A 55,580-nucleotide genomic window follows, 5' to 3' on the forward strand; every position below is an offset into this window, starting at 1 on the left:
AATGCCCCCGCGCCGACCCGCCTCTGGGCCGACCCTGAGCGACCTGCGGACCCGCCCACTACGAGGCGGGGGGCGGCTGGAAGGCCACGGCGCTGATGCGGGTTCCGGAGGTGCGGGCACGGCGTGCCTGGGCCTCGCCCGAGACCGCTAACAGGGAGTCGCAGGACCGGGGCGCTGGAGACGCCGCGACGAGAAAGACGGCACCGGCCGGGGGAGGCGCCCGGTCGATGCCGCGGGGCGCCGCGGGGATCGGATCCCGCGCGACTTTGGCCGACACCTGGGTTCCCGCGGCGTCCCGCGTCCCTCGTGTTCGCTCCCGGGCCATGCCCCCGGCGCCACCGGCGCGCGGGGACGATGACGCGTGGCGGGAGGTCCGCGCGCCCGAATCGGTGCCCGACGAAGCGGAACCCGGCAGGGGCGGGCGCGACGTCCCGCGGCGATCCGCGACCCCTGGAAAGTTGACGGCGGCCCGGCGGGCTGCCATCCGCCCGTCCGACACGTCCGCCTGCCGGCGGTTCCCTCGAGTCCGAAGAACCCATGACCGACCTGATCGAGACGATCCGCCGGACGCTCGTGCCGATCCACAAGGAGGGCTATCCCTTCATCCTGATCGGCATCGTGCTGACGGTTCTGGCGGGCTATTTCTCCCAGTTCTTCGGCTGGATCTTCCTGATCCTCACCCTCTGGGTCTGCTACTTCTTCCGCGATCCCGAGCGGGTCACCCCGGTGGCGGACGGGCTCGTGATCTCGCCCGCCGACGGGCGCGTGAACCTCATCGCCACCGTGCTGCCGCCGCCCGAGCTCGACCTGCCGCAGGTGCCCACGCTACGGGTCTCGGTGTTCATGAACGTGTTCGACTGCCACGTGAACCGGGTGCCGGTGGCCGGCCGGATCGGCCAGATCCACTACACGCCGGGCCTGTTCCTCAACGCCGAGCTCGACAAGGCCAGCGACGACAACGAGCGCAACGGCATGGTCATCGAGACGACCCATGCCGGCCAGCCGAAGCGCGTCGGCGTGGTGCAGATCGCCGGCCTCGTGGCCCGGCGCATCGTCGGGTTCGTCTCGGCGGGCGACGTGCTCGGCGTCGGCGAGCGCTTCGGCCTGATCCGCTTCGGATCGCGGGTGGACGTCTACCTGCCGGCCGGGTCGACCGTGCTGGTCGGGCTCGGCCAGAAGGCGGTGGCCGGCGAGACGGTGCTGGCCGATCTCGGCGGGGGGCCGGAGCGCCTGTTCAAGCGGATCTGAGGCCATGGACGATCTCTTCCCGCCCTTCGCGCCCGATCCGAACGAGCCGCGGCCGCGCCGGTTCAAGCCGGTGCCGTTCCGGATGATCGCGCCCAACATGATCACCCTGATGGCGCTCTGCCTCGGGCTCACGGCGATCCGGCTCGCCTTCGAGGGCAAATTCGAGCCCGCCGTCATCGCCGTGGTGGTGGCGGGCGTGCTCGACGGCATCGACGGGCGGGTGGCGCGGCTGCTCAAGGGCACGTCGCGCTTCGGCGCGGAGCTCGATTCCCTCGCCGACTTCGTGAATTTCGGATGCGCCCCGGCGCTCATCCTCTACGGCTTCGTGCTGTTCCACCTGAAATCGATGGGCTGGATCGTCGCGCTGATCTTCGCCATCGCCATGGCGCTGCGGCTCGCCCGCTTCAACGCGATGCTCGACGATCCGAACCGGCCGGAATGGAAGAAGGACTTCTTCGTCGGCATGCCGGCGCCCGCGGGGGCGCTCACCGCGATGCTGCCGCTCTACCTCCACTTCCTGGGCTTCGGCATCGAGACCTGGGCGGCGCCCGCGGTCCTGATCTACGTGCTGTGCATCGCGCTGCTGGTCGTCTCCACGGTCCCGACCTATTCGGGCAAGACCATGGGCAAGCGGGTGCCGCGCAGCCTCGTCCTGCCGATCTTCCTGTTCGGGGTCGCGGCCTTCGGCCTCCTGATCAGCTACCCGTTCGAGGCGCTCGTCGCGGTGAGCGGGGGCTATCTGCTGACCATCCCGGTGGTGGCCGCCCAGTATCGCCGCCGGGTCAAGGCGGAACTCGCCGCCCTGGGCGAGGACCGGCCGGCCCTGGCCACGGCCGGCCGACCGGCATCGGAATAGGCGCTGGCCTTCGCGGAGCCGTCCTCTATCTTGGCGGTATCAAGCGGGCGGGGGCTGGCGGATGCTCGGGGATTTCAAGACGTTCGCGCTGCGCGGGAACGTGGTCGATCTCGCGGTCGGCGTGATCATCGGCGCGGCCTTCGGGGCCATCGTGACGTCGGCGGTCCAGGACATCTTCATGCCGGTGATCGGCGCGATCACCGGCGGGCTCGACTTCTCGAACTACTACATCCCGCTCTCGTCGAAGGTGCAGGCAGGCCTGCCCTATGCGGATGCCAAGAAGCAGGGCGCGGTCATCGGTTACGGCCAGTTCCTGACCCTGACCCTGAACTTCCTGATCGTCGCCTTCGTGCTGTTCCTGGTGATCCGGGCGATGAACCGCCTGCAGACCGCCGAGGCCAAGAAGCCCGACGCGATGCCGGCCGACGTGAAGCTTCTTTCCGAGATCCGCGACCTGCTGGCCGAGAAGCCGCGCGTCTGACGCCTGTGCGGGCGCGCGGTGCCGACTCAGCCCTTGGGCTTGTCGGTCTCGTCCGGCTTGACGCCGAGGGCATCGAGGATCTGGTCGAGGGCATGACCGACGGCTTCGGTCCCCTCCTCGTGGGTCTTCAGCCGGGTCTCGAGCCGGCGGATCTGTGGCTCGAAGGCATCCGGCACGGGATCGTCGCCGAGGAAGCGGGGCTTGTCCGACCCCACCGGCAGGACGCCGCGCAGCTGCTGCCCGAGGTGGTCGCGCACGGGCTCCGGCAGAGTGGTTTTCGGATCGGTGGGTGCGTCGCTCATGATCGCCTCACGGCTCGGGCCATCTCTCAACGGCCGAACGGATGAAGCGTTGCGCCGACGGCCGCGGCTATGAAGATGCCCCCGGAGCCGGGCTCCGGGGGCGCTTGGGCCAGCGCAAGACCGGCCCGGGGTCTTAGTCGATGACCTCGACGATGCGGTGGCCGCGATCGACCAGCACCGGACGATCGTTCACCACGGTGTAGCGGTAGCCCGGCTGCACGCGGTACTCGTTGGGCACGTCGTAATAGGTCACGCCCGAAGCCGGCAGGGTGGTGCCGACGGCGACGCGGCCGTCGTAGTCGTAGGAGCGGACATTGCGCTCGCGGACATAGCTGCGGAAGCGCGGGGCCATGTCGACGCCGAGGATGCCGCCCACCGTGCCGGTGGCCGCACCGACCGCGCCGCCGACGATGCCGCCGATCGGGCCGGCCGCATCGGCACCCGCCGCCGCGCCGCGCTCGGCGCCGGGGATCGTGCCCTGGGCCTGGGCGGCCAGCGGAAGCGACAGGACGAGGGCCGAGGCGGCGATAAGGGTCTTGAAGGTCATGCGGGACATCTCCGTTCCGTGGTGTTTCGCCGCGCAGGCGCAGCGAAGCTCGGGCCGGTAACGCCCGACCCCCGGAATCGGATGCATCTTTTTTTGTGGGACGCCGGGATGCAGCCGGCTGAGCCCTCACGCGTCCTTGGGCATCGCCGACTGGATGAAGCGGTCGGAGCCGAGATCCTCCTCGTCGTAGCCCAGCAGCTCCGCGAGCCTGCCACGGGCGCGGCTGACGCGGCTCTTCACCGTGCCGACCTTGCAGCCCATGATGGCGGCGGCCTCCTCGTAGGAGACGCCCTCAGCGCCGACCAGGACCAGGGCCTCGCGCTGATCCGGCGGCAGCTTGGCCAGCGCCGATTGCAGATCCTCGACGTCGAGCCGGTCACCCTGGTGCGGGGCGGTGGCGAGCCGGGCCGCGTAGGACCCGTCCTGATCCTCGACCTCGCGCACCCGCTTGCGGTGATCCGAGTAGAAGATGTTGCGCAGGATCGTGAACAGCCACGCGTTGAGGTTCGTCCCCGGCTGGAACCGGGCGCGGTGCTGCCAGCCCTTGAGCAGGGTGTCCTGCACGAGATCGTCCGAACGGGCGGGGTTCGACGTCAGCGACAGCGCGAAGGCGCGCAGGGACGGGACGGCCGCGAGCAGACCGTTGCGGAATTCCGGCTCGATCGCCTCGCCGCGGGCGCGCAAAGCCGCCTCGAGCTTCTCGATCAGCTCGGCGAAGCGGGACGGCAGCGTCTCCTCGCCGATCCGCTCGTAGACGGTGCGCAGATGCTCCCCGAGATGCGTGCGGATCCCGGGAGCCAGGTTCGGGCGGCCATCCCGAGTCCCGTCCTCCTGGGACAGGACGGTGTCGGTGTCGTCGCGGGTCATGTGTATCGCGCTCGTCAACTCGTCGTGGCTCGACCTGTGGTCCCCGGCGGGTCGAGGCGGAGCGCTTGTCGGCCCGAACCGGTTGGAAAGCCCGGCCGATGCGCTCCTGTTACCGGAGTTCTAGCGCATCGGGCGCGGGCATGCACCCTCAGGCAAAACACACTTAAGCTAAGTTGGCCGGTCTCAACAGCCGGATCGCCCCGTCGCGCAGGGTCAGGACGTCGCCGCGGGCGAGATCGGTCCAGCACTCGTCCCGGGTCAGCGCCTGGGTGGCGATCACCGTCACCACGTCGTGCTCGGTGGTCTCTTCGGCGAAATCCACCTGCCAGTCCTCGTCGATCAGGGTGGCCTTGCCGAAGGGGGCCCGCCGGGTGAGGTAGCAGAGGCGCTTGCCGCAATGGGCGTAGAGGGTGCGGCTGTCGGTGAGCAGCATGTTGAACACGCCGAGGGCGTGGAGTTCGCCCGCGAGGTCGGCCACGGCCCGGTCGAGGGTCTCGGGCCGGGGGAGGGCGCGGAACCGGGCCTGGAGCCGGCCGAGCATCCAGCAGAAGGCGTGCTCGCTGTCCGTCGAGCCGATCGGCATGAAGCCGCCCAGCGGCAGCCGCTTCACGCCCTTGAGCTGTCCGTTATGCGCGAAGGTCCAGCGGCGGCCCCACAATTCCCGCGAGAACGGGTGGGTGTTCTCCAGGCTGACCCGGCCGCGGTTGGCCTTGCGGACATGGGCGACGACGATGCGGCTCTTGATCGGCATGTCGCGCAGCAGCCGGGCGAGCTGCGAGCGGGCGCTCGGCTCCGGCTCGTGGAAGCTGCGGCAGGTGCGCCCGTCGTAGAAGCTGATCCCCCAGCCGTCCGCATGCGGCCCGGTCTCACCGCCGCGCCGGGCGAGGCCCGCGAAGGAGAAGCGGATGTCGGTCGGCACGTTGGCGCTCATGCCGAGCAGTTCGCACATCGTCTGTCAGCCGGGCTATGCGGGGGAGCGGCGACGTTTAGGAGTGTTCGGCCGCCCGGACAACGGATTTCGCGTCGCTCAGCGCGCCAGATAGTCGGTCAGCGTCATGCCGACCAGGATGGCGACCCAGAAGAAGCCGAGCCCCGAGAACAGCCGGATCAGCGGCGGCTCATGGATCACCTCCATGGAGACGAGGAGGATCAGCGCCACCATCACGGCGACCACGGCGAGTTCGACGATCCAGACCTGCGCGAAGGGGAGGGTGGCGCCGAGGGTGACGTTGACGGCCAGAAGCGCCAGCAGCGCCAGGAAGGTGAGCACCGGCGTGCGCAGGCGCCGCCGGAGCAGGGCGCGGTCGTCGGCGCTCAGGGTCGCGAGGGGGTTCCGCATCCTACCGGTTCACCACGTAGAGGATCGGGAAGGCCAGGATCCAGACGAGGTCGATGAAGTGCCAGTACAGGCCGTAGACCTCGATCCAGTTCTGGTGCCGGGCGAGGAACCCGGCCTTGGCGGCCATCCAGGTCATGCCGAGCAGGAGCGCGATGCCGGTGAACAGATGCAGCGCGTGGAGCAGGGTTGCGACGTAGTAGAGGTTCACGAACAGCCGCGCCGCCGGCGTCTCGGCCAGCGCGAAGGGCCGATCGCTGAGGAACGGCATCATGTGCTCGGCCCAGTCGGCGTAGTACTCGTAGCCCTTGAGCACGAGGAACAGGCCCCCGAGCGCCGCGGTCGCCAGCATCGCCCGCACCATGGCGCGCTGCCAGCCCATCCGGGAGAATTCGATCGCCATCGACATCGTGAGCGATGAGCAGATCAGCACCACGGTGTTGGTGGCGCCGATCCAGAACTTGAGGTGCTTGGCCGCCGCGATCGTCGCCTCGGGGTGCTGGATCCGGGTGATCAGCGCCACCAGGAACAGCGCCGAGAACAGCAGCAACTCGGTGATCAGCCAAGCCCAGATGCCGAGCGTCGCCGCCTCGCGCTGCTGGGCCACGCTCTCGAAATGCTCCGCGCGCGCGACCCCGACGCCGTCGGCCAGACCTTTGCTCATCCGTGCTGGTCCCGGGATTCCTGGGCCTGGATCGGGTAGTCGTAGGGGATGCGCGGCACCTCGGGCGGGGACAGGAAATTGTGCGTCGGGGGCGGGGAGGCCGTCTCCCATTCGAGCCCCTTGGCGTTCCACGGATTGGCGGGCGCCTTCCGGCCGAACCAGAGGGAATAGACGAGGTAGAGCATCGGGAAGATGTAGCCCGCCGCCAGGATCGTGGCGCCCGCCGAGGACAGCACGTTGAGCAGCTGGAACTCCGCCGGGTAGGTCGCGTAGCGCCGCGGCATCCCGAGGTAACCCAGGATGAATTGCGGGAAGAAGGTCACGTTGAAGCCGAGGAAGATCAGCAGCGCCGAGACCCGGCCCCAGGGCTCGCTGTACATCCGGCCGGTGAATTTCGGCCACCAGAAGTGCAGGCCGCCGAGGAACGCCAGCACCGTGCCGCCGACCATGATGTAGTGGAAATGCGCGACCACGAAGTAGGTCGCGTGGATGTGCTGGTTGATCGAGAGCGTCGCGAGATAGAGGCCGGTGAGGCCTCCGAGCACGAACAGGCCGATATAGCCCATCGCGTAGAGCATCGGGGTATCGAGCCGGAGCGAGCCCTTATGGATCGTGGCGGTCCAGTTGTAGACCTTCACCGCCGAGGGCACCGCCACCGCGAAGGACAGGCCCGAGAACACCAGCGAGGCCAAATCGCTCTGGCCGTTGACGAACATGTGGTGACCCCAGACGAAGAAGGTCACGGAGGCCAGTCCGATCGACGCGTAGGCGACGAAGCGGTAGCCGAACAGCTTCTTCTGCGCGAAGGCCGGGACGATCTCGGAGATCACCCCCATGCCGGGCAGGACCATGATGTACACGGCCGGGTGGGAGTAGAACCAGAACAGGTGCTGGAACAGCACCGGGTCGCCGCCATAGGCCGGGTCGAACACGCCGATATGGAAGGCGCGTTCCGCGATCAGCAGGATCAGCGCCGTGGTGATGACCGGCGTCGCGAGCAGGAAGATCAGGCTCGTGGCGTAGTGCGCCCAGACGAAGATCGGCAGCTTGAACCACGTCATGCCGGGCGCCCGCATGGTGTGGATCGTGACCACGAAGTTGAGCCCCGTCAGGATCGACGAGAAGCCCACGATGGTGACGCCGATCAGCGCCGGCAGCACCCAGGTGTTGGAGAAGGCCGTCGAGAGCGGGGCGTAGAAGGTCCAGCCGGTATCGACCCCGCCCAGCACCACAGAGACCAGGGTGAACAGGGCCCCGGTCATGAACACGTACCAGCTCGTCAGGTTGAGCTTGGGGAAAGCGAGGTCCTTGGCCCCGATCATCAGCGGGATCAGGAAATTGCCGAAGGTCGCGGGGATCGACGGGATCAGGAAGAACCAGACCATCACCACGCCGTGGATGGTGAAGGCCTTGTTGTAGGTGTCGTTGGTCATGATCGCGCCGTTCGGCACAACCAGAGCAAGGCGGACCACGCCCGCCGCCAGGGCGCCGATCACGAAGAAGCCGGTGATCGAGGCGAGGTAGAGGATCGCGATGCGCTTGTGGTCGGTGGTGAGGAACCACGAGCGCAGGGTCGATTCCGCGTGCAGGTAGTCGGATTTGCGCCCGATCGTGGATTCCGGGGTGTGGGGTTCCCGGTGGGCGGTGCCGCCGATGCTGCCCGATGCGCTCATCGTGTCGCCCTCGATAGGTAGCGTCGGAAGCCGGAGGTCAGGACGTTCGCGCGCTCGTCCGACCCCGATCCGCGGGCCGCGATGTTCACAGGTCTGAGGCGGACATCGCCGCTGGCGACAGAGCGCGACGGGCCCCCTCTCCCGGGCGGGAGAGGGTTGGGGTGAGGGACGAGAAGGCTCAGGATCGAGCACACCCTTGAAGCATCGACAGGTCGCGCCTCGTCTGGAGCGTTCTCATCCCTCACCCTGTCCCTCTCCCGCTCGGGAGAGGGGACCCGCGCTCGATCCTGAAAACGCAAGGCCAGATCGGAGGTGTGAAACCGCGAGCAGGGCGAAGAGCTGGTCCGGTGCAGCTTGCGATCCGACGACTGAATTTTCAGGTTGACGCAGCTCATCATCGTGTCGCGTCCGCGGCTTTCGAGGTCGGATAGGCTTTCAGAAAGTCGATCAGCGTCCCGAGTTCGTCCGCCGGGATCCGGCCGGCGAAGCTCGGCATCACCTGCTTGCCCCCGCCGGCGAGCCGGTCGCCGTTCGGATTCAGGATTTTCTCGCGCAGCCACGCCGCGTCGGCGGTGACGGTGCGGCCGTCGGCGAGCCTCACCTGCGACCCGAACAGGCCCGCGAGGCTCGGCGCCTTCACGGACGTGCCGGGCTCGTGGCAGCCGGCGCAGCCATAGGCCTCGTAGAGGGCCCGGCCCGCCGCGATCTTGCCCTGCTGCGCGCCGGCATGGGTCAGCCAGTCCTGGTAGTCGCCGGGGTTCATGAAGGTGACCTCGCCGCCCATCACGGAGTGGTCGGTGCCGCAATATTCCGAGCAGTAGAGGTGGTAGGTGCCGGTCTTGTCGGCCTTGAACCACAGGTCGGTGTAGCGGTCGGGCAGGGCGGCGACCTGCATCCGCACGGCCGGCAGGTAGAGGGCGTGGATCACGTCCTGGCTGATGATGTGCAGGCGGATCGGCTGGCCGATCGGCAGGTGCAGGTTGTTGATCTCGGACTGGCCCGTCGGGTGCTGGAACTTCCACATCCATTGCCGGCCGATCGCCTCGACCACCATGGCGTCGGGAGGCGGGTTCTTCGACTGGATGAACAGCTTCGCGCCCCAGACGAAGAAGATCAGTGTCAGCAGGAACGGGATCAGCATCCAGCTGATCTCGATCAGGTTCGAGCGGATGCCCGAGGGGCTCCGGTCCGCCTCGGACCCCTCGCGGTAGCGCAGGGCGAAGTAGGTGATCGCCACGAAGACCGGGACGGTCAGGAGCAGCGTCAGGACCGTGAAGGCCAGGATGAGCAGGTCGGTCTCGCTCGCGGTGGCGGAGACCGCCGCCGGCCAGAGCTGGAGGGAATCGTGGCTCGGCGTCATCGCGCAGCGGGCTCCGCCGGTTCGAGGGACCGGCCGACGATCAGGTCCATGGCGCGCCCGATCGGGATGCGGGCGCGGGTCCGGGCTTCGTCCCGGTAGCCGTAGCCGGCGAGAGACGCCTCGGCCGCCGCCCGCGCACGGTCGATATCGGCGTACGGGTCGGCCTGAAGGTTCGGAGGCGGCGGCGCCAACTGCGTGGTCTGCTGCGGCGTCAGGGCCGGCAGGGCCCGGCGCTGACGCGCCGCGAAGGTGTCCATCAGCCAGATCATCGTCCCAACGACCGCCAGGACCGTGAGCGCGAGGCCCGCCATCACCATCACGGTGTTGCGGACATTGACGTCCCGGGTCTCGTGCCCGGGCTCATTCGGATCGCGCTGGGTGTTGGCAGCCGGACGGGGCGGCCGCCCGTTCAGGAGCCCGCTGCCGCGCAGGGTCAGCCCGGCAAGGATCGCCGGGATCAGCCCGGAGGGGCCGTCGGCGCTCATGCCGGCCTCCCGGCGCGCCGGGCGTCGGAGGCCACGCGGTCCGCCCGCGGCCGCAGCACCGGCCGGAGCGCGGCCGCGAGGCAGGCCACGGCAGCGGCGGCGAGCACGTCGCTCGGCCGGAGGACGAAGCGGTCGCGCACCGCCGGGGTGATCAGCCAGAACATCTCCAGGGCGTGGACGGCCACCGCCGCGCCGGCCAGGATCCGGGTGGTCGGGCGTCCCGGCCGGAGGGTCGCGAGCCCGGCCAGCACGACGACGGCGCCGGCCACGACCGCCAGCGCCCGCCCGACCCAGCCGCCGCGGGCGAAGTACCACGTCACCTCGGGCGGCAGATTCGCCGACCAGACGATCAGGAACTGGACGAAGTGCAGATAGGCCCAGAGGCCCAGAAGCACCACGAGGGGCACCAGCCGGCCCCGTCCGGGCGCGGTACGGCCGCGGCCGACGGGCTCCGGCTCCTCCCAGGCGAGGAGGATCGCCGCCGCGAAGGCGAGGCCGCTCCAGGCCGTCATCACCAGGAGGCCCAGAAGGGTGGAATCGAGCCGCGGATCCAGGGAGGCGACGACGTCGGTGACGAACAGCGTGCCGACGATCGCGTGCAGCCCAACAGCCGGCACGGTCCGCCCCTCGCCGGGGGCGTCGAACGGCCTGGCGAACCTCAGCGCCAGCCAGGTCCAGGCTGCGAGATAGACGATCGCCCGGATCGCGAAGAACGGCACCGTGAACCACAGGGCGGCCAGCGGCGTGCGCGCCGGAGCGCTCACCCAGGGATAGAGCAGGGGCGTGGCGGCCAGAAGCGGCAGCGACAGCACGGCCGCGACCGGCATCAGCGCCATCAGCCGGCGCAGACCCGCCAGCATCTCGATGCCGCCGCGCTCGCGGACCCGCTTGCCGAAACGCTCGGCGACGATGACCACCGGCAGGGCGCCGACCGGCAGGGCGAGAAGGACGAGCCACGCCGCGAGATACGAGGCCGCGGCCCCGCGCCAGCCGCCCGCGAGCAGGCAGACGGCCAGGAGGACGAGGCCGGCGAGGCCGAGCAGGGCGGGGCGCCTCACGGCGTCGCCTCCAGGCGGGTGCGATCCTCCGGGGGCAGGCTCGCCACCGGGGTATCCTGGCTGAGCTGGAGAGCGCGGAGATAGGCGATGATCGCCCAGCGGTCTGCCGAGGGGATCATCTGGGCCATGCCGAACATGGACTTCCGGCCGTTCGAGATGGCGTCGTAGAGCTCCGCCGCGGAGGCCATGCGCACGGGCTCCGCCGTGAGATTGCCGGCGGAGGGAAATCCCCGGGCCACGATCATGCCGGCGCCGCGCCCGTCCTGCCCATGGCAGGGGGTGCAGAAGACTCCATAGCGTTCCCGGCCCTGGTCGAGCAGCGCCCGGCTGATCGTCTGCGGCTGCGGCGCCGTGCGGGCCGGATCGATCCGCGGCACGGTGCCCGCCACCGGCTGGCGCATGGTGATCTCCCGGGGAAAGAACGGGTTCTTGTCCCAGGTCTTGGCCCGGGCCTGATCGGCCATGTCGGCCTCGCCGCAGGCCCCCAGCGGCGCGAGGGCGAGGAGGGCGAGCGGCACGGTGCGGAGGGCGGCGCGCCTCATCGCGGGATCCGCCGGAGCTCGAGGGGACGCCCGGCCTCGGCCGGCAGGGCCGCGAGCCGCCGCTCGATCCGGCCTGCGTCGAACCGGTCACCCCGCGCCTCCGCGGAGAGGAAGAACCGGTCCTCGGAAGCCCGCAGGAAGCCCGGGATGTTGAAGGCCGGGTGATTCAGGCGGGGCAGGCGGTTGAGCACGAGGAGCGCGAAGTGGATCGCCACGCAGCCCGCCATCATCGCGACGGAGACGCTCGGCACCACGAACGAGGGCCAGGACAGGCGCGGGCGCCCGCCGATCAGGAAGACGTAATCGTAGGCCGTGGCGTAGAGGCACAGGGCGAAGAAGCCGACACCGCCGAGCAGGGCCCCGGCCAGGGCGTAGGGCAGGATCGAGCGTCCCTCCAAGCCCAGTGCCCGCAGGGTGCGGGGCATCGGCACCGGCCCGTGCCCGTCGAGATGGACGTGATCCGGACTGATCCCGGAGACCGCCTGGAGGGCGGCGGCGAGATCGCCCTGACTCGCGAAGGTCGCGGACACGCCCCACAGGGGCGCGGTGACCGGGTCGTCCTCCGGGCGACCGGTGGCCCGGGATGCGGCCGCACGGGCCGCCTCCTGCGCGGCCGGCGACACCATCAGGGCGAGGCGGCGGCTCTCGACGATCGACACGGCCGGCAGGTAGCGCAGGAACAGGAGGAGCAGGGTCAGGAACAGGCCCACCGAGCCCGCGAAGGTGGCGATACCCCAGACATCCGTCGTGTAGGGCAGCCGCGAGGACGGCAGGAAATCCTGCGTCAGGGTGACGACCAGGACCATGACGTGGTCGGCATAGGCGCCGATCGCCACAAGAAGGCCCACCACCGCGATGGCGACCGGCGCCGTCCGGGCCCGCGCCGACCACAGGATCTGTGCGGGCAGGACGAGGCACAGGATCGCCGTCCAGGACACGAGGGCGTGGTCGCCGGTCATGCGCCGGACCAGGACGCCGCGCCCCGCGGCGTCGCCATTGAGGAACGTGTCGAAATACTCGGCCGCGTAGCAATAGGCGCTGGCGCAGCCGAGACAGAGCAACAGCCGCCCGAGCACGTCGAGATGGCGGTCCGTCACCAGGGCGCCGAGGCCGTACACGAGGCGGATCAGCATCACGATCACCGCCGTGACGCCGACGCCGGAATAGACCGCATTCACCAGGAAGCTCACCGGCAGCAGCGTGCTGTGCCAGCCCGGCATCAGCGAGCCCGCCAGCATCACCGAGGCCCCGGTCTGGACCGAGACCACCAGCAGCACACCGAGCAGCGCCACCGTCCGGTAGGCCTGAACCCAGATCTGCCAATGGGCCGCCGAGCCGCGCCAGCCCGAGGCGAGGATGCCGTAGACCTGCGCGCGCAGCAGCGCGCGCTTCCGGGTCGCTGCCTTCGTCTCCCGCTGGCGCATCGCCTCCGCGTGGGCACGGTCGCGCAACGTGGCGAGGTCCGGCAGCAGGCCGATGAACCAGAGGCTCACGCAGATCACCAGGAAGGACACGATGTCGATCGCGTCCCAGAGGAGTGGCGAGCGGAACTGCGGCCAGAGATCGTAGGTGTTGGGGTAGGGCAGGTTCCAGAAGAAGAACCACGGCCGTCCGAGATGGATGATCGGGTAGAGCCCGGCGGCCGCGGTGGCCAGCAGTGCCAGGGTCTCGGCCACGCGGTTCACCGCCCCGCGCCACTCCGCCCCGAGCAGGAGCAGGATCGCCGAGACCAGCAGGCTGCCGGACGCGACGCCGATCCACCAATCGTAGCTCGCGATGTCGAGGGCCCAGACGACGGCGTTGTTGTTCGCCCAGATGCCGGGACCGGCATAGAGCAGATAGCCGAGGGTGAGCACGAACAGGCCGAGGAGCGAGGCCGCCGCCGCGAAGGCGATCCACCAGCGCCGGTTCCCCGGATGCGTCAGCGGAATCGCCGTGACCGCGCCGCCGATCCCCTGAAGGGTCTCGTCGGGCCGGATCAGGGGGCCGGGCTGCGGACCGCCGGAGAGGGGGCCGGCCATGCTCAGCCCTCCCGTCCGTTCGGATCCGCGGCGGGCGCGAGCCCGGCGAGATAGGTGGTGCGCGGCCGCGTGTTCAGGTGGCCGAGGAGCGCGTATTCCCGCGTGTCCCGCCGGGCGGCCGAGACCCGGCTTCCCGGATCGGCGACGTTGCCGAAGGTGATCGCCCGGGTCGGGCAGGCGCCCTGGCAGGCGGTCTCCACGGCCCCGTCGGGGATCGGCGCGTGGGCGTCCTTGGCCGATGTGATCCGCGCCGCCGTGATCCGCTGGATGCAGTAGGTGCACTTCTCCATCACGCCCCGGGACCGGACCGTGACCTCGGGATTGCGCTGCTGCTGCTCCACCGGGGTCATGCCGCCGGTGTAATCGAGGTAGTTGAAGCGGCGGACCTTGTAGGGGCAGTAGCTCTGGCAGGTGCGCGTGCCGACGCAGCGGTTGTAGACCTGCAGGTTCAGGCCCTCGCTGTCGTGGAGCGTCGCCTCCACGGGGCAGCCGAGTTCGCAGGGCGCCTGCTCGCAATGCATGCAGGGCACCGGCTGGAAATGCGTCGTCGGCGCGTCGAGGTCGCCCGCGTAGTAGCGGTCGATCCGCAGCCAGCCCATCCAGCGGCCGAGTTCGACCTCCTCGCGTCCGACCACGGGGATGTTGTTCTCCGCCTGACAGGCGGTGACGCAGGCGTTGCAGCCGGTGCAGGCATCGAGATCGATGGCCATGCCCCATTGCGCGGCGACCCAGCGGTCCTGGCTCTCGGGGGGCGGATAGAACGAGGCGGGCGTCGGCGCGCCCTTCGGATCGCCCACGGGTGCGGCGCCCAGAGCCTGCACGCGCACGAGATCCTGACCCTCCATCGTGCCGAGATGCTGGGTGGTGACCGGCCTGCGCTGCTGTCCGGTCTTCGTCAGCCGGGCGCCGGCGAGCCCCCAGGGAGAACCCGGTGGCCGCAGGGGCGCGGCGTCGTAGCCGAGGCCGCGGGCGAGGTGGTCCGGGACGTCGCGGCCGTAGCCCAGGGTGAGGGTCACGGTGGTGTCGGCCTGCCCCGGCAGGATCCAGGCCGGCCCCTCGACCGCGCGGCCGCCGGCCTCGACCCGCAGGATGTCGCCCGTGGCGATCCCCTCGCGCTCGGCGAGGCGCGGGCTGAGCGCGATCACGTTCTCCCAGACCACCTTGGTCAGGGGTTTCGGGAGCTCCTGCAGCCACGCGAGGTCGGCATGGGTGCCGTCCCAGATCGTCGGATCGGGCCGGAACAGCACCTCGACCCCATCGGCGGCCGGCGCGGGCGATGAAGCCGCTGCGGGGGCGGCTGCCGCCGCCTGCGTCAGCGCCACCGTCTCGGCCGGACGCGCGCTGTCCGCCCAGAAGCCCAGGCGCAGGGCCTCGGAGAAGCGGGCCTCGAAGGCCGCCTCGTCCTCGCCCGGGTTCCGTCCCTGCGCCTTGAGGAGCCCCAGGGCGTCCTGACCGCCCTCCCCACCCTCGCCGCTTGCCAGGAAGGCCAGCATCTCCGCGAGCGTCCGGCCGTTGTACAGGGGGGCGACCGTGGGCTGGATCAGACCCACCGTCCCGTCGAGGGACCGGATGTCGCCCCAGGATTCCAGCGGGTGGGCGGCCGGCAGATGCCAGTCGGCATGCGCACCGGTCTCGTCGTAGTAGAGCCCCGCATGGATCTTGAGGGGCACGCGCGCCATCCGGGCGGTGAAATCGAGGGCGCCGGGCGCCTCGTAGACCGGGTTGGCGCCGAGGACGACGAGCACCTTGACGGCACCCCGATCCATGGCCTCCGCGAGATCCGCGAGGGTCCCGGCGCCCGTCTCCGCCACGGGCGCCGTGTGGACCAGGGTCGCGCCGGTGTTGCCGAGGGCGCCGTTGAGGCGGTGAACCAGCGCGTGCAGGTCCGGGCTGGCGGTCAGGCCGGCGGTGACGATGCCGCTTCCCCGGGCCTCGGCGAGGGCCGTCCCGGCGCTCCGCGTCCAGCGCGCGACGGGATCGTCGCCCGCCGGGGCCGCGCCGCCCGCGGCCAGATTGAGCAGATCCCGGGCGAGGGCCTCCAGCCGGCCGGCCGGGACCACGAGCCCCCGATCCGCCTTGGCGCTGGTCAAGGTCGGTGTCGGCGCCGCCGCGTGGAGGGTGAGGAGGCGGCCCTCCGCGTAGGCCGCCCGCCGTGCCTCGCTCCAGCGCCGCGACAGGCCGACCTGACCGGGTCCGAGATCCAGAAAGTCGCCGTCCAGCGCCACGATGGTCCGGGCGCGACCGAAATCGGGGCGGGTCTCCAAGGGCCGTCCATAGGCCTGGCGAGCGCCCTCGTAGATCCCGTCGCGCCCCGCCCCGGCACCGACATACCAGCGGAGCGCCGGGTAGGCGGCCCGCAGCCGCGCGAGCTGGGCCGCCACGCCGGGCGAGGTCACGGGGCCGGTGAGCAGGGCGAGACCCTCGCCCCGGTTCTCGCGCCAGCCCGGCATCCGACCCTGCAGGTCTGCCCGGAACGCCGCCCAGGAACTCGGCCGGCCGAGATGCTGCACCGCCTGGGAGCGGAACGGGTCGTAGAGCCCAAGCACCGAAGCCTGGGCCAGCACGTCGGTGCCGCCGCGGCTCCAGGGATGCTCGGGATTGCCCTCGATCTTCAGGGGCCGGCCGTTGCGCGTGGTGACCAGGATGCCGTTGCCGAAGCCGTCGAACACGGCCGAGGAGGCGTAGGACAGGTCCGTGCCGGGCACGATCCGCTCGGGCTGATTGACGTACGGCACCTCGTAGTCGCGGCCGCCGCCCCCGCCGCAGGCGGTGAGGCCGCCCAGCGCGAAGGAGGCGGCCATCAGCTTCAGGAAGCCGCGCCGCTCCGGGGCCGCGGCGAGCCGGGACGCCGACGGGAACTCGGCCGCCAGATAGGCGCGGAACTCGGGGCTGTCGGCCACGGCGTCGAGGCTGCGCCAGAAGCGCGGACCGTCGCCGTCGGCGAGTTTCGCGCGCAGGGCCGCGATGTCGGGGGCGCCGGTCATCGGTGGCAGATCCCGCATTCGGTCAGCCGCTCCCCGCCGCGGATATGGTACTGGGCCACGAGCTTGGGGCCCAGGGTCGCCTGGTCGGAGGGCGGCGTCCAGGTCATGTTCCAGACCTGATCCGGCGTGCGGACGTATTTCTCCGGCGCCCGGTGGCAATCGAGGCAGAACTGCATCTCGAAGGCGTTGGCCCGGTAGGTCATCTGCATCGCCGTGACGTCGCCGTGGCAGGTCGAGCAGCCGATCCCCTTTGTCACGTGGACGGAGTGATTGTAGTAGACGTATTGCGGCAGCTTGTTCAGCCGCTTCCATTCGAGCGGCTTGTCCTGCGCGTAGCTGTCGCGCACCGGCTTGAGCATCTCGGAGCCGGTCCAGATCTGCGAGTGGCAGGTCATGCAGGTATGCGTCGGCGGGATGCCGGCGGTGGCCTCCCGGTCGACCGTGGTGTGGCAGTAGCGGCACTGGATGCCGAGTTCGCCGGAATGGTGCTTGTGGCTAAACGGCAGGGGCTGGGCCGGCGCGACCCCGACGCCCGTGACGTAGTTCGAGCGCACGATCCCGGCCGCCAGAACCGGGAGCCCAACCAAGCAGGCGACGCCGGTCATCAGAGCGAGGCGGTAGAGCGCGTCGGCCCCGGGCGTGAACAGCTGCGCCATCAGGCCGACCCGCAACCGGCGAAGGCCGGGAGATGGCGCTCGGTCTTCTCAGCCCCTCGCCGCAAGCGTCGCCCCACCCTCTGGTCCCGGTCGAAATCGTGCGGTGCGCCAGCCGGCCGCGCGATACGGCTCGGGCGCCCGCGGCGATCAGGCTTGGAGGTCCCGCGCCTCGCAGATGCGAGCCACGGTCGCGCCATGCCCCATGGTTGTAACGCTGGAGCGCTTCCAAACCAGAGCCTCAACCGCAAACAACCCGGCCGACATGTCGCAGCGGCCGGCGGCAAGGTCCGCGCAAGGGAAGCCCGCGCCCGCGACCCTTCCCGTGACCGGCGCGAACGCCTATGCCCGCGCGACGGTTGAGACGCCCGATCCTGTCCGGAGACGCATGGAATCCGATCCTCTCGTCCTGACGTGGCGCGCCGCGCGGCCTCAGCACACCGCGGCGGCGGCCCTCGCGGTCGGGATCGGCGCGCCGCTCTGCGCGCTCGCGCTCCTGTGCCTGCGCGACCTGATCGCGGTCCTGCCGCGCGACGAGGCGCCGGTGCTGCCCTTCCTGCGCGTGGCGGTCGCGCTTCCGGGCGGAGAGCTGGTGCTGGCCCCCGGCATCCCGATGCGCCCCGCCGAACTCGAGCTCACCGCCTTCCTGTGCATCGCCGTCTGCGCCCTGGCCCTGGCGGGCCTCGGCTGGTGCGTGGCGCGCCTGTGCTTCAAGGCGCAGAACAAGGCCGGGGACGCCGTACGCGAGGGCGTTCTGCGGGCGATCCTCGACGCCCCCGCGGGGGCCCGGGACGAGGCGCGCAGCCTGGCCCGGATCGTCGGAGAGGTGCTGGCCCGAGCCGACCGCCTGCTCGCCGCCGGCATCGTCCTGCCGGCGATGACCCTCGCGGCCCTGATCCTGGCCCTCGGCTTCGCGGCCCTGGCCGCGCCCCGGCTGATCCCGGCGGCCGTGATCGGACTGGCGGCGATCGGACTCGCCTACGGCTTGGTGCTCGAACGGGCGCGCGACCGGCAGGAGTTGCGCCTGCGCTCCAGCGCGCGGGCGGAGGAGAACCTGAACGACCTCGTTCGGCGGCTTCCTGCCGTGCGCAACCACGGAGCGGCGGCCATCGAGCGCAGACGTATCGCCGCCCGCGTCGCCGCGATGCGGACCAATGTCGGTCGCGCCGAGGCGCGGCTGGCCTACGCCCGGGCGCCCGCCCTGGCGCTGGCGGTGATCCTGCCGGCCATCGCCGCCGGCACGGCACTGTGGCGCTCGGCGCCAGGGCAGCCGCCCGCGGCCCCGGTGGATCCGGCCGCCCTCCTGGCGGCCGTCGGCGCCTTCGGCCTCGCGGGCTGGCTCGCCGCCATCTGCGCGCGGTTCTGGATGGTCCGCCGGTCGGTGCGCCCGCGCCTCCGCGACCTCGCCCGCATCATCGCGTCCCTCGAGGGGCGGCGGGCGAGGGCCGCCCGGATTGGTGCGGCCGCATTGCCGCTGCCCCGGTCCGGGATCCTGGCCACGGAAGGCGTCGGAGCCTTCGATCCGGCCACGGGCGAGCGCCTGACCGGCGTCGCCGTGGCCGTGACGATGCCGGGCCACGTGGCGATCACGGGCAGCCGCGGCAGCGGCGCCCGGGCGCTGGCGGCGGTGCTGGCCGGGCAGGTCGAGCCGACGGCCGGGGCCGTCACCTATGCGGGCACGGACCTGCGCGACTTCGACGCCGCGGAGCGCGCCAGGCGCATCGCCTTCACGTCGGGGGAGGCGATCCTGATGGAGGGCTCCCTCCGGCAGAACCTGCTCTACGGCACCGATCCGGCGACCGCGCCTGACGACATCGCGCTGATCGGCATCAGCCGGCTCACCGGGCTCGACGGCTTCGTGTACGCCCGCGGGCTGACCGGACGGCTCGATCCGGCGGCCCAGCCGCGGCTCGCCGCCGCGATCGTCACCGCCCGCCGGACCATGCGAGTGGCGCTGGCCGCCAAGGGCGCCGAGCGCCTCGTCGAGCCCTTCGATCCCGACCGCTACAACAACCAGGCGAGCATCGGCGAGAACATCCTGTTCGGGGAGCCGGTGGGCGGCACCTTCGCGCCCCTGCGTTTCGCCCGCCACCCCTATCTGCGGGCGGTTCTGGAGGCCGAGGGGCTGGTTCGCCCGCTCACCGAGATCGGCCTGTCGGTGGCCCGCAGCACGGTGGAGATCTTCGCCGACCTGCCCAACGACCATCCCCTGTTCGACGCCTATTCGCTGTTCCAGGCGGCCGAGCGGGGCTATTTCGAGGATCTCGTGGTGCGCCTGCCCAACGCGGCGAGCCTGCGCCGGGGACCGGCGGGCCAGCGCGACCGCTTGCGGTTGATCGGCCTGGCGCTGCGCTACAACGAATCGCGCCACCGCTTCGGCCTGATCGACGGCCCGTTCGAGGAGCGCCTCGTCCAGGCGCGGCGGTCCTTCGCACGGATGCTGCCGCCCCACCTCGCGGGTGCGGTGGAGTTCCACGACCCCTCCCGGGTCAATCCGGCCGCCAGCCTGGAGGAGAACCTCCTGTTCGGCCGGATCAGCCTCGGCGAGGCCAATGCCGAGCCGCGGGTGCGCGAACTGGTGCGCCGGGTTCTGGCCGACGAGGGCCTCGAGGCCTCGGTCTATGGCCTCGGCCTCGACAGTAAGGTCGAGGCTCAGCCCAGCACCGGGGCTCTGGCGGACGGCGCGATCAATGCCCGCGAACGCGTGGCGATCGAGCTGAGCCGCTGCCTCGCCCGTGATCCCGACATCCTCGTGGTCGCGGTCGCGATGGACGAGCGGAAGGTCGAGGGCGCACGCGAGCGCCTCGCCCAGCTGCGGCAGGCGCGGGCCGGGCGCGGCCTGATCGTCTGCCTGCCCGAGACGAGTCTTGCGGAGAACGCCGCGCCCTTCGACGCGGTGATCGCCGTGGAGAACAGCGCGGTCATCGCCCCCGTCCCGGCCGCCGCCGAGCGGGACCCCGCACCGGCAGCCTGACAGGACGTCACGATCCGCCGGCGCCGTCGGCCTTCCGCGCGCAGCGGGACAATCCAGCGGGGTCGGGCTGACCGGACGCGCAGCCTCATGGCCGCCGCAATAATCCGTCAGGCCGCGAGGCCGCGCCTGTCCGGCAGCCATCCCGGCCGATCCAGCGCGGACGGTTCATGCCCCTGTCGACCTCGATCCCCCTCGCTGCCGGCCTCGTCGTGCTGGTCCTCGCCGGTCCGGCCGCCGCGCAGGCCGGCAAGGCGGAGGCGCCGATCCCCGCCGCGACCCTTGCCCTGATGGCGCAGAAGGGCGTGACGGCCGCCTCGCCGGTCCTGTTCCGGGCCTACAAGAAAGAATCCGAGATCGAGGTCTGGAAGAAGGGTCGCGCCGGCTACGTCTTCATCAAGACGTTCCCGATCTGCCGCTGGTCCGGCCAGCTCGGGCCCAAGCGCAAGAGCGGCGACCGGCAGACCCCGGAGGGGTTCTATACGGTGCCCCGGCGCCAGATGAACCCGAACTCGCACTACTACCTGTCCTTCGACGTCGGATATCCGAACGCCTACGACCGGGCCCATGGCGGAACCGGGTCCGCCGTGATGGTCCACGGCATCTGCTCGTCCATGGGCTGCTTCGCCATGACCAACGGTACGGTCGGCGAGATCTACGCCATCGCCCGGGACGCGCTGAACGGCGGGCAGGCGGCCTTCCAGTTCCAGTCCTACCCGTTCCGGATGACCGCCGAGAACATGGCCCGCCACCGGACCGACCCCAACATCGCCTTCTGGCGGGAACTCAAGGCCGGCTCGGATCGGTTCGAGGCGAGCCGCGAGGAGCTGCAGGTCTCGGTGGTCGCCGGCCGGTACGCGTTCGCGCCTTCGCGGGATCCCGCCATCGAGGCGGCGGTCACCACCCGCCGGGCGGTCGAGGAGGCGCGGATGACCGCGCTCGCCGAGGCGGGCGAGCCCGCCGTGCGCACGACCTATTCCGACGGCGGCCAGAACGCCTTCTGGGCGGCCTACACGGCCCGGGGCGGGGCGGTCGGCGACATCAGCCGGCCGGAAGCCCTGGCCTTCGCCGGCCAGGAGGTGGTGGTCGTGCCGGGCCATCGCGCCCATCGCCCGGTGCCCGACACGGTCTGGGCCAGCTGGGCCGCGCCCGAGTCGGGCCTGTCGCCGCGGCAGATGGCGGGCTTCGTCCCGGTCTACGAGCGCGCCCCCGATCCGTTCGGGGCGCTGGTCGCGCCGCTCCCGACCCGCTACAGCGACGCGCTTCCGTCCTGGCTGGCCGCCGGCCTCGCCGGATCGGGCTCCGGACGCCCGATTCTGGCCGGTTCGCCGGGCGGTCTCCTGGCCTCGGCCGAGGCGCTCTGAGCATGCGAGGGTCCGGTCAAGCGTCCCGTGCGTGTGCGCGGACGCACATCACGACCGCCTGCGGCACACCAATTCATGATACGGCAGGGGATGAGCGGTACACCTGCTCCGTCGGCCTGCCTTATTCAAAGCTACCTTCCCGGAACGGCGACGGGGTTTCGATCATAACCGATCGGGACCGACTGTCCGCGGATTCGTGATCGCCATGCCGAACAGTTCCGAGCCGACTCTCCTGACGGCCGACCAAGACCTCGTACTCCGCTTCTGGGGCGTCCGCGGCTCGACGCCCGTCAGCGGCCCGCAATACGCCGAATTCGGCGGCAGCACGCCCTGCATCGAGGTGCGGTGCGGCCAGCGGATGTTCATCGTCGACGCGGGCTCGGGCATCTACAATCTCGGACAGGGTCACCGGACCGATCTGCCCCGCGAAGTCGACCTGCTGTTCAGCCACCTGCATCTCGACCACACCGCGGGGCTCCCCTTCTTCAAGCCGGCGGTCCTCGACTGCGACCGGGTGATCAACACCTATTGCGGCAACCTCGGCGGCGAATCGGCCGGCCCGACCCTCGACCGCCTGTTCGCGCCGCCGCTGTTCCCGGTTACGCTCGACAGGCTGTGCTGCACCTTCCGCCACCACGGCTTCGAGGCGGGGCAGACCCTGACCTTCCCGGACGGGACGCGGGTCGCCACGATCCTGCTGAACCATCCGCAGGGCTCCGTGGGCTACCGGTTCGAGCATGCCGGCAAGCGCCTGTGCCTGATCAGCGACATCGAGCACAGCGATCCCTGGCCCGATCCCAACCTCGCCGCCTTCGTGGCCGACGCCGACCTGATGGTCTACGACGGCATGTTCACCGACGGCGAGTATCCGACCTGCCGGGGCTGGGGCCACTCGACCTGGCAGAAGGGCGTGGAGCTCGCCCGGACGGCGGGCGTCAAGGCGCTCGGGATCATTCACCTGCACCCGGCCCATTCCGATACGGCGCTGCGCGACATGGAGGCCGACATGCAGGCCGAGATGCCGACCGCATTCATCGCGCGCGAATGTCAGAGCCTCACGGTCGGGGCTCCACGGGCGGTCGGCAGCCGTCCAAACGGGCGTCCGGCCGTGGCGCGGGAGATGCGCCGCCGGATCAAGGTCGCCTGAGCCGGCGGATCAGGCGGAGTGCCGTCTGCGGGTCCGGCTGTACCGGGACCACGCGAACAGCACGAACAGCGCGACGCCGATGATCAGAATGCTCCAGCCGTAGTTGCTGACGAGCTGCGCGTCGATCGGGTGCCCGACGAACCCCAACGCGACCAGCAGGCCGAACACCGCGATCGCCGCGGAAACGAGCATCCCTACAATCATCGAAGTCCCCGGCGCGTCCCATCCGCGCGATTCGGCAGGGCCGTATGGTGGGGAAGAATGCTTGGCGGCCGCACCCGTTCCAGCGTCCGGCCCTCTGCCGTGCCGGTCATCGGCCCCACGCTGTTCACCGGAATGGCGCGGCGGCTCATTCGGCGGCTCCCATCGCGCCGAAGTTAGGCTAAGTAGGCCGCCTGACGGCGCCCCGGGGCGCGCGAGGAGCTCGAGACCACGGCGATGAGCGGCCAAGAGAACACGACGGCGCCCGCGGCGGCGCACACGAGTCCGGAGACGCAGTCCGCATCCGCCGCCACGCCGGGGCTCCTGCGTCCGCAGGACCAGCTCGTGACGATCTACGGCGGCTCCGGCTTCCTGGGACGGCACGTGGTGCGGGCGCTGGCCAAGCGCGGCTACCGGATCCGCGTCGCGGTGCGCCGGCCGGACCTCGCGTTGTTCCTGCAGCCCCTGGGGAAGGTCAACCAGATCGTGGCCGTCCAGGCCAACCTGCGCTACCCGGACTCGGTGGTCCGGGCCGCCGAGCGGTCGGACGTGCTGATCAACCTCGTCGGCATCCTGCAGGAGACCGGCTCCCAGGGCTTCGCGCGGCTGCAGGTCGACGGGGCCGAGGCGATCGCCCGCGCCGCGGCGCGCCAGGGCGCCCGGATGATCCACGTCTCGGCGATCGGGGCCGATCCGGCCTCGCCGTCGGTCTACGCGCGCACCAAGGCGGAGGGCGAGGCGCGGGTCTTCGCCGCCTGTCCGGACGCGGTGGTGTTCCGGCCCTCGCTGATCTTCGGGCCCGGCGACAGCTTCTTCAACCGCTTCGCCGGCCTCGCCCGGGCGCTTCCGGTTCTCCCGCTCGCCGGCGGCCAGTCCCGCTTCCAGCCGGCCTTCGTGGGCGATGTCGCCGAGGCGATCGCCCGCGCGGTCGACGGCACCGTGGCGCCCGGCAAGGTCTACGAACTCGGCGGCCCGGAGGTGGGCACGCTGGAGCACTTCGTGCGCTACATGCTGAAGACGATCCGGCGGAAGCGGGTGGTCGTGGACCTGCCTGCGCCGGCGGCCAAGCTCCAGGCCCGCATGCTGGAGATCGCCGACACCCTGACCTTCGGCCTGCTGCCGGATTCGCTGAAGCTGACCCGCGATCAGGTGACGCTGCTTCAGAACGACAACGTCGTCTCGGAGGCCGCCAAGGCCGAGGGTCGGACTTTCGAAGGCATCGGCATCACGCCGACCGCCGCCGAGGCGGTGGTGCCGGGCTATCTCTGGACCTTCCGCAAGGCGGGGCAGTTCGCCACCGACCAGGACGAGTCGTACCTGTCCGAGGTGCCGGACACGCTGGCATCGAAACCCCTGGCGGCCGGCTCTCAGCATCGGCCCCAGACCGCCTCCGGCCCGGCGATCGGCGCCGATGCCGGCAGCTCGCCGGGGGCCGGGCAGGGCAGCAGGGGCGTGCGCTGGGGAACTCGGAAACCGGGCTAGGTGACGGCCCGCGCCCGGATCGCGCCATGAGCGCGCCCTCCCTCCACGGATCCGGCGGCCCGGCCGCACGGCGCATCCTCGTCACCGGGGCGGCCGGCTTCGTGGGCGGCCACGTCCTGCCGCTCCTGGCGACGATGAGCGCGGGAGCGGGCGATTGCGTGGCCGGGATCGGGCGGGGGCGGGCGCCGCACCTGCCGGAGGGCGTCAGCTACGCGGCGATCGATCTCCTCGACGAAGCCGCGCTCAGCGGCTTCGTGGCGCGCTTCCGGCCGACCGCGATCCTCCATCTGGCGGGCCTCGCCTCGGTGGCGGATTCCGCCAGCGGCCCGGGCCAGACGTGGCGGGTCAACGTCAACGGCCTGATGAACCTCGTGGCCGCGGTGGAGGCGGTGCCGGGCTGCACCTTCTTCTTCGTCAGTTCCGGCGAAGTCTACGGCAGCGCCTTCCTGGCGGGCCACGCCCTCAGCGAGGCGGTCGAGCCCCTGCCGCGCAACACCTACGCCCGGTCGAAATGGGTGGGCGAGCAGCTGCTCCGCGACCTGCTGCCCCGGATCGGCGTGAAGCTCGTCGTGCTGCGGCCGTTCAACCATATCGGCCCCGGCCAGGACGAGCGCTTCGTCGTGGCCTCCTTCGCGGGCCAGATCGCCCGGATCGAGGCCGGCCTCGTGCCGCCCTGCCTGGAGGTCGGCAACCTCTCCTCCTATCGCGACTTCCTCGACGTCGCCGACGTGGCGAACGCCTACGCCGACCTGATCGGCCGGGCGGACGCCCTGGCGGACGGGAGCGTGTTCAACATCAGCTCGGGCCAGCCGCGGACGATCGCCAGCGTCCTCGAGGACCTGCGCGCCCGGGCCCGGGTCCCGTTCGAGATCCGCATCGCCCCGGAGCGCGTGCGCCCGACCGAGATTCCCCTGGCCGCGGGCGATGCCGGCCGCCTCCACGCCGCCACCGGCTGGCAGCCGCGGGTCTCGTGGGACGCGGCCCTGACCCGGGTGCTGGACGACGCGCGGGCGCGGCTGTCGGACGCGCGCAAGTCCGGCTGAGGCGCAGGATTTGGCGCCACCGCGGCGCTCAGCGCTCCGCGACGCCGATCAGGGCGGTCGAGGGGATCGGCAGGACGGGTCGACCGCCCGCCATGCGCCGCGCCTCCGCGATCACCGCGGCCCGGTCGGCCGCGCTCAGGTCGACCCAGTCCGGCGACAGGCCGAACACCGTGTCGGGGTCGTCGAGCATGGCGACGTCGAGCGCGTAGTCGAAGGTCACCCGGTCGATCCGGGGGGCTGCGTACCCGGCCGCGACCAGCGCCCGGGTGAACCCCGCCGGATCGCCGAGCGCGCGCACCCCTTCGGGCATCGCCCGGCTCTCGCGCTCGGGGAACAGCCTGCGGCGGATCTCGCCGAGCAGCAGGAACGTCGCCGCGCCCTGGTCCTGCCACGTGGCCACGACGCCCGATCCCCCGGGCCGCGTCACGCGCGCCATCTCGGCGAGGCCCTTCCGCCAGTCGGGGAACATGATCACCCCGAAGATCGAGAACACCGCGTCGAAGCCACCGTCGGGCAGGGCGAGGGCCTGTCCGTCCATGACCCGCGCGTCGACATTGGGCAGTCTCGCCCCGGCGATGCGCGCGACCATGCCGGGCGAGAAGTCGACCGCGAGGACCTGCGCCCCCGTCCGCGCCGCGGCCAGCGCGAGGGCACCGGTGCCCGCCGCGACGTCGAGGACGCGGCTGCTTCCGGTCAGCGGCACCCGCGCGAGCGCCGCCTCGGCGAAGCGCGCCGTGAACGGATGGGCGGTCGTCTCGTAGTGCTCGGCGACCCTGTCCCACCGATCCGGGTTCTCGAACTCGCGCACCGCTTCAGCTCCGCTCCATCACGTAACTTGATAAGTATCGTGATGGCGCACGGTTGCCAATCCCGAGTCCGGTGTGATGGATCGACGGGTGCGCACCGACAGCCGCCTCTCCCGAACGCTCCATGTGCTGCTTCACATGGCGCGCCACGACGGACCGATGACGTCCGAGGCGATCGGGCGGATGCTCGGGACGAATCCCGTGGTCGTCCGCCGCACGATGGCCGGGCTCCGGAACGCGGGCTACGTGACGTCGGAGAAGGGGCACGGCGGCGGATGGACCATCGCGGCGGACCTGAACGCGGTCTCGCTGCTCGACATCCACCGCGCGGTCGGCGGGCCACGCATCTTCGCGATCGGCAGCGATCGCGCGAACCCGGCCTGCGCCGTCGAGAAGGTCGTCAACGCGGCGGTCGAGGACACGCTGCGCGAGGCCGAGGCTCTCCTGATCACGCGGCTCGGTTCCGTCAGCCTCGCCGAGCTCGCGCGAAGCTTCGACGCCCGGTGCCGGCCCGAGGGGGCATCGGACACCTCGACCTGCGCGTGACGGCGGGCGCGGCGGCGGGCATCGCCGCGCGCGACCAGGCTCGCGGTCGGAACGGAGTGTCGGATCGCGGCGGGCGCTTGCCGCGCCGACGGTCGGGCGCCATGCTCCGCCTCGACGCGGACCAGCACGAGATGATCGGCCATGGGCCTTCTGGACGGATTGCTCGGACACGGCTCGGCCGTCGATGCGGCCTCCCTGGAGCGCCGGCTCGACGGCATCCTGATCGACGGCGAGACGGCGCGGCTCGCCTTCAAGATCATCCGGGACGTGTTCGTGTTCACCGAGCGCCGCGTCATCCTGATCGACGTCCAGGGCGTGACCGGCAGCAAGGTCGAGTTCCTGTCGGTGCCGTACCGCGCGATCGTGCGCTTCTCGGTCGAGACCGCCGGTACGTTCGACCTCGACGCCGAGTTGAAGATCTGGGTCTCGGGCGCGGCGGAGCCGATCCAGCGGACCTTGAAGAAGGGCGCGGACATCCGGGGCATCCAGCGGGCCCTGGCCGAAGGCGTGCTGCGCTAGCCCACGGCCCGACCGCGCGGATGACGGCCCGCTCCGACCCGCGGCGAGCCGTCCACGGCACGCGACGGCAGGAGGCGAGCTGCAGGAGGCGACCTGCAGGAGGCGACCTGCCTACCGGACCACGCCCTTGACCCGCAGCGCGTCGCGCGCGCCCTCCGGATAGTCCAGCTCCTCGGCCAGGATCTCGGCGCTCGAATCCCCGAGGCCCGGCGGCATGCGCCGCACCGGCAGCCGGCGGCCGTCGAGCCGGTAGGGCGGGGCGATGACGTGGGCATTGCCGGGCGCCGTCACCACCAGCCCGGCCTCCTGGGCCCGGTCGCAGGTGAGCGCCTCGCGCAGGCCCATCACCTCGCCGCAGGGGATGCCCGCGGCCCTGAGCCGCGCGATCAGCGGCGCGCGCTCCCACTTGGCGAGCTCCGCCTCCAGCACCGGGATGAAGGCGGCGCGGTTGCGCGATCGGTCGAGGTTGGTGGCGAAGCGCGGGTCGGCGACCCAGTCCGGCCGCTCCAGCACCTGCTCGCAGAATCGGCGGTACTGCCCGTTGTTGCCGACCGTGATCACCACCGGCCCGTCGCCGGCCTCGAACGCCCCGTAGGGCACGATCGAGGGATGGGCATTGCCGTAGCGGGGCGGATCGATGCCCCGGGCCAGCGCCTCCAGGCCGTAATAGGAGGTCAGCGCGACACCGCAATCGAACAGAGCGAGGTCGATCGTCTTGCCCCGTCCGGTCCGCTCCCGCTGGTACAGGGCCGCCAGCACGGCCTGGGCCGCGAACTGCCCGGTGAATAGATCGACCGCCGCGACCCCGAACTTGAGCGGCGGCCCTCCAGCCTCGCCGTTGAGCGCCATCACACCGGATTCACCCTGCACGACGAGGTCGTAGCCGGGTCGTCCGGCCTCAGAGCCGTCGGAACTGTAGCCGGCGATCGAGCAGTAGATCAGGCCGGAATTTTCCGCCGACAGGTCGCCGTAGCCGAGGCCGAGCTTCTCGGCCCCGCCGGTCTTGAAGTTCTGCACCAGGACATCGCTCTCGCGCGCGAGCGCCTTGACGATCGCCAGCCCGTCCGGGGTGGCGAGATCGATACCGATAGAGCGCTTGTTGCGGTTCACGCTGTCGAAATACGAGGTGTTGCCGGGGCTCGTGGGCACGCCCCAGTCGCGGGTATCGTCGCCGCGCTCCGGGTGCTCGATCTTGATCACGTCGGCGCCGAGATCGCCCAGCACCTGCGCGCACCACGGCCCCGCCAGGACCCGGGACAGGTCGAGGACGCGGATCCCGGCGAGCGGCAGGTCGTCGGTGGCGGATTCGGCATCCATCGCGGACATCCTCAGGCTCCCATGACGCCGTCGAGGCTGCGGACGGCTGCGATGAGTCTCGGGCGCGCCACCTCCATGAGGAAGCGTGCGTCGGTGATGACGGTGGGGGCGCCGCAATTGACCGACATGGGCGGCAGGCCGCCGCCGGGATGGAACCCCACCGCGATGGCGCAGACGGTTTCCTGCCACTCGCCGAACGAGGTGCAGCAGCCGATCTCCCGATGCTCGGCCACGGCCCGGTCGAGACCGGCCCGGAGCGCGGGCCAGGCGACCGGGTCCAGGGCCTTCAGGTCCTCGTAAATGCCCTCGCGCTCGCGATCCGTGCAGATTGCCACGTAGGCCCGGCCCATGGCGCTGCGGGCGAGGGAGATGCGCGAGCCGGTATCGAGGTTGAGCGAGATCGCCGCCGGGCCGCGCTGGCAATCGACGTAGCGCATGCTGAGACGGTCGCGGACGCCAAGTCCCACCGAGGCGTTGGCGGCTTCGGCCACGGCGCGGAGCACGGGCCGGGCGATGCCGCGCACGTCGAGGCCTCCGAGAGCCGCCGAGCTGAGCGCGATCGTCGCCGTGCCGAGGCGGTAGCGGCCGATCTCGGGCAAATGCTGCAGGTAGCCGAGCTTGGTCAGCGTGTAGGTGAGCCGTGATACGGTGGAGCGCGGCAGGCCGCAGGCCTCCGCGATGTCGTGGTTGGCGAGGCTCGTGCGCCCCGGACCGAAGCAGGCCAGCACCGACAGCCCCCGCGCGAGGGCCGTCACGAAGTGCCGGTCCTCCTTCGCGCCGAGTCCGGCGGTGTCGGGATCGGCCAGCAGGGCCGCGTCCGCATCCATCCGCGCCCTCATCGGTGCAGGAACGCCGCGAAGGCCGCCTGCGCCTCCGGGGCGCGGCGGAGCGCGTGGAAGACCTCCGCCTCCTCGCCGAGCGTCCGGACAACAGCTTCCTCGTGGCCACGGCGCAGGGCCTGCTTGGTGGCGGCGATCGAAGACCGGGGCAGGGCCGCGAGCGCGCGCGCCTTGCCCAGGGCGGACTCCAGCGCCGTCCCCGCCGGGACGGCGGCGTTGACGAGGCCCGCCGCGGCGGCCTCCGCGGCCGTGAAGGGCTCGCCGAGCATCAGGAGTTCGGCGGCGCGCTTCGAACCCGCCACCAGGGGCAGCAGGTAGCTCGATCCGCCCTCCGGGCTCAGGCCGAGCGCCGTGAAGGGCAGGCGGAACCGGGCGCCGTCCCCCGCATAGGCGAGATCGCAATGAAGCAGCAGCGTCGTGCCGATCCCGACCGCATGGCCCTCCACGGCCGCCAGGACTGGCTTCGGGCAGGCGCGCAGAGCCTTGAGGAAGGTCAGGCCGGGGCTGTCGCCGCCGGTCTCGACGTCCTGAAAATCCTTGAGATCGTTGCCGGCGGTGAAGCAGCCGCCGGCGCCGGTGAGCACGACGGCGCGCACCGCCTCGTCCCGGGCCACGGCCTCGATGGCCGCGGTCAGGCCCGCATAGGTCGCCCGATCGAGGGCGTTGCGCCGCTCCGGCCGGTCGATGGTGATGAGCCGGATCCCGGGCTCCGGGTCGGCGACGCGCAGGTTCGGGGGGGCGGATTCACACATCACAGGCGCGCCCCCGTCTCCCGAGCAGGCCGCTGTCCCCTCGCCGGACGGGCAACGGGCGGCGAGAGACGCGTGCCCCCCGCCATCGCCGACGGAGCGCGACAGGCTTCCGCCCCCGTCCGGGGGCGGGGACCGGCACCGCGCTGGGGCGCCGAAGCTCGGATGTCCGGAGCCCGGACCTCCATCGCCCATCCCGTGAAGGGGATGAGACGCGCCGCCTGCGCCGCGAGAGGCGGATGCACCCGGACGCTCACGGCACGGCCTCGCCCGCGTACTCCGCCGACAGGCCGGCCATCCGCCCCCGCGCCGCCGCGTATTCCCGCGCGAGACGGGCCACGAGGTCGGCGGTGGCCGGCGCGTCCGCGATGGTGCCGACGCCCTGGCCCGCGCCCCAGACGTCCCGCCACGCCTTCACGCCGCCGCTGCCGAAATTCATCGCGGTCTTGTCGCGCACCGGCAGCGCCTCGGGATCGAGCCCGGCGGCGCGGATGCTGGGCGTCAGGTAGTTGCCCGGCACGCCGGTGAAGTAGGGGGTGTAGAGGATGTCGGCGGCCGCGCTGCCGGCGATCATGTCCTTGTAGGCGGGGGCGGCGTTCGCCTCCCGGGTGGCGATGAACCGGGTGCCCATGTAGGCGAGGTCGGCCCCCATGGCCTGGGCGGCCAGGATCGCCGCGCCCGAGGTGATCGCCCCCGAGAGGATCAGCGGACCGCCGTAGAACCGCCGGATCTCGCCGACGAGGGCGAAGGGGCTCAGCGTGCCGGCATGCCCGCCCGCGCCGGCGCAGACGAGGATCAGCCCGTCGACCCCGGCCTCCAGCGCCTTCTCGGCATGGCGCACGGTGGTGACGTCGTGGAAGACCACGCCGCCATAGGCGTGAACCGGGCGGATCACCGCGTCGGGCGCCCGCAGCGAGGTGATGATGATCGGCACCCGGTGCCGGACGCAGGCCTCGACGTCCTGGGCCAGCCGGTCGTTGGACGCGTGGACGATCTGATTCACCGCGAAGGGCGCGACCTTGCGCGACGGGTCGGCCGCCCGGGCCTCCGCAAGCGTTCGCGTGATCCGCGTGAGCCATTCGTCGAGCAGAGCGGCGGGCCGGGCATTGAGCGCCGGGAACGAGCCGACCACGCCGGACAGGCACTGGGCGATCACCAGTTCCGGCCCGGAGACGATGAACATCGGCGCGCAGATCACCGGCAGGGCGAGGCGTCCGCGCAGGGCTTCGGGCAGGCGCCCGGACAGGGTCTGCTCGGGACCGTCGCTCACCGCCCGCTCCCTGCCGCCCGATTCCGCGCCGGACAGGCGCTCCCGGGCCGCTCGCCCCGATGGATGCCACGCACCGCGATCCTCCCCTGCTTCGGGCAGCCCGATCATCGCTCACCCGGCGGCGACCGCAACCGAGTCCCGCCCGGGGCCGTTTTGATGACATGGCGCCGGGGCGCGGGTCAAACGGCAGCATCCTTCGATTTCTGCAATGCAGAATGATCGGTTCGGAGATGACGTCAGCCGCAGACGAGTCACGGCCCTCGCTTGACGCTCGCGTCGACCCGGACCAACATTCATCCAACGTGCAGACCATTATTCTGCATTGCAGAATGACAGGGAGTGTTGTGTGGTTCGTCAGGAGGTCGATGGCGGCGTGGCCGTGCTCACGCTCGCCAACCCGCCGGTCAACGCGCTCGGTGCCGCGTTGCGGGCCGCCCTCGACGGGGCCCTGGACCAGGCCATCGCGGACGAATCGGTCCGCGTGATTGTGCTGGCCGCCGAGGGTAAGGTGTTCGTCGGCGGGGCCGACATCACCGAGTTCGGCAAGCCGCAGCAGCCGCCGAGCCTGCCCGACATCCTGGACCGCCTCGATGCCAGCCCGAAGCCCGTGGTGGCGGCCATCAACGGCGTGGCCCTCGGCGGCGGCCTCGAACTGGCGATGGCCTGCCACGGCCGGGTCGCGGCGCCCGCCGTCAAGCTCGGCCTGCCGGAGATCAAGCTCGGGATCATCCCGGGGGCGGGGGGCACGCAGCGCCTGCCGCGCCTGATCGGCCCCGACGCCGCCTTCCCGATGATGCTCACCGGCGAGCCCGTCTCCGCCGAGAAGGCGGCGGCGCTCGGCATCGTCGACGCCGTGGTCCTGGGCGACCTCGTGGCGGAGGCCCGGATCCGGGCCCTGGAGCTGGCCGATGCGGGCCGCCTCCCGCGGGTGCGCGACCGGTCGGAGAAGCTCACGCCGGAGGCCCGGGAGCGGTTCGAGAGCTTGGCCGCCGAGGCGGTGAAGCGGGATCCCGACGCCACCAACGTCCACGCCCTGGTGCGGGCCGTGCGCGCCGGCCTGGAGCAGGATTTCGACGCCGCCGTCGCGGTGGAGCGGGCCGAGTTCCGCACCCTGGTGGAGGATCCGCGCTCGAAGGCCCTGCGCTACGCCTTCTTCGCCGAGCGCGAGGCGGCCCGCGTCCCCGGCCTGCCGAAGGACACGCCCCGCCGCCCCGTCCGGACGGCGGCGGTGATCGGCGCCGGCACGATGGGCGGCGGGATCGCCATGTGCTTCGCCAATGCCGGCATCCCCGTGACGGTGATCGAAACGGAGGCCGGTGCCCTGGAGCGCGGTCTCGACCGGGTGAGGGGCCTCTATGCCGGCTCGGCCAAGCGCGGCTCGATCACCGAGGCGCAGCGCGACGAGCGGGTCGGCCGGATCACGGGGGCGATCGGCCTGGAGAACGCCGCGGAGGCCGACATCGTCATCGAAGCAGCCTTCGAGGACATGGGCGTCAAGCGGGAGATTTTTTCCAAGCTCGACGCCATCGCCAAACCTGGCGCGATCCTGGCCACCAACACCTCCTACCTCGACGTGAACGCCATCGCGGCGGTGACGAGCCGGCCGCAGGACGTGCTCGGCCTGCACTTCTTCAGCCCCGCCAACGTCATGCGCCTCGTGGAGGTAGTCCGGGCCGAGAAGACCGCGCCGGACGTGCTCGCCACCGCCCTGGATCTCGGCAAGCGCCTCAACAAGCTGCCGGTGACGGTGGGGGTCTGCTTCGGCTTCGTCGGCAACCGCATGCTGGAGCGCCGCAGCCGCGCCGGCGAGCGCCTGCTGCTCGAGGGGGCGCTGCCGCACGAGGTCGACACGGCGGTGACCGGTTTCGGCTTCCGGATGGGCCCCTTCGCCATGAGCGATCTCGCGGGGCTCGATATCGGCTGGCGCTCGCGCAAGGATTTCGGAGGCCGGGCGCCGGTCGCCGATTCGCTGGCCGAGCAGGGCCGCTACGGCCAGAAGACCGGCCGCGGCTTCTACCTCTACCCGGACGGCGCCCGCACCGGCACCCGCGACCCGGAGGTCGAGGCGCTGATCACGCGGGTCGCCGCCGAGCATGGCATCGCGCGCCGCAGCTTCACGCCGGACGCGATCGTGGCGCGGCTGATGTACCCAATGGTCAACGAGGGCGCGCGGATCCTGGAGGAGGGCATCGCGGCCCGGCCGGGCGACATCGATACGATCTGGATCAACGGCTACAACTGGCCGGCCTGGCGCGGCGGCCCGATGCACTGGGCCGATACGGTCGGGCTGCGGACGGTCGCCGAGGCGCTGTCGCGCTTCGCGGCCGAGACCGGCGACGACAGCCAGGAACCGGCACCGCTCCTGAAGCGCCTCGCCGCCGAGGGCGGCCGCTTCGCCGACTGGAAGGCTTCGGCCTGATGCCGTGTCGGCTTGCGCACACCAAGTCCCGGTTTCGAAAGGTCCGGGACCTTTCGCGGGTGCAGGGCAGCGCCCTGCTGACGGCCGAGGCCGCATCCGTCGGGGCCTCGCCCCGACACCCCACCAAAGGGCGTGACGCCCTTTGGGAACCCCAGAGGATTCCGGCATGACCGACGCGGTGATCGTCGCGACCGCTCGCACGCCCATCGGCAAGGCCCATCGCGGCGCGCTGAACCTCACCCGCGGCGCCGATCTGGCCGCCCACGCGATCCGCGGCGCCCTGGACCGGGCGCGGCTGGAGCCGGAGGCGGTCGAGGAGGTGGTGCTCGGCTGCGGCTATCCGGAGAACGCCACGGGCGGCAACGTCGCCCGGCACGCCGCCCTGGTGGCGGGGATCCCGGTGGAGTCGGCCGGCGTCACGGTCTCGCGCTTCTGCGCCTCGGGCCTGGAGGCGATCGCCAGCGCGGCCCGGCGGATCATCCTCGACGGCGTGCCGGTGGCTGTGGCCGGCGGCGTCGAGTCGATCAGCCTCGTGCAGCCCAAGGTCCAGCGGGAATTGACCCGCAACGCGTGGCTGGAGGCGCATCTGCCGGCGATCTACATGCCGATGATCGAGACCGCCGACATCGTGGCGGAGCGCTACCGGATCTCCCGGGAGGCGCAGGACCTCTTCGCCCTGGAGAGCCAGCGCCGCACCGCCGCCGCGCAGGAACGCGGATTGTTCGACGACGAGATCGTCCCGATGAGCGCCGTTATGGCGGTGACCGACAAAGCCACCGGCGAGATCCGGGAGGTCGAGACCCGGCTCGCCAAGGACGAGGGCAACCGGCCGGACACGACCCTGGAGGGTCTTGCCAAGCTCAAGCCCGTGCGCGGGGAGGGGGCCTTCATCACGGCGGGCAATGCCAGCCAGCTCTCGGACGGGGCCTCGGCCAGCGTGCTGATGTCGGCCGACGAGGCGGCGCGGCGCGGCCTCGAGCCCCTCGGCATCTTCCGGGGCTTCGCCTCGGCCGGCTGCGGGCCGGACGAGATGGGCATCGGCCCCGTCTTCGCGGTGCCGCGGCTCCTCGAACGGCAGGGTCTGCGCGTCTCCGACATCGACCTGTGGGAGCTGAACGAGGCCTTCGCGTCCCAGTCGGTCTACTGCCGCGACCGGCTCGGGATCGACCCGGACACGGTCAACGTCAACGGCGGCGCCATCGCGGTCGGCCACCCGTTCGGCATGTCGGGGGCGCGGCTCGTGGGCCACGCCCTGCTGGAAGGCCGCCGCCGCGGCGCGCGCTACGCCGTGGTGACCATGTGCGTCGCCGGCGGCCAGGGCTGTGCCGGCCTGTTCGAGATCGCCCGGAGCTGAATCGATGGATCTGCGCTTCACCGACGAGGAAATCGCGTTCCGCGACGAGGTCCGGAACTTCTGCCGGACGGAGATCCCGGCCGAGATCCGAAAAAAGGTCTCGGAGGGGCGCAGCCTCTCGAAGGACGACTACGTCACCAGCCAGCGGATCCTCAACGCCAAGGGCTGGGCGGTGCCGCACTGGCCGCAGGAATTTGGCGGCCGGGATTGGACCCCGATCCAGCGCTACATCTACACGGAGGAGCTGTTCCAGGCGGCGGTACCCCTGCCGCAGCAGTTCAACTGCTACATGTTCGGCCCGGTGCTGGCGACCTTCGGCCGGCAGGACCAGAAGGAGCGCTTCCTCCCGCGCGCTGCCAATCTCGACGATTGGTGGTGCCAGGGCTTCTCCGAGCCCGGGGCCGGCTCCGACCTCGCCTCGCTGAAGACCAAGGCCGTGCGCGACGGCGAACACTACGTCGTGGACGGCCAGAAGACCTGGACGACGCTCGGCCAGCACGCCGACTGGATCTTCTGCCTGGTCCGCACCGACTTCGAGGCCAAGAAGCAGCGCGGCATCTCCTTTCTGCTCATCGACATGACGACGCCCGGCATCACCGTGCGCCCGATCCTCACCCTGGAGGGCCGGCACGAGGTCAACGAGGTCTTCTTCGACTCTGTCCGCGTGCCGGTGGAGAACCTCGTCGGCGAGGAGAACAAAGGCTGGGACTACGCGAAATTCCTGCTCGCCAACGAGCGCACCGGCATCGCCCGGATCGGGCTCACCAAGGAGCGGATCGCCCGGATCAAGCGCCTCGCCCGGGAAATGCCGGCCGGACCCGGCACGATGTGGGACGATCCCGCCTTCCGGTCCCGCGTCGCGGAGGTCGAGGTCGAGCTGAAGGCCCTGGAGATCACCCAGATGCGGGTGGCGGCCAAGCAGGGCCGGGCGGATTCGGTGGAGCCGGACCCCGCCTCCTCGCTCCTCAAGATCCGCGGCTCGCAGCTCCAGCAGGCGGCGACCGAGCTCCTGGTGGAGCTCGCCGGCCCCTTCGCCCTCGCGGCGCCCGCGCGCGGAGCCGGGGCCAACAACCTGCCCGGGGGCTTCGACTGGGTCGATGCAGCAGCGCCGAGCTACTTCAACAACCGCAAGGTCTCGATCTACGGCGGTTCGAACGAGATCCAGCACAACGTCATCGCCAAGGGCATTCTGGGGTTGTGAGACGATCCCGGATCCGCTTGCAGGCTTGAGAAACGCGGCGGTCGCGGCCTCGGCTCTCACTCCCCCCTCTGCGGGGGAGGTTGGCCCCCGAAGGGGGTCGGGAGAGGGGAGCGACGTTTCAGGACGCGGCACGCCCTTCATGCCGGTCGCGCCCTGTCCTGCAGCCGGGTTCCCCTCTCCCGGCCCCTGCTGACGCAGGGGCCACCCTCCCCCGCAGAGGGGGGAGGGAACGTCCGAGGACAACCACCATGGATTTCGACCTGAACGAGGACCAGTCGCTCCTGCGCGACAGCGTCGAGCGGCTGGCCGCCGATCTCTACCCGTCCCTGGAAAGCCGGCAGGCGCGGCTCAAGGCGCCGCTCGGCTTCCCCGCGGAGGGCTGGGCGGCTTTTTCCGAACTCGGCGTCACGGGACTGCCCTTCTCGGACGAGGACGGCGGCCTCGGCGGCGGCCCGGTCGAGACCATGCTGGTCATGGAGGCGGTCGGCCGCAACCTCGTGGTCGAGCCGCTGCTGGCGAGCCTCGTTCTCGGCTCGACGGCCCTGCGGCTCGGCGGCAGCGCCGCGCAGAAGGCGCGCCTCGTTCCCGACTTGGTCTCCGGTGACCTGCGCCTGACCCTCGCCCACACCGAGCGCCAGTCCCGCTACGACCTCGCCGACGTGGCGACCACGGCCCGACGCTCCGGCGACGGTTTCGTGCTGAGCGGGGCCAAGAGCGTCGTACCCAACGCCGACGCGGCCGGCCTGATGGTGGTCTCCGCCCGCGTGTCGGGGGAGCGGCGCGACGCGCAGGGGATCGGCCTGTTCCTGGTCCCGGCCGACGCCGCCGGCGTCGCGATCGAGGCCTACCCGACGCAGGATGGCGGCCGGGCCGCGGAGGTGTCCTTCTCGGAGGTGCCGCTGCCCGGCGACGCGGCGCTGGGCGATCCCGAAGCCGGCCTGCCGCTGCTGGAGCGGGTGGTGGAGCACGGGATCGCGGGGCTCGCCGCCGAGGCGGTGGGCTCCATGGACGCGCTCCACACGCTCACGGTCGAGTACCTCAAGACCCGCAAGCAGTTCGGCGTCAGCGTCGGGTCGTTCCAGGCGCTGCAGCACCGGGCGGTGGACATGCTGATCCAGCTGGAGCAGGCCCGCTCGATGGCCCTCTACGCCGCCATGATGGTCGACACGCCGGATGCGGCGGCGCGTGCGGCGGCCCTGTCGGCCGTGAAGGTCCAGATCAACAAGGCCTGCCGGTATGTCGGCCAGGAGGCCGTGCAGCTCCACGGCGGCATCGGCATGACCCTCGAGTATATCGGCGCCCACCACTTCAAGCGGCTCGCCATGATCGAGTACCAGCTCGGCGACACCGCCCATCACCTGCGCCGCATCACGGAGGACGCGAACGGACTGCTGGCGGCGTAACTCACGCGGACAAGGGGCTTCCAAAGGGCGTGCCCTTTGGTGGGGTGTCGGGGTGAAACCCCGACGAACAGGTCTCCGCCCCAGGCAGGGGAGGCGGAGACCTTGTGAAACCGCCTTCAGACCGTCGAGCGGTCAGTTGAACAGCGAGCCGACCCCGCCCTGCACCCGGCCGAGGCCGGCGCGGGCGACGGAATTGTTCGGATCGATCGTCGCTGCGCGCTGGTAGTTCTCCATCGCCTCCTTGCGCTGGCCCGACTTCTCGTAGGCCAGGCCGCGATAGGCCCAGGAGGTGGCGTCCTTGTTGTTGACGTTGAGGGCCGCGTTGTAGTCCTCGATCGCCTTCGGGTACTGGTTCGTGGCGATCAGGCTCTGGCCGCGCGCGGCGTAGGGCGCGGACTTGAAGGGGTCGCGGTCGATGGCGGCGTCGAAATCGGCGATCGCCTGCGTGTCCTGACCCTGCTTCTGCCGCACGAGGCCGCGGGCATGGTAGGCCTCGGCCGATTCCGGCATCAGCCGGATCGCGACGTTGAGGTCGTTGAGCGCCTGGTCGAGGTTGCCCTGGGCGCGCTCGACATTGGCGCGGCCGATATAGGCCGGGCCGTAATTCGGATCGATCCCGATCGCCTTGGTGAAGTCCTGCAGGGCAGGGCCGTCGCGGCCGATCTGGCGGCTCGCCAGGGCGCGGTTGTTGTAGGCGGAGGCGGAGTTCGGATCGAGCTGGATCGCCTTGGTGAAGTCGGCGATGGCATCGTTGAACTGGCCGGCGCGGGCATAGGCGGCGCCGCGGGTGTTGTAGGCGGCCGCGTCGTTCGGGTTGCGCTGCACGACCTCGGTCAGGGAGGCGATGTTGACGTTCGTGGCCCCCGTGGTGTCCTTCTCGAGGACCGCGTATTGCCGCGGGCCGGCCGCGCTCCCGACGGTCTCGCAGCCCGCGAGGCCGGCGGCCGAGACCATGGCTGCGCCGATCAGTGCCGTCTTTCGTCCCAGCCCGTTGCGTACGTTCATTGCCCCACTCTCCCCGAGGCGTCGCCCGCCTTGCGCGTGCCCGCCTCGCCCCTCACAGTCCAAGAGCCCGCGCCGTGCGCCGGGCACGCCCGAATCCGGGGCACCGTCGCGCATCACGGTGAAGGCCGGCTTAAGAAGCGCCGCGTCGTGATCCGGCCCCCGCCCGTCCCGGGGACGAAGGCGGTGCAGGCGGAATCGATCGACAGCATTCGGAACCGACCACGCTGTGGTGGAAGCGGTGGGATGTGGCGAAGGTATGGCTCGACGGTTCCGGGACGCCGCAGGCGGGCTTCCGACCGCCATGCGGCGATGCAGGTGTGCCTTCGAAGCCTCAGGAACCGGCCGGGACGGGCCCGAGGCGGGTCACGTGACCCATCTTCCGGCCGGGACGCGCCTCGCCCTTGCCGTAGAGGTGCAGATGGGCGCCGGGCTCGGCCAGCAGGGCGTGCCAGTCGTCGGCCTGGGCGCCGATCAGGTTGCGCATCTCCACCGGCAGGCCGCCGACCCGGCCCGGATCGCCCAGCGGCCAGCCGCAGACGGCCCGCACGTGCTGGGCGAATTGCGAGGTCAGCGCCCCCTCGCTGGTCCAGTGGCCGGAATTGTGGACCCGGGGCGCGATCTCGTTGACCACGAGCCGCTCCGCCCCGTCCTCGCGGACGAGGAACATCTCGACGGCGAGGACGCCGACATAGTCGAGGGCGTCGGCGATCCGACGGGCGATCTCGAGGGCGATGCGGCCCGTCTCCGGCGCCACGCCCGGGGCCGGCACCCGCGTCAGAGCGAGGATGTGATCGCGGTGCTCGTTCTCACACAGGTCGTAGGCCGCGAAGCTGCCGTCGCGCCCGCGGGCGCCCACCACGGAGACCTCGCGCTCGAACGGCACGAAGCCCTCCAGGATCAGCGGCGCGCCGCCGAACTCGGCGAACAGAGCGTTGCGGTCGCCCTCGGCCCGCTCGCGGAGCATGCGCTGCCCCTTGCCGTCGTAGCCGAAGCGGCGGGTCTTGAGCACCGCCGGCAGGCCGATCACCTCGATCGCCCGGTCGAGATCGTCGGGCGTGTCCACCGCCCGGAACGGCGCCGTCGGGATGCCCAGCCCGTTGATGAATTCCTTCTCGGAGAGGCGGTCCTGCGTGGTCGAGAGCGCCCGCGCGTTCGGGTGCAGGGCGGCGTGCCGGGCCAGGATGTCGGCCGTGGCGTGCGGGATGTTCTCGAACTCGTAGGTCACGACATCGACGCTGCGCGCGAAGGCGGCCAGCGCCTCGGCATCGTCGTAGGCCGCGCAGGTGGTCCGGGCGGCCACGTCGAAGGCGGGGCTGTCCGCGTCGGGGGCGTAGACGTGCGCCTTGAGGCCGTAATCGGCCGCCGCCAGCGCGATCATGCGCCCGAGTTGGCCTCCACCGACGATGCCGAGGGTGGAGCCGGGGCCGAGGATCTTGTCCGTCACGCGTTCTCTTCCGTCACCGGCCGTTCGGCCACCGAGGCGCTCTGGGCCGCGCGCCACGCCTCCAGGCGCTCCGCCAGATCCGGATCGGCGAGCGCCAGGACGGCGGCGGCGAGCAGGGCCGCGTTGATGGCCCCGGCCCGGCCGATCGCCAGGGTCCCCACCGGGATGCCCGCCGGCATCTGGACGATCGAGAGGAGGCTGTCCTGGCCGGACAGGGCCTTGGATTCCACCGGGACGCCGAAGACCGGCAGGCGGGTCATCGCGGCCGCCATGCCGGGCAGGTGCGCGGCGCCGCCCGCCCCCGCGATCACGACCTTGAGGCCGGCCGCGACCGCGCCTTTGGCGAAGGCCACGAGCCGGTCCGGCGTGCGGTGGGCCGACACGATGCGCGCGTCGTAGGGTACGCCGAGGGCATCGAGCGTCTCGGCGGCATGCCGCATGGTCGCCCAGTCGGACTGGCTGCCCATGATGATCGCGACCGGAGGCGACGCCATCGTTGATCCCGGAAAAAGAGGGCGCTTACAGGCGGTGCGGGCCCGCGGCAAGGCGCGGCCCGAAGACGTCCACCGGCATCAGGCGATGATGTCCGGCGTGAGCGCGTCCTCGATGTGGAAGATGCGGTCACGCAGGGTGAGCTTGCGCTTCTTCAGACGCTGGATCTGGAGCTGGTCGCCAGCCACGCTGCGCTCCAGCGCCTCGATGGCACCGTCGAGATCCCGGTGCTCCTCGCGCAGCCGCGCCAGTTCGCCCAGGAGGTCCGACTGCGCACTCTCACCCGCCTCGTCCGCCATCGTCACCTGAGGACCCGAAGACCGTTCATGGCCCGAGAGCATGCGTCACGCTCCGGCGCCGGACAAGACGGCGCGGTAAGCAATCATCAGACTTAGCAGCAGAAAACGCTTCGACAGGTCCGGCATCTTGTGCCAATCTCGGTGTGTCGAAACGATGACAGGAGATTCGGCTCATGTCGCTGCAGACGCATCTGAACCAACTCGCCCGGAAGCACGAAGCCCTCGAGCGTGAGATTCAGGAAGCGATCCACAGGCCTTCGGCGAACGACCTTCACATCGCCGAGATGAAGCGACGGAAACTCCTTCTCAAGGACGAGATCAACAGGCTGCAGGCGAACGGCAATACGCTGCACTGAGCCCCTGATCCGTCCGCACGGATAGCAGAAACGGCACGACAGCTGCCGCCGCATCGGGAGACCGGTGCGGCGGTTTTGCGTTCTGCGACCGCTCGTTTGGAGGAACGGCCGCCTGGGGATCGCCGATCCGGGCAGGCGTCGTGCTCTCGCGGATGTGACCCCGGAGCCTTGGCGACGGGGCGCCTGCCGCGCCCGCACGCCCGGGGATCGAAACAGACGACCCGCGACCTCCCGGCAGATGCGTTACCCGCCGGCCACGCCGAGGCGCCCGGCTTCGAAGCCGCCGATCCGGGATGCATCGGGCGAACGCGTCACGGAGCGCCCCTATGGCGCGAGCGAAAGCGCGCGGGGGTTCCGGCGACCCACAACCGGCCTCGCACCCGCGGAAGAATGCGCTACTCTGGGCCCCCCCGCCGGAGAGCGGCCCGCGAGGAAACGCCGAACCGATGACGAGAGCCAGCCTGCCGGGCCGCTACCCGGACATCTACGACTCGGCCCGCCGCGATCCGGAGGCGTTCTGGGTCGGCGCGGCGCAGGCGCTCGACTGGGCGGACGTCCCGCAGCGGGCCTTCGCGCCGGATTCCGGCCCCTACGGCCGCTGGTTTCCGGACGGCACCCTGAACGCCTGCCACAATGCCGTGGACCGTCACGCCGACGGAGCGCGGGCGGATCAGGTGGCGATCCGCTACGATTCGCCCGTCACCGGGACCAAGCGCAGCATCACCTACCGCGCGTTGCGCGACGAGGTGGCGGTACTGGCCGCCGTCCTCGCCGGCCTCGGCGTCGGCAAGGGCGACCGGGTGATCCTCTACATGCCGATGGTGCCCGAGGCCCTGTTCGGCATGCTGGCCTGCGCACGGCTCGGCGCGGTGCATTCGGTCGTGTTCGGCGGCTTCGCGGCCAACGAGCTGGCGGTGCGGATCGAGGACGCGGCGCCGAAGGTGGTGCTCGCCGCCTCCTGCGGGATCGAGCCGAACCGCGTGGTCGCCTACAAGCCGCTCCTCGACGCGGCGATCGCGGCCTCACGCCACAAGCCGGAAGCCTGCCTGATCCTGCAGCGCCCGCCGGCCGCCGCGACGCTCATGCCGGAGCGGGACCACGACTGGGCTGAGACCGTGGCGGCCGCCCGTGCGGCGGGGCAGCGGGCGGCCTGCGTGCCGGTCGCCGCCACCGACCCGCTCTACATCCTCTACACCTCCGGGACGACCGGAAAGCCCAAGGGCGTGGTCCGCGATACCGGCGGCTACCTCGTCGCCCTCGCGTGGTCGATGCCGAACCTCTACGGCGTCCAGCCCGGCGAGACCTATTTCTGCGCCTCCGACATCGGCTGGGTCGTCGGGCACTCCTACATCGTCTACGCGCCGCTCCTGCACGGCTGCACCACGGTCCTGTACGAGGGCAAACCGGTGGGCACGCCGGATGCCGGCGCATTCTGGCGGGTCGTCGCCGAGTACGGGGTCGTGTGCCTGTTCACCGCGCCGACGGCGCTGCGGGCCATCAAGAAGGAGGATTCCGCCGGCGCCCGGATCGCCGATTACGACCTCTCCGCCTTCCGCAGCCTGTTCCTCGCGGGCGAGCGCGCCGATCCCGATTCGGTCGCCTGGGCCGAGCGGGTGCTGAACCGGCCGGTGATCGACCATTGGTGGCAGACCGAGACCGGCTGGCCGATCGCCGGCAACCCGATGGGTCTCGGCCTCCTGCCGGTGAAGCACGGCAGCACCTGCGTGCCGATGCCGGGCTACCGGGTCGAGGTGCTGGACGAGGGCGGCAAACCGGTCCCGGCCGGGACCATGGGCACCATCGCGATCCGCCTGCCCCTGCCCCCCGGCTGCCTGCCGACGCTCTGGGGCTCGGACGCGCGCATGCGGTCGAGCTACCTTTCCACGTTCCCGGGCTACTACGACACCTCGGATGCCGGGGTGATCAACGCGGACGGCTACATCACGGTGCTGGGACGCACCGACGACATCATCAACGTCGCCGGGCACCGCCTGTCCACCGGCGGCATGGAGGCGGTGCTGGCGGGCCATCCGGACGTGGCCGAGTGCGCGGTCATCGGCATCCGGGACGCCCTGAAGGGCGAGGTCCCCTGCGGCTTCGTGGTGCTCAAGGCCGGCGTCGACCGGCCGACCGAGACGATCGAGCGGGAACTCGTGGCCAAGGTGCGCGACGAGATCGGCCCCGTGGCGGCGTTCAAGCTGGCCCTCACCGTGCCGCGGCTGCCCAAGACCCGCTCGGGCAAGATCCTGCGGGCCACCATGAAGCGCATCGCCGACCACGAGCCCTGGACGATGCCGGCGACGATCGACGACGCCGCGGCCCTCGACGAGATCGACGAGAGCCTGAAGGGGCGGGGAATCGGCGCCGATTGAGGCGCCGGACGGTCCCGCGATCGGGACAGGCGCCGAGTCCAGGCGGCTCTCCCCGCGCGGCGCCGGGTCACGGCGCGATGCAGGATGCGGCCGCCCTGACCCGCCGTCGCCCCTCTGCGGCCGCCGCGCTCAGCGCGCCTGCGTGATCCGCAGATTTCCGCCCGGCGCCACTGCCCCGGGAACGCAAGTGCAGGCTCCCTCACGCTCAGGGGAGGGGGCGATGGGTGGGGGGCGGGGCAGATGGCACCGCACCGCTCGAGCCTGCGCCATCCCGCACGGAATCTGCCACCCTGGCACGCTCTGGGACGCCGGCACTTCCCGGTGAGAGCGCGCGTGGGCTGCCGGGCCGGTTCCCGGGCCGCATGACAGGTGTGCGCGGCGCCGCCGCCGGTCTCGATACGCCAACGCCCATTGCGCTTCGGATGCCCATCACCATCTTTAGACCATCCAACGGGATGGCCTGGAGATGTTTCGACGATGACCGACCCCGCGCGCGACCTCCGTCCGAAGGTGCCGGACAGCGAGAAGATCACGGTCAATCTCGGCTTCGTCGATCTCGGGCGCGTCGACCTGATGGTCCGCGACGGCTTCTACGCCAACCGGGCCGACTTCATCCGCACGGCCGTGCGCAATCAGCTGGACCGGCAGGAGGAGGCGGTCCGGCAATCGGTGGCGCGGCGCCAGCTCCGGCTGGGGCTCTCGCACTTCTCCCGCGCGGACCTGGAAGCGGCTCGGGATGCCGGCTCGCCCCTGCACATCCAGGTCCTGGGCCTCGCCACGATCGCCGCCGACGTCACCCCCGAACTGGCGCGGGCCGCGATCGCGTCCGTGGAGGTCCTGGGTGCCTTCCAGGCCAGCGCCGCCGTCAAGGCGGCACTGGCCGACCGGACCACCTGACCGTCCGCGCCCCGGTCGCGCGGAATCTCCACCCGAACCACGCCGTATGAGGATTCTCCCCATGTTCCGTTTCCCCAAGATTGACCCGTCGAAGCTCGACCTCTCGGCGTTCGGAATGCCGCAATTCGACCCGCACGGCTTCGGATCCGCGACGGCGAAGGGCAGGGGAACGGGGCCAGGAACCGGGCAAGGAACCGGGCGAGGAACCGGGGCAGCGGACCGGACCGCCCGGATGCAGGACGCGATGGCGCGGTTCCGCCGTGGCCAGGAGGCCGCCGTCGCGCAATGGACCGAGGCACGACGCGGCATGGCAGACCGGCCCGGCACCGGCGGTCATGGCGAACAGACCCTCGACATGGAGGCGCCGACGGCGGCCGGCGGTGCCTGGACGGCGCCGGATCAAGGCGGCAGTTCGCGGCCGGGGACGGCTCCGGACCTGTCGGCGATGTTGCGCGCCCTGCGCGAGCGGCTGCCGAATGCCGGTCCGTCAGCCCGCCGCCCTGCCGCCGAAGTCCCGCCCGGGGCGCGGTTCGAGGATCGCGTTTTCACGGAGGCCGCCGGCAGCCGGGGCTACAAGGTCTACGTCCCGAGCGGCTACCGCGGTCAGGCCCTGCCCGTCATCGTGATGCTGCACGGCTGCACCCAGAACCCCGACAATTTCGCGGCCGGCACGCGGATGAACGCCCTGGCCGAGGAGCAGACGTTCCTGGTCGCCTATCCGGAACAGCCGTCGTCGGCCAACCTGCAGCGCTGCTGGAACTGGTACGCGGCGGGCGACCAAGTCCGCGAGGGCGGCGAGCCGGCGCTGATCGCCGGCATCGCCCGGTCGGTCGTGGCGGAGTTCTCGGCCGATCCCGGCCGGGTCTACGCGGCCGGGCTCTCGGCCGGCGGCGCCGCGGCGGCGATCCTGGCGGCGACCTATCCGGACCTGTTCGCGGCCGTGGGCATCCATTCCGGGCTGGCCTGCGGGGCGGCCCGGGACATGCCCACCGCCTTCGCGGCCATGCAGGGGCAAGGGTCGGCACCGGGGCCGAATCGGCAGGCGGTCCCGACCATCGTGTTCCACGGCGACGGCGATCGAACCGTGCATCCCGTCAATGGCGATCGGGTCGCGGCGCAGGCCGTGCCGGCCCCGGGCCTGGACGAGACGGTCAGCCGGGGCACGAGCCCCGGGGGCATGGCCTATACCCGGACGGTCCGCAGCGACGCGACCGGCCGGCCGGTGCTGGAGCAGTGGGTTCTGCACGGGGCCGGGCACGCCTGGTCGGGCGGAAGCCCCGACGGATCCTACACCGATCCGCGCGGGCCCGATGCCAGCGGCGAGATGGTCCGGTTCTTCCTGACGCAGGAAGGAGCATCCGCGGACCGTGCCTGATCGTGCCCCTGACCGCGGCGAGCGACGGCGCGGCCGGTCCGCCGCGCCGTCACCGTCGGGCGCTCAGGAGGGTGTCAATCGGCGTCCGAATCGTCGGCGTCATCCTCCAGGCCGGCGGGGGCCGATCGGTCCAGCGCCGGCGCGTAGGCGTCCTGCGTCGCATTCGTCGACACCGATGCCGGCACGCTCCGCGCGTTCGGGTCGGTCGGGATCAGGGTCGCGCTGGCCGCGACGAGGCCGGCCATCGAGCGGACGTCCTGGGGCTGGCGCGGATCGCGGGAGATCAGCGTGGCCTCCCGCTGCAGACGGAGATTGCAGGCCTGCGAGGGCAGCCCGCCATTCGGCGTGCAGGCATCGTGGCGGGCGCAGGCGGCGTCGAGGGCATCGATCGGCGGCAGCGGGGCGTTGTTGCCCGGACCGCAATAATTGCCGTGAACGAGCATCTTGGGTCCGCCGAAGGCGGCCGGCTGGGCATATGACGGCGCCGCGAGGGCGGCGCAGCCAGCGGCCAGAAGGAGCGGGGCGGCAAGTTTCGTGATCATCATTCAGGACCTCGGGCGATCTCGCCCCCTCAGGCGGTTCGCGTCGTGGCGACAGCGTCAGAAACGGTCAGCCGCATCGGCGAGTTCCCGACCCCCCAGCCGCAGGGCTGACCTGCCGCAGCGCGCTGGCCGGCGCGGCCGTCCTGCGCCAGATTGACCGGACGCATCCGGAGCCACCCATGACTGCACGCCTGTTCGAACCGCTGGTTCTCGACGCGCTCACGCTCGAGAACCGCATCCTGATCGCCCCGATGTGCCAGTATTCGGCCCGGGACGGCGAAGCCACCGACTGGCACATGATGCATCTGGGCCAGCTCGCCATGTCGGGGGCGGGCCTGCTCACCCTGGAGGCGACCGCGGTCTCGCCGGAGGCCCGGATCACCGCCTGGGACCTCGGCCTGTACAACGACGGCTGCGAGCGGGCGCTCGGCCGCGTGCTCGACGCGGTGCGCGAATACGCGCCGATCCCGATCTGCATCCAGATCGCCCATGCCGGCCGCAAGGCATCGAGCGCGGCGCCCTGGGCCGGCGGCCAGCAGATCCCGCCGGAGCATCCCTATGGCTGGCGCACCGAGGCGCCCTCGGCGGTGGCGCACGGGGAGGACGAGGTCCCACCCCATGCCCTCGACGCCGCCGACCTGAAGCGCGTCCGCGACGCGTTCGTTGCGACCGCCAAGCGGGCGGTCCGGCTCGGCATCGAGGCCGTGGAGTTGCACGGCGCCCACGGCTACCTGCTGCACCAGTTCCTGTCGCCGATCGCCAACAAGCGGACGGATGCCTACGGCGGCAGCCTCGAGAACCGCATGCGCTTCCCCCTCGAGGTCTACGACGCGGTGCGCGACGTCGTCCCGGCGGGCAGCCCGGTCTGGCTGCGCGTCTCGGCCACCGACTGGGTCGAGGACGGCTGGGACCTCGACGAGACCGTGGCGCTGGCCCAGGCGCTGAAGCGCGCGGGCTCGCCGGCGCTCCATGTCTCGACGGGCGGCGTCTCGCCGAAACAGGCGATCAAGCTCGGGCCGGGCTACCAAGTGCCCTATGCCGAGCGGATCAAGGCCGAGACCGGGCTCACCACCATCGCGGTGGGGCTGATCACGGAAGCCCGGCAGGCGGAGACGATCCTGCAGGAGGACAGGGCGGACGCGATCTCGCTGGCCCGCGCCATGCTGTACGATCCGCGCTGGCCCTGGCACGCGGCCGCCGAACTCGGAGCCCGCGTGCGGGCGCCCAAGCAGTACTGGCGCTCGCAGCCGCGGGAGTTCAAGGACCTGTTCAAGGACACGGCCTTCGGGCAGCGCTGAGGCCACCCTTAGCGCGGCAACGCCCCGACGAGCGGCCCCAGAGGCCGGCTGATGTCGGCGCGGCCGAGATTCGGCGCGTAGAGGCTCGAGACCGAGCCGTCGAGGAACAGGGCGTTGCGGCAGCCGAGATCGTCCCGGAACAGCCGCGCGAAGGCCCCGAAGGTCACCGGGCGCTCGGAGATGGCGAAGATCGCGACGTGCCCGTCGCCGGGCACGCCGACGCCGTTGCGGATCTTCTGGCTCGGCCCGTCGGCGGCGATCTTCGGGTGGATCTGGCCGTCGATCACCAGCATCGGTCCGGACTGCGTGGCGAAATCCGGGCGCATCTTCGCGCGGAGATAGCGGGCGGTGTCGGCCACTCCGGCGCGCTCGCCCTTCACCCAGAAGATCCCGTTGGGCTTGAGGTGGAAATTGCCCGGCCCGTCCGCCGTGGAGGCGCGCTTCAGCTCGTGGCCGTCCTCGATGTAGAGGCCCACCGGCGCCTGGTCCTTGTCGTACATGCCGGCATTCATCGCGAAGGCGAGACGGCCGCCCTGCTTCTCGGCGAGGGTGCCGAGGGCGCCGTAGGGCTTTCCGTCGTCCGAGAGCCAGAACAGCCGCAGCCGCTGCCGCCGCAGGTCGATGGTGCAGACCGTGAAGGTCTCGCCCTGCGCCTCCACCGGCCGGCACGGTTCCGCCGCCGCCGGGGTCGCCGCCCGGGCCGGGGCCGCGAGGGCGAGCAGCGCGATCAACAGGGCGTGAGCCGGTCGCAACATCATCATTCGTTCCATGCAGCTCAGGGACGGCGAGTCGGGGACGGCGAAGCTAGATCGGCGCGCGTCTCGCTCTGGAAAGCGGCGATTTTCGTGTCTCGGCCCGACCGGGACGCGTCAGGGGATCTCGCGTGGATCTCGCGGCTCCGCGCCGCGGGGCGGGGCTGGACCGTTTTGCCGATTCGCACGTTCTTAGCCGCAGAGGGCATTTTTTCCACGGAGATGACGTGATGAAGGGTGCAGTGCTCGGATCGGCCCTGCTGGCGGCGGGTGCTCTGGTTCTGGCGCCGGCCAGCGCGGACGCGCGCGGCTTCGGCGGCGGCGGCTTCCATGGCGGCGGCTTCGGAGGCGGCTTCCACGGGGGCGGATTCCACGGCGGCGGCTTCGGCGGCGGCGGCTTCCGCGGCGGCGGGTTCGGGGGATTCCGCAACGGCGGCTTCGGCGGCGGCTTCCGCGGCGCCGGCTTCCGTCCGGGCGGCTTCGGCTACGGCCGCGGCTTCTACGGTCGGGGATACGGCTGGCGGGGCGGCTACGGCTATCGCGGCGGCTACGGCTACGGCCTCGGCGGCCTGGGTCTCGGCGTCGGGCTCGGCCTCGCGGCCGGCAGCCTCTACGGCGGCTATGGCTACGGCTATCCGGGCTACGGCTACGGCGGCTACTACGCGCCGGCCGCCTACGATTACGGCTACGGCGGCGGCTGCTACACAGTCCCGCGGGTGCGCTGGACCCCCTACGGCTACCGCCGGGTCTTGGTCGAACGCTGCTACTGAGCGTCATCGACAGCGAAAAGAATGGGACAGGCCGCCTCCGGGCGGCCTTTTCCTTGCGTGGCCCGCCGCATCGTTGGACAGCTCAGCCTGGGACGCCGATACTGGTATCCGGCGGCGGGAGACGGTGATGAGTTCAGCAACCGGGCAGGGGCGCGCGGCCGTGGAGGTGGTCGAGATCCGCGACGCCAGCCTCACCGCCTTCTATCGTTCGATGACCCCGCCGGAGCGGCACACCTTCTGGGCCTGCGCGGCCGGCTGGTGCCTCGACGGCATGGACTTCATGATCTACCCGCTGGTGATCGGGACGATCATGGCCCTCTGGCACGTGGATGCCGGCACGGCCGGTCTCGCCGCCACGGTGACGCTGCTGGCCTCGGCGCTGGGCGGCTGGCTCGCGGGCTTCATCGCCGACCGGATCGGCCGGGTTCTGACCCTGCAGATCACCATCCTGTGGTTCTCCTTCTTCTCCCTGCTCTGCGCCTTCGTGCAGAATTTCGAGCAGCTCCTCGTGGCCCGGGCGATCCTGGGCCTCGGCTTCGGCGGCGAGTGGGCGGCCGGCGCCGTGCTGATCGGCGAGACCATCCGGGCCGAGTATCGCGGCCGGGCGGTCGGCTCCGTCCAGTCCGGCTGGGCCATCGGCTGGGGGCTGGCGGTCCTGTCGCAGGCGGTGACCTTCTCGCTGCTGCCCCCCGAGATCGCGTGGCGCTGGATGTTCGCGGTGGGCGCCCTGCCGGCCCTGCTGATCTTCTACCTGCGCCGCTACGTCCAGGAGCCGCAGGTCGCCGCCGAGACCCGCGCCCGGGCCATCGCCACCGGCGACCGGCCGAAGATCTGGGAGATTTTTTCCGGGCCGATCCTCAAGACCACCCTGCTCGCCTCGCTGGCGGCGGCGGGCTGCCAGGGCGGCTATTACGCGATCACCACCTGGGTGCCGCGCTTCCTCACCACCGAGCGCGGCCTGTCGGTGGTGTCCTCCACCGGCTACCTCGCGGCGCTGATCATCGGCTCGTTCACCGGCTACCTGGTCGGCGCCTGGCTCGCCGACCGGCTCGGGCGGCGGCCGCTGTTCCTGATCTTCTCGCTGGGCGCCATCGCGGTGATCGTCGCCTACACGCAGATCCCGCTCTCCAACAGCGTGCTCTGGGTGCTGGGCTTCCCCCTCGGGTTCTTCGCCTCCGGCTACTTCTCCGGCATGGGCGCCTTCCTGACCGAGCTCTACCCGACCCGCCTGCGCGGCTCGGGGCAGGGCTTCTGCTACAATTTCGGCCGGGGCGTCGGCGCCCTGTTCCCGGCGCTGGTCGGCTTCCTCGCCGAGCGCGCCGGCCTCGCCTCGGCCATCGCGATCTTCGCGGCCATCGCCTACGGGATCTTCTTCCTGGCGGCCTTCGCGCTGCCCGAGACCCGCGGCCGGGTCCTGCACGCGGATACCTGACCATGCCGGAGATCCGAGACTGCCCCGCCCCGGATCCGCATCCGGGCGGGCCCACCCGATACCGGGTGCCCGCCGGCGCGGTCGACACCCACGCCCACGTGATCGGCCTGCCGCCGGCCTATCCGCTGGTGGCCGACCGCAGCTACACGCCCCCGGCCGCCCCGGCGGACCGGTATCTCGCGATGCTCGACGCCACCGGCATGGCCAACGGCGTGCTGGTCCAGGTCAGCGTCCACGGCACCGACAACCGGCTGATGGTGGAGACGCTCCGGGCCAACCGGGAGCGTCTGCGCGGCATCGCGGTGATCCCGCTCGGCCTGCCCGACGGGGAACTCGCCGCCCTCAAGGAGGCCGGAGTGGTCGGCCTGCGGCTCAACGTTCTGTTCGGCGGCGGGGTCGGGCTGGATCAGGTCGAGTCCTACGGGGCGCTCGCCCGCGAGATGGGCTGGCACCTCCAGTTCCTGCTCGATGCCCGTGAACTGCCGCCCATCGCGGGCCGCCTGTCGCGGCTGCCGGTGCCGCTGGTCTTCGACCATATGGGCCATATGCCGACCTCGGCCGGCGTGGACCATCCGGGCTTCCGGGCGCTGCTCGGCCTCGTCGCCGACGGCAACTGGGTGAAGCTGTCGGGCGCCTTCCGGGATTCCGTGACCGGTCCGCCCTACGCCGACACGATCCCGTTCGCCCGCGCCCTCAACGACGCCGCCCCCGAGCGCTGTCTCTGGGGCTCGGACTGGCCGCACGTGGCCGCCTGGGACGGGCCGCCCCGGACCGCGACGCTCCTCGACCTGATGGCCGACTGGGTGCCGGACGCGGATCGGCGCCGGATGGTCTTCGCCGACAACCCGCGCCGGCTCTACGGATTCGGGTAGGGCAGGGGTTCAACGCCGGCCGGAGACCATGCCGTCTGCGCGCGCGGAATTCGTTCGCGCCGCCGGCAAGGCGGGGGCCCCGGTCAAACCCGCAGGTCGACGCTCAGTCCCTGTCCGGGGGGCGCCGGGGGACTGGCGCTTGCCGCGCTCTGGGCGCTGTCCGCGACGAGCCCGGCGACGGCCTTGTCGGCCGCGAGCTGCTGCTTGGCGACGGCGATGCCGATCTGCTGGTTCTGGGACGAGCCCAGCATCTGAACGGCGGTGGCGGCCAGGGTATCCATGACCCTCTTCTAATCCTCCCGCCTGAATCCCGCGTTACGCAGATCCGGGGCTTTCGAGCGAATCCGGATCAATCGGCCCGGACGGCACCGCGGGCGGCCTGCCGTCAGAAGCTCGGCGGCGTGCAGGCGCTCACCACCTCGCAGGGGTTGGGCCCGACGCAGCGGAACCGGTGCGGGCGGCGGCTGTCGAAGCTGTAGGCGTCGCCGGGGCCGAGGATCCGGCGCTCGGCGTCCACCGTCACCTCCAGGCGGCCGGAGAGCACGATGCCACCCTCCTCGCCCTCGTGGGAGAGCGGCACCCGGCCGGTATCGGCCCCGGGCTCGTAGCGCTCCTTGAGGATCTGGAGCTTGCGGCCGAACAGGCTGTCGCCGACCTGGCGGTACGAGATCGCCCCCTTGGCGGCCCGGCGGCCGATCTCGGTCAGCTCCTCGGCGGCGAAGAACGCCTTGCGCTCCGGCTCCGGCTCCAGGGCGAAGAACTCGGCCATGCCGATCGGCACCCCGTCGAGGATCCGCTTGAGCGCACCCACCGACGGGTTCACCCGGTTCGCCTCGATCAGCGAGATCGCCGAGTTGGTCACGCCGGCGCGCTTGGCGAGCGTCCGCTGCGACAGGCCGTGGCGGGCGCGCACGAAGCGCAGGCGCGCGCCGACATCGATGCTCATCCGGCGCGGGCCCGTTTCAGGTGTTGCGGATCCCGCAACGGTGCCACCCGCGGCCCCATTCCTGCAAGGGGTTGGCGGCGACCAGAAAAGGACTTGTTGCCCGATCGGCGAAGGTGTCCCCTGGTCCCGCCGCCCGATCCGCGCCGCCCTCCCCGGAGAACCGCCCCATGACCGACCATCCGCTCCGCAACACGCCCGCGATGGACGCCTTCTGGATGCCGTTCACGGCCAACCGCCAGTTCAAGGCGGCGCCACGCCTGCTCGTGTCGGCCGAGGGCATGCACTACACCGCCGATGACGGCCGTTCGGTCCTCGACGGCACCGCGGGCCTCTGGTGCGTCAATGCCGGCCACGGGCGCCGGGGCATCGCGGCGGCCGTGGAGCGCCAGCTCGCGACCCTCGACTTCGCCCCGACCTTCCAGATGGGCCACCCGATCGCGTTCGAATTCGCCGAACGCCTCGCCGAGATCGCCCCGGGCGGCCCCGACAAGCGCCTCGACCGGGTGTTCTTCACCAATTCCGGCTCGGAATCAGTCGACACGGCCCTCAAGATCGCGCTGGCCTACCAGCGGGCGATCGGGCAGGGGACCCGCACCCGCCTGATCGGCCGCGAGCGCGGCTATCACGGCGTCGGCTTCGGCGGGCTCTCGGTCGGCGGAATCGTGTCGAACCGCCGGGTCTTCCCGCAGCTCAACGGCACCGACCACCTGCGCCACACCCACGACCCGGCCCGCAACGCCTTCGTGAAGGGCCAGCCCGAGCACGGGGCGGAACTCGCCGAGGATCTGGAGCGGCTGGTGGCCCTCCACGGGGCCGAGACCATCGCGGCCTGCATCGTCGAGCCGGTGGCGGGCTCCACGGGCGTGCTGATCCCGCCGAAGGGCTACTTGGAGCGCCTGCGCGAAATCTGCACGAAGCACGGCATCCTGCTGATCTTCGACGAGGTCATTTCCGGATTTGGCCGCCTCGGCGCGCCGTTCGCGACCGACTTCTTCGGCGTCGTCCCCGACCTCGTGACCAGCGCCAAGGGCCTGACCAACGGCACGGTGCCGATGGGCGCGGTCTTCGCGAGCCGGGCGGTCCATGACGGGCTGATGCACGGCCCGGACGGGATCGAGCTGTTCCACGGCTACACCTATTCCGGGCATCCGGTCGCCTGCGCGGCCGGCATCGCCACCCTGGACATCTACCGGGACGAGGGGCTGCTGACCCGCGTCACCGACATCGCCGACGACTGGGCCGCGGCGATGCACGACCTGCGCGGGCGCAAGAACGTCATCGACATCCGCACCATCGGGCTGATCGCCGGCATCGAGCTGGCGCCGCGGCCGGACGCGCCCGGCAAGCGCGCCTACGAGGTGTTCGTGGACTGCTTCGAGCGCGGCCTGCTCACCCGGGTGACCGGCGACATCATCGCCCTGTCGCCGCCGCTGATCATCGAGCGCGGCCAGATCGGCGAGATCGTGGACGTCCTGGGCGCGGCGATCGACCGGGCCGCCTGAGAGCCCTCTCGGTCTTTGCGAGCGCAGCGAAGCAATCCAGGGTCGCGCCACGCTTAAGGATGCCGCGCTGCCCTGTGTCGCGTCGCTGCGCTCGCGATGACGGAGAGCGGTGACGCGATCCCGCAACCCTTGCGGTCCGCACAGGCGCCCCCGGCGCGCGGTGGGGTTGTCGCGACACTGCCGACGCCCATCTGCCCCGGACCCGGATTTGAGCCGGGCATGAGGGTTTCTATGTCGAACACCGCCCTGATCGTCGGCGCCAGCGGCATCGTCGGCAGCGCCACAGCGGCGCTGCTCCATCAGGAGGGCTGGCAGGTTGCCGGCCTCGCCCGTCATCCGGTGCGGCAGGACGGCGTCGCGCCGGTGGCCGGCGACCTGCAGGATCCGGCCTCCCTGGCGCGGGCGCTCGCCGACATCGCCCCGTCCCACGTGTTCCTGGCGACCTGGCAGCGGCGTCCCACCGAGGCGGAGATGATCCGCATCAACCGGGCCATGATCGAGAACCTGCTCGAGGCCCTGCGCCCGAAGGGCAGCGTCCGCCACGTCGCCCTGGTGACGGGGCTGAAGCACTATCTCGGCCCGTTCGAGGCCTACGGCAAAGGCCGCCTGCCGCAGACGCCGTTCCGCGAGGACCAGGGCCGGCTCGATATCGAGAACTTCTATTACGCCCAGGAGGACGCGGTCTTCGCGGCCGCCGCGCGCGACGGCTTCACCTGGAGCGTCCACCGCCCGCACACGATCATCGGCAAGGCGGTGGGCAACGCCATGAACATGGGCACGACGCTCGCCTGCTACGCCACCCTGTGCCGGGAGCTGGGGCGGCCGTTCGTGTTCCCGGGCTCGGCCGTACAGTGGAACGGGCTCACCGACATGACCGACGCGCGGTTGCTCGCCCGCCAGCTGCTCTGGGCCTCCACGGAGCCGAAGGCGGCGAACGAAGCCTTCAACGTCGTCAACGGCGACGTCTTCCGCTGGAGCTGGATGTGGGGCCGGATCGCCGACTGGTTCGGGATCGAGGCGGTGCCCTTCGACGGCACGCACCGGCCGCTCGAGCCCCGGATGGCGCAGGACGGGCCGGCCTGGGCGGAGATCGCCGCGCGGCATGGGCTCGCCGAGCCGAACCTCGAGAAGCTGGCCTCCCCCTGGCACACGGATGCCGATCTCGGCCGGCCGATCGAGGTCGTCACCGACATGAGCAAGAGCCGGCGCCTCGGCTTCACGGCCTACCAGCCCACGGACGACGCGTTCTTCGACCTGTTCGGCCGGCTCCGGGCGGACCGGCTGATCCCCTGAGGCCGGGGCTGTCCGGTCAGCGCGCGTCGCGCTGCGAAGAAAGCACGCGCACCAAGCCCTCTCCCCTGCGGGGGGAGGGAACCCGCCCCCGGCCCCGGCCTGCCGACCTCAGGCGGCCTTGCGCTCGGTCCCGCACCACTCGGCCACGAACAGCGCCATGGCGGTGGTGCAGCGTTGCACGGAGGCCAGGCTCACCCGCTCGTCGAAGCCGTGGATGTTCTGGGC

At 71.5% G+C, this 55,580-nt stretch carries 53 protein-coding genes (1 of these 53 running past the window's edge); 24 read left to right on the plus strand and 29 right to left on the minus strand.

Annotated elements, in window-relative coordinates:
• Positions 1-537 precede the first annotated feature (537 nt).
• The 3 genes from BM396_RS18655 to mscL all read left to right on the plus strand — a co-directional run bounded on the left by BM396_RS18655 (position 538) and on the right by mscL (position 2,585).
• Positions 538-1,248 carry a phosphatidylserine decarboxylase gene (locus tag BM396_RS18655; RefSeq protein WP_012318030.1) on the plus strand — a complete coding sequence of 237 codons (711 nt, stop codon included), beginning with the start codon at positions 538-540 and terminating at the stop codon, positions 1,246-1,248.
• Positions 1,249-1,252: 4 nt separating this feature from the next.
• Positions 1,253-2,104: a CDP-alcohol phosphatidyltransferase family protein gene (locus BM396_RS18660; protein ID WP_043383395.1), complete on the plus strand. Its 852-nt coding sequence runs from the start codon at positions 1,253-1,255 to the stop codon at positions 2,102-2,104.
• 61 nt (positions 2,105-2,165) lie between these two features.
• Complete coding sequence (gene mscL, locus BM396_RS18665; protein ID WP_043352622.1) at positions 2,166-2,585, plus strand: large conductance mechanosensitive channel protein MscL; 420 nt, start codon at positions 2,166-2,168, stop codon at positions 2,583-2,585.
• A gap of 26 nt (positions 2,586-2,611) precedes the next feature.
• Here the strand turns inward: mscL and BM396_RS18670 are convergent, their stop codons facing one another.
• The 14 genes from BM396_RS18670 to BM396_RS18735 form a co-directional block, all read right to left on the minus strand.
• Positions 2,612-2,887, minus strand: coding sequence for a hypothetical protein (locus BM396_RS18670; RefSeq protein WP_043352614.1), 276 nt, complete (start codon positions 2,885-2,887; stop codon positions 2,612-2,614).
• Between the two features lie 133 nt (positions 2,888-3,020).
• Positions 3,021-3,434: a DUF1236 domain-containing protein gene (locus BM396_RS18675; RefSeq protein ID WP_043352617.1), complete on the minus strand. Its 414-nt coding sequence runs from the start codon at positions 3,432-3,434 to the stop codon at positions 3,021-3,023.
• Positions 3,435-3,560: 126 nt separating this feature from the next.
• Complete coding sequence (locus BM396_RS18680) at positions 3,561-4,301, minus strand: NepR family anti-sigma factor (RefSeq protein ID WP_043352613.1); 741 nt, start codon at positions 4,299-4,301, stop codon at positions 3,561-3,563.
• Between the two features lie 163 nt (positions 4,302-4,464).
• The gene (locus BM396_RS18685) at positions 4,465-5,250 is read right to left on the minus strand and encodes a class II glutamine amidotransferase (protein ID WP_043352612.1); all 786 of its coding nucleotides are present in this window, start codon (positions 5,248-5,250) and stop codon (positions 4,465-4,467) included.
• 78 nt (positions 5,251-5,328) lie between these two features.
• The gene (locus tag BM396_RS18690) at positions 5,329-5,640 is read right to left on the minus strand and encodes a hypothetical protein (protein ID WP_043383398.1); all 312 of its coding nucleotides are present in this window, start codon (positions 5,638-5,640) and stop codon (positions 5,329-5,331) included.
• A 1-nt stretch (position 5,641) separates the two neighbouring features.
• Positions 5,642-6,301: a cytochrome c oxidase subunit 3 gene (locus BM396_RS18695; protein ID WP_043383401.1), complete on the minus strand. Its 660-nt coding sequence runs from the start codon at positions 6,299-6,301 to the stop codon at positions 5,642-5,644.
• A complete protein-coding gene (locus tag BM396_RS18700) occupies positions 6,298-7,974 on the minus strand; it encodes a cytochrome c oxidase subunit I (protein WP_051976092.1) in 1,677 nt (558 codons plus the stop codon). The genes BM396_RS18695 and BM396_RS18700 overlap by 4 nt, the downstream gene beginning before the upstream one ends.
• A 394-nt stretch (positions 7,975-8,368) precedes the next feature.
• Entirely contained in the window at positions 8,369-9,334 is a 966-nt protein-coding gene (gene coxB / locus BM396_RS18705; protein WP_043354179.1) for a cytochrome c oxidase subunit II, read from the minus strand.
• The gene (locus BM396_RS18710) at positions 9,331-9,819 is read right to left on the minus strand and encodes a hypothetical protein (RefSeq protein WP_043354181.1); all 489 of its coding nucleotides are present in this window, start codon (positions 9,817-9,819) and stop codon (positions 9,331-9,333) included. Before BM396_RS18710 ends, coxB begins: the two co-directional genes overlap by 4 nt.
• Positions 9,816-10,877, minus strand: a complete 1,062-nt coding sequence (locus BM396_RS18715; RefSeq protein ID WP_043383404.1) for a hypothetical protein — start codon at positions 10,875-10,877, stop codon at positions 9,816-9,818. Before BM396_RS18715 ends, BM396_RS18710 begins: the two co-directional genes overlap by 4 nt.
• Positions 10,874-11,419 (minus strand): c-type cytochrome, encoded by a 546-nt coding sequence (locus BM396_RS18720; RefSeq protein WP_043383406.1) that lies wholly within the window; start codon positions 11,417-11,419, stop codon positions 10,874-10,876. The genes BM396_RS18715 and BM396_RS18720 overlap by 4 nt, the downstream gene beginning before the upstream one ends.
• Positions 11,416-13,440 carry a quinol:electron acceptor oxidoreductase subunit ActD gene (locus tag BM396_RS18725; RefSeq protein ID WP_043383409.1) on the minus strand — a complete coding sequence of 675 codons (2,025 nt, stop codon included), beginning with the start codon at positions 13,438-13,440 and terminating at the stop codon, positions 11,416-11,418. The genes BM396_RS18720 and BM396_RS18725 overlap by 4 nt, the downstream gene beginning before the upstream one ends.
• 2 nt (positions 13,441-13,442) lie before the next feature.
• Entirely contained in the window at positions 13,443-16,424 is a 2,982-nt protein-coding gene (locus BM396_RS18730; RefSeq protein ID WP_043383412.1) for a TAT-variant-translocated molybdopterin oxidoreductase, read from the minus strand.
• Complete coding sequence (locus tag BM396_RS18735; protein ID WP_043345872.1) at positions 16,421-17,080, minus strand: cytochrome c3 family protein; 660 nt, start codon at positions 17,078-17,080, stop codon at positions 16,421-16,423. Before BM396_RS18735 ends, BM396_RS18730 begins: the two co-directional genes overlap by 4 nt.
• 385 nt (positions 17,081-17,465) lie before the next feature.
• Here BM396_RS18735 and BM396_RS18740 point away from each other — a divergent pair, with 385 nt between their 5' ends.
• The 3 genes from BM396_RS18740 to BM396_RS18750 all read left to right on the plus strand — a co-directional run bounded on the left by BM396_RS18740 (position 17,466) and on the right by BM396_RS18750 (position 22,559).
• A complete protein-coding gene (locus BM396_RS18740) occupies positions 17,466-20,051 on the plus strand; it encodes a P-loop NTPase family protein (protein ID WP_043383415.1) in 2,586 nt (861 codons plus the stop codon).
• Between the two features lie 167 nt (positions 20,052-20,218).
• On the plus strand, positions 20,219-21,412 hold the full coding sequence (locus BM396_RS18745; protein ID WP_043383416.1) for a L,D-transpeptidase family protein: 1,194 nt from the start codon (positions 20,219-20,221) through the stop codon (positions 21,410-21,412).
• Between the two features lie 205 nt (positions 21,413-21,617).
• The gene (locus BM396_RS18750; protein ID WP_043383419.1) at positions 21,618-22,559 is read left to right on the plus strand and encodes an MBL fold metallo-hydrolase; all 942 of its coding nucleotides are present in this window, start codon (positions 21,618-21,620) and stop codon (positions 22,557-22,559) included.
• A 9-nt stretch (positions 22,560-22,568) separates the two neighbouring features.
• Here the strand turns inward: BM396_RS18750 and BM396_RS18755 are convergent, their stop codons facing one another.
• Positions 22,569-22,751 carry a hypothetical protein gene (locus BM396_RS18755; RefSeq protein ID WP_236952875.1) on the minus strand — a complete coding sequence of 61 codons (183 nt, stop codon included), beginning with the start codon at positions 22,749-22,751 and terminating at the stop codon, positions 22,569-22,571.
• A gap of 246 nt (positions 22,752-22,997) precedes the next feature.
• Here BM396_RS18755 and BM396_RS18760 point away from each other — a divergent pair, with 246 nt between their 5' ends.
• Positions 22,998-24,242: a complex I NDUFA9 subunit family protein gene (locus BM396_RS18760; RefSeq protein WP_051976093.1), complete on the plus strand. Its 1,245-nt coding sequence runs from the start codon at positions 22,998-23,000 to the stop codon at positions 24,240-24,242.
• A gap of 26 nt (positions 24,243-24,268) precedes the next feature.
• The gene (locus BM396_RS18765; RefSeq protein ID WP_051976094.1) at positions 24,269-25,285 is read left to right on the plus strand and encodes an NAD-dependent epimerase/dehydratase family protein; all 1,017 of its coding nucleotides are present in this window, start codon (positions 24,269-24,271) and stop codon (positions 25,283-25,285) included.
• A gap of 28 nt (positions 25,286-25,313) precedes the next feature.
• On the opposite strand, the gene BM396_RS18770 is transcribed toward BM396_RS18765, so the two are convergent.
• Positions 25,314-26,093, minus strand: coding sequence for a class I SAM-dependent methyltransferase (locus tag BM396_RS18770; protein WP_043383421.1), 780 nt, complete (start codon positions 26,091-26,093; stop codon positions 25,314-25,316).
• Positions 26,094-26,181: 88 nt separating this feature from the next.
• On the opposite strand from BM396_RS18770, the gene BM396_RS18775 reads away from it, so the two are divergent.
• Together BM396_RS18775 and BM396_RS18780 are read left to right on the plus strand one after the other, a co-directional pair.
• Positions 26,182-26,637: an Rrf2 family transcriptional regulator gene (locus BM396_RS18775; protein ID WP_043383423.1), complete on the plus strand. Its 456-nt coding sequence runs from the start codon at positions 26,182-26,184 to the stop codon at positions 26,635-26,637.
• A 141-nt stretch (positions 26,638-26,778) separates the two neighbouring features.
• The gene (locus BM396_RS18780; protein ID WP_043345852.1) at positions 26,779-27,156 is read left to right on the plus strand and encodes a PH domain-containing protein; all 378 of its coding nucleotides are present in this window, start codon (positions 26,779-26,781) and stop codon (positions 27,154-27,156) included.
• A 111-nt stretch (positions 27,157-27,267) separates the two neighbouring features.
• Here the strand turns inward: BM396_RS18780 and BM396_RS18785 are convergent, their stop codons facing one another.
• The 4 genes from BM396_RS18785 to BM396_RS18800 form a co-directional block, all read right to left on the minus strand.
• On the minus strand, positions 27,268-28,473 hold the full coding sequence (locus BM396_RS18785) for a CaiB/BaiF CoA transferase family protein (protein WP_043383537.1): 1,206 nt from the start codon (positions 28,471-28,473) through the stop codon (positions 27,268-27,270).
• An 11-nt stretch (positions 28,474-28,484) separates the two neighbouring features.
• Positions 28,485-29,300, minus strand: coding sequence for an IclR family transcriptional regulator (locus BM396_RS18790; protein ID WP_051976095.1), 816 nt, complete (start codon positions 29,298-29,300; stop codon positions 28,485-28,487).
• Positions 29,301-29,308: 8 nt separating this feature from the next.
• Complete coding sequence (locus BM396_RS18795; protein WP_043383425.1) at positions 29,309-30,064, minus strand: enoyl-CoA hydratase-related protein; 756 nt, start codon at positions 30,062-30,064, stop codon at positions 29,309-29,311.
• Positions 30,065-30,314: 250 nt separating this feature from the next.
• Positions 30,315-31,331, minus strand: a complete 1,017-nt coding sequence (locus BM396_RS18800; protein WP_170867489.1) for an NAD(P)H-dependent flavin oxidoreductase — start codon at positions 31,329-31,331, stop codon at positions 30,315-30,317.
• 346 nt (positions 31,332-31,677) lie between these two features.
• Here BM396_RS18800 and BM396_RS18805 point away from each other — a divergent pair, with 346 nt between their 5' ends.
• The 4 genes from BM396_RS18805 to BM396_RS18820 all read left to right on the plus strand — a co-directional run bounded on the left by BM396_RS18805 (position 31,678) and on the right by BM396_RS18820 (position 37,708).
• Positions 31,678-33,750, plus strand: coding sequence for a 3-hydroxyacyl-CoA dehydrogenase NAD-binding domain-containing protein (locus BM396_RS18805; RefSeq protein WP_043383428.1), 2,073 nt, complete (start codon positions 31,678-31,680; stop codon positions 33,748-33,750).
• A gap of 166 nt (positions 33,751-33,916) precedes the next feature.
• Positions 33,917-35,104 carry an acetyl-CoA C-acyltransferase gene (locus BM396_RS18810; RefSeq protein ID WP_043383431.1) on the plus strand — a complete coding sequence of 396 codons (1,188 nt, stop codon included), beginning with the start codon at positions 33,917-33,919 and terminating at the stop codon, positions 35,102-35,104.
• A gap of 4 nt (positions 35,105-35,108) precedes the next feature.
• A complete protein-coding gene (locus BM396_RS18815; protein WP_043383434.1) occupies positions 35,109-36,305 on the plus strand; it encodes an acyl-CoA dehydrogenase family protein in 1,197 nt (398 codons plus the stop codon).
• Between the two features lie 248 nt (positions 36,306-36,553).
• Positions 36,554-37,708, plus strand: a complete 1,155-nt coding sequence (locus tag BM396_RS18820; RefSeq protein ID WP_043383437.1) for an acyl-CoA dehydrogenase family protein — start codon at positions 36,554-36,556, stop codon at positions 37,706-37,708.
• A gap of 132 nt (positions 37,709-37,840) precedes the next feature.
• Here the strand turns inward: BM396_RS18820 and BM396_RS18825 are convergent, their stop codons facing one another.
• The 4 genes from BM396_RS18825 to BM396_RS18840 all read right to left on the minus strand — a co-directional run bounded on the left by BM396_RS18825 (position 37,841) and on the right by BM396_RS18840 (position 40,990).
• The gene (locus BM396_RS18825) at positions 37,841-38,713 is read right to left on the minus strand and encodes a tetratricopeptide repeat protein (protein WP_043347979.1); all 873 of its coding nucleotides are present in this window, start codon (positions 38,711-38,713) and stop codon (positions 37,841-37,843) included.
• 331 nt (positions 38,714-39,044) lie between these two features.
• Positions 39,045-40,157, minus strand: coding sequence for a 5-(carboxyamino)imidazole ribonucleotide synthase (locus tag BM396_RS18830; protein WP_043383440.1), 1,113 nt, complete (start codon positions 40,155-40,157; stop codon positions 39,045-39,047).
• A complete protein-coding gene (gene purE, locus BM396_RS18835; RefSeq protein WP_043383443.1) occupies positions 40,154-40,651 on the minus strand; it encodes a 5-(carboxyamino)imidazole ribonucleotide mutase in 498 nt (165 codons plus the stop codon). Before purE ends, BM396_RS18830 begins: the two co-directional genes overlap by 4 nt.
• Before the next feature lie 78 nt (positions 40,652-40,729).
• Positions 40,730-40,990: a YdcH family protein gene (locus BM396_RS18840; protein WP_078947082.1), complete on the minus strand. Its 261-nt coding sequence runs from the start codon at positions 40,988-40,990 to the stop codon at positions 40,730-40,732.
• A gap of 131 nt (positions 40,991-41,121) precedes the next feature.
• Between BM396_RS18840 and BM396_RS18845 the strand changes: the two genes are divergently transcribed.
• The 4 genes from BM396_RS18845 to BM396_RS18860 all read left to right on the plus strand — a co-directional run bounded on the left by BM396_RS18845 (position 41,122) and on the right by BM396_RS18860 (position 45,948).
• The gene (locus BM396_RS18845; protein WP_043347966.1) at positions 41,122-41,304 is read left to right on the plus strand and encodes a YdcH family protein; all 183 of its coding nucleotides are present in this window, start codon (positions 41,122-41,124) and stop codon (positions 41,302-41,304) included.
• Between the two features lie 446 nt (positions 41,305-41,750).
• A complete protein-coding gene (locus BM396_RS18850) occupies positions 41,751-43,676 on the plus strand; it encodes a propionyl-CoA synthetase (RefSeq protein ID WP_043383445.1) in 1,926 nt (641 codons plus the stop codon).
• Between the two features lie 477 nt (positions 43,677-44,153).
• Positions 44,154-44,573, plus strand: coding sequence for a CopG family transcriptional regulator (locus BM396_RS18855; protein ID WP_043383448.1), 420 nt, complete (start codon positions 44,154-44,156; stop codon positions 44,571-44,573).
• Between the two features lie 61 nt (positions 44,574-44,634).
• Complete coding sequence (locus BM396_RS18860) at positions 44,635-45,948, plus strand: extracellular catalytic domain type 1 short-chain-length polyhydroxyalkanoate depolymerase (protein WP_043383451.1); 1,314 nt, start codon at positions 44,635-44,637, stop codon at positions 45,946-45,948.
• Positions 45,949-46,022: 74 nt separating this feature from the next.
• Here BM396_RS18860 and BM396_RS18865 read toward each other — a convergent pair whose 3' ends face one another.
• Positions 46,023-46,493: a phospholipase A2 family protein gene (locus BM396_RS18865; RefSeq protein WP_051976096.1), complete on the minus strand. Its 471-nt coding sequence runs from the start codon at positions 46,491-46,493 to the stop codon at positions 46,023-46,025.
• A 176-nt stretch (positions 46,494-46,669) separates the two neighbouring features.
• On the opposite strand from BM396_RS18865, the gene BM396_RS18870 reads away from it, so the two are divergent.
• Complete coding sequence (locus BM396_RS18870; RefSeq protein WP_043383453.1) at positions 46,670-47,788, plus strand: NADH:flavin oxidoreductase/NADH oxidase; 1,119 nt, start codon at positions 46,670-46,672, stop codon at positions 47,786-47,788.
• An 8-nt stretch (positions 47,789-47,796) separates the two neighbouring features.
• On the opposite strand, the gene BM396_RS18875 is transcribed toward BM396_RS18870, so the two are convergent.
• Complete coding sequence (locus tag BM396_RS18875; RefSeq protein ID WP_043347943.1) at positions 47,797-48,558, minus strand: phosphodiester glycosidase family protein; 762 nt, start codon at positions 48,556-48,558, stop codon at positions 47,797-47,799.
• A gap of 212 nt (positions 48,559-48,770) precedes the next feature.
• Here BM396_RS18875 and BM396_RS18880 point away from each other — a divergent pair, with 212 nt between their 5' ends.
• From BM396_RS18880 to BM396_RS18890, 3 genes are all read left to right on the plus strand, one after another.
• Positions 48,771-49,310: a hypothetical protein gene (locus BM396_RS18880; RefSeq protein WP_043383456.1), complete on the plus strand. Its 540-nt coding sequence runs from the start codon at positions 48,771-48,773 to the stop codon at positions 49,308-49,310.
• A gap of 127 nt (positions 49,311-49,437) precedes the next feature.
• Positions 49,438-50,742 carry an MFS transporter gene (locus BM396_RS18885; protein ID WP_043383458.1) on the plus strand — a complete coding sequence of 435 codons (1,305 nt, stop codon included), beginning with the start codon at positions 49,438-49,440 and terminating at the stop codon, positions 50,740-50,742.
• 2 nt (positions 50,743-50,744) lie between these two features.
• Positions 50,745-51,614 (plus strand): amidohydrolase family protein, encoded by an 870-nt coding sequence (locus BM396_RS18890; protein WP_043347936.1) that lies wholly within the window; start codon positions 50,745-50,747, stop codon positions 51,612-51,614.
• Between the two features lie 83 nt (positions 51,615-51,697).
• Here BM396_RS18890 and BM396_RS18895 read toward each other — a convergent pair whose 3' ends face one another.
• Both BM396_RS18895 and BM396_RS18900 read right to left on the minus strand, forming a co-directional pair.
• A complete protein-coding gene (locus BM396_RS18895; protein WP_043383461.1) occupies positions 51,698-51,895 on the minus strand; it encodes a hypothetical protein in 198 nt (65 codons plus the stop codon).
• Positions 51,896-51,999: 104 nt separating this feature from the next.
• Positions 52,000-52,560 carry a cupin domain-containing protein gene (locus tag BM396_RS18900; protein WP_012318079.1) on the minus strand — a complete coding sequence of 187 codons (561 nt, stop codon included), beginning with the start codon at positions 52,558-52,560 and terminating at the stop codon, positions 52,000-52,002.
• Between the two features lie 167 nt (positions 52,561-52,727).
• Between BM396_RS18900 and BM396_RS18905 the strand changes: the two genes are divergently transcribed.
• Together BM396_RS18905 and BM396_RS18910 are read left to right on the plus strand one after the other, a co-directional pair.
• Positions 52,728-54,062 carry an omega-aminotransferase AptA gene (locus tag BM396_RS18905; protein ID WP_043347931.1) on the plus strand — a complete coding sequence of 445 codons (1,335 nt, stop codon included), beginning with the start codon at positions 52,728-52,730 and terminating at the stop codon, positions 54,060-54,062.
• A 231-nt stretch (positions 54,063-54,293) separates the two neighbouring features.
• Positions 54,294-55,355 carry an SDR family oxidoreductase gene (locus tag BM396_RS18910; RefSeq protein WP_043383463.1) on the plus strand — a complete coding sequence of 354 codons (1,062 nt, stop codon included), beginning with the start codon at positions 54,294-54,296 and terminating at the stop codon, positions 55,353-55,355.
• Positions 55,356-55,463: 108 nt separating this feature from the next.
• Here the strand turns inward: BM396_RS18910 and BM396_RS18915 are convergent, their stop codons facing one another.
• Positions 55,464-55,580 carry the 3' end of an ArgE/DapE family deacylase gene (locus BM396_RS18915; RefSeq protein WP_043383466.1) on the minus strand. 1,176 nt of this gene lie beyond the right edge of the window, so 117 of the gene's 1,293 nt are visible here — the last part of the coding sequence; the start codon falls outside the window, past its right edge — the gene reads right to left on this strand; its stop codon occupies positions 55,464-55,466.

It is taken from the genome of Methylobacterium sp. UNCCL125, assembly GCF_900116795.1.
Lineage (GTDB): Bacteria > Pseudomonadota > Alphaproteobacteria > Rhizobiales > Beijerinckiaceae > Methylobacterium > Methylobacterium fujisawaense.

Bases quoted from the DNA above. Each gene is read 5' to 3' on its own strand.
- BM396_RS18700 (WP_051976092.1), bottom strand. From the start codon at position 7,974: ATGAGCGCATCGGGCAGCATCGGCGGCACCGCCCACCGGGAACCCCAC.
- BM396_RS18755 (WP_236952875.1), bottom strand. From the start codon at position 22,751: ATGCTCGTTTCCGCGGCGATCGCGGTGTTCGGCCTGCTGGTCGCGTTG.
- BM396_RS18785 (WP_043383537.1), bottom strand. From the start codon at position 28,473: ATGGATGCCGAATCCGCCACCGACGACCTGCCGCTCGCCGGGATCCGC.
- BM396_RS18850 (WP_043383445.1), top strand. From the start codon at position 41,751: ATGACGAGAGCCAGCCTGCCGGGCCGCTACCCGGACATCTACGACTCG.
- BM396_RS18885 (WP_043383458.1), top strand. From the start codon at position 49,438: ATGAGTTCAGCAACCGGGCAGGGGCGCGCGGCCGTGGAGGTGGTCGAG.
- BM396_RS18670 (WP_043352614.1), bottom strand. From the start codon at position 2,887: ATGAGCGACGCACCCACCGATCCGAAAACCACTCTGCCGGAGCCCGTG.
- BM396_RS18900 (WP_012318079.1), bottom strand. From the start codon at position 52,560: ATGAGCATCGATGTCGGCGCGCGCCTGCGCTTCGTGCGCGCCCGCCAC.
- BM396_RS18810 (WP_043383431.1), top strand. From the start codon at position 33,917: ATGACCGACGCGGTGATCGTCGCGACCGCTCGCACGCCCATCGGCAAG.
- BM396_RS18865 (WP_051976096.1), bottom strand. From the start codon at position 46,493: ATGATGATCACGAAACTTGCCGCCCCGCTCCTTCTGGCCGCTGGCTGC.
- BM396_RS18765 (WP_051976094.1), top strand. From the start codon at position 24,269: ATGAGCGCGCCCTCCCTCCACGGATCCGGCGGCCCGGCCGCACGGCGC.
- BM396_RS18750 (WP_043383419.1), top strand. From the start codon at position 21,618: ATGCCGAACAGTTCCGAGCCGACTCTCCTGACGGCCGACCAAGACCTC.
- BM396_RS18780 (WP_043345852.1), top strand. From the start codon at position 26,779: ATGGGCCTTCTGGACGGATTGCTCGGACACGGCTCGGCCGTCGATGCG.
- BM396_RS18655 (WP_012318030.1), top strand. From the start codon at position 538: ATGACCGACCTGATCGAGACGATCCGCCGGACGCTCGTGCCGATCCAC.
- coxB (WP_043354179.1), bottom strand. From the start codon at position 9,334: ATGACGCCGAGCCACGATTCCCTCCAGCTCTGGCCGGCGGCGGTCTCC.
- BM396_RS18725 (WP_043383409.1), bottom strand. From the start codon at position 13,440: ATGGCCGGCCCCCTCTCCGGCGGTCCGCAGCCCGGCCCCCTGATCCGG.
- BM396_RS18905 (WP_043347931.1), top strand. From the start codon at position 52,728: ATGACCGACCATCCGCTCCGCAACACGCCCGCGATGGACGCCTTCTGG.
- BM396_RS18860 (WP_043383451.1), top strand. From the start codon at position 44,635: ATGTTCCGTTTCCCCAAGATTGACCCGTCGAAGCTCGACCTCTCGGCG.
- BM396_RS18890 (WP_043347936.1), top strand. From the start codon at position 50,745: ATGCCGGAGATCCGAGACTGCCCCGCCCCGGATCCGCATCCGGGCGGG.
- BM396_RS18690 (WP_043383398.1), bottom strand. From the start codon at position 5,640: ATGCGGAACCCCCTCGCGACCCTGAGCGCCGACGACCGCGCCCTGCTC.
- BM396_RS18790 (WP_051976095.1), bottom strand. From the start codon at position 29,300: ATGGATGCGGACGCGGCCCTGCTGGCCGATCCCGACACCGCCGGACTC.
- BM396_RS18730 (WP_043383412.1), bottom strand. From the start codon at position 16,424: ATGACCGGCGCCCCCGACATCGCGGCCCTGCGCGCGAAACTCGCCGAC.
- BM396_RS18695 (WP_043383401.1), bottom strand. From the start codon at position 6,301: ATGAGCAAAGGTCTGGCCGACGGCGTCGGGGTCGCGCGCGCGGAGCAT.
- BM396_RS18845 (WP_043347966.1), top strand. From the start codon at position 41,122: ATGTCGCTGCAGACGCATCTGAACCAACTCGCCCGGAAGCACGAAGCC.
- BM396_RS18815 (WP_043383434.1), top strand. From the start codon at position 35,109: ATGGATCTGCGCTTCACCGACGAGGAAATCGCGTTCCGCGACGAGGTC.
- purE (WP_043383443.1), bottom strand. From the start codon at position 40,651: ATGGCGTCGCCTCCGGTCGCGATCATCATGGGCAGCCAGTCCGACTGG.
- BM396_RS18680 (WP_043352613.1), bottom strand. From the start codon at position 4,301: ATGACCCGCGACGACACCGACACCGTCCTGTCCCAGGAGGACGGGACT.
- BM396_RS18875 (WP_043347943.1), bottom strand. From the start codon at position 48,558: ATGGAACGAATGATGATGTTGCGACCGGCTCACGCCCTGTTGATCGCG.
- BM396_RS18910 (WP_043383463.1), top strand. From the start codon at position 54,294: ATGTCGAACACCGCCCTGATCGTCGGCGCCAGCGGCATCGTCGGCAGC.
- BM396_RS18685 (WP_043352612.1), bottom strand. From the start codon at position 5,250: ATGTGCGAACTGCTCGGCATGAGCGCCAACGTGCCGACCGACATCCGC.
- BM396_RS18895 (WP_043383461.1), bottom strand. From the start codon at position 51,895: ATGGATACCCTGGCCGCCACCGCCGTTCAGATGCTGGGCTCGTCCCAG.
- BM396_RS18760 (WP_051976093.1), top strand. From the start codon at position 22,998: ATGAGCGGCCAAGAGAACACGACGGCGCCCGCGGCGGCGCACACGAGT.
- BM396_RS18880 (WP_043383456.1), top strand. From the start codon at position 48,771: ATGAAGGGTGCAGTGCTCGGATCGGCCCTGCTGGCGGCGGGTGCTCTG.
- BM396_RS18745 (WP_043383416.1), top strand. From the start codon at position 20,219: ATGCCCCTGTCGACCTCGATCCCCCTCGCTGCCGGCCTCGTCGTGCTG.
- BM396_RS18720 (WP_043383406.1), bottom strand. From the start codon at position 11,419: ATGAGGCGCGCCGCCCTCCGCACCGTGCCGCTCGCCCTCCTCGCCCTC.
- BM396_RS18710 (WP_043354181.1), bottom strand. From the start codon at position 9,819: ATGAGCGCCGACGGCCCCTCCGGGCTGATCCCGGCGATCCTTGCCGGG.
- BM396_RS18870 (WP_043383453.1), top strand. From the start codon at position 46,670: ATGACTGCACGCCTGTTCGAACCGCTGGTTCTCGACGCGCTCACGCTC.
- BM396_RS18675 (WP_043352617.1), bottom strand. From the start codon at position 3,434: ATGACCTTCAAGACCCTTATCGCCGCCTCGGCCCTCGTCCTGTCGCTT.
- BM396_RS18660 (WP_043383395.1), top strand. From the start codon at position 1,253: ATGGACGATCTCTTCCCGCCCTTCGCGCCCGATCCGAACGAGCCGCGG.
- BM396_RS18795 (WP_043383425.1), bottom strand. From the start codon at position 30,064: ATGTGTGAATCCGCCCCCCCGAACCTGCGCGTCGCCGACCCGGAGCCC.
- BM396_RS18820 (WP_043383437.1), top strand. From the start codon at position 36,554: ATGGATTTCGACCTGAACGAGGACCAGTCGCTCCTGCGCGACAGCGTC.
- BM396_RS18740 (WP_043383415.1), top strand. From the start codon at position 17,466: ATGGAATCCGATCCTCTCGTCCTGACGTGGCGCGCCGCGCGGCCTCAG.
- BM396_RS18735 (WP_043345872.1), bottom strand. From the start codon at position 17,080: ATGGCGCAGCTGTTCACGCCCGGGGCCGACGCGCTCTACCGCCTCGCT.
- BM396_RS18855 (WP_043383448.1), top strand. From the start codon at position 44,154: ATGACCGACCCCGCGCGCGACCTCCGTCCGAAGGTGCCGGACAGCGAG.
- mscL (WP_043352622.1), top strand. From the start codon at position 2,166: ATGCTCGGGGATTTCAAGACGTTCGCGCTGCGCGGGAACGTGGTCGAT.
- BM396_RS18825 (WP_043347979.1), bottom strand. From the start codon at position 38,713: ATGAACGTACGCAACGGGCTGGGACGAAAGACGGCACTGATCGGCGCA.
- BM396_RS18840 (WP_078947082.1), bottom strand. From the start codon at position 40,990: ATGCTCTCGGGCCATGAACGGTCTTCGGGTCCTCAGGTGACGATGGCG.